The following is a 56,422-nucleotide window of genomic DNA, read 5'->3' on the forward strand; positions in this document are numbered from 1 at the left end:
ACGGTGGGGTCGACGGCGTCTCGAAACGCGATGCGCAGTTGTTCGTTGTCGAAGGGCGCCGTGGAGCACTGGAACTGCACGCCACGCGTGGACCCGCTGGGATAGACGTGGTAGGCGTTGGCCGGGTCCATGCCGGTGAAGGTCTTGGCCACGCCCGGGCCGCCCCCCATGGCCCAGTCGATGTCGCCCTTGGTGATGGCCGACTGAACATTGGCCGGCGTGCCGTGCGGCACGATCTCGATCTTCTTGACGCCCTCGATTCGCCCGCCCCAATAGTCGTCACGCACCTCGAGGGTGATGCGTTGTGGCGAATAGGTGGACAAGCGGCAGGGGCCGGTGCCCACCGGTTTCTTGTCCTGGAATTTGCCGCGATCCTCCTGTTTCGCATACACGTGCTGCGGCAGGATCGGATAGTAGAGCGCGAGATTCGTGTCCTGCTGGGTGTTGGGAAAGTTGTATTCACACACCACCGTGAAATCGTCGGTCTGGTACACCTTCTTCCGGAGAAAGGTCGTCGCGTCGCCGGCCTTCGGCGGGCCGAACACCTCGTTGTAGCTGTAGACGACGTCCTCCGCGTCGAACCGCTCACCGTCACTCCAGGTCACGTCCTGCCGGAGTTTGTACGTGGCGGTCTTCCCGTCCGCCGAATACTTCACGCTCTCGCCGAGCACCGGAGCGAGCGTGCCGCCCTCCTTGTTGGTGATGCGGAATAGCGGCTCCCAGATCAGGCCGACGGCCGGCGCGGCGCCGCCCGCCGAGATGTAGATGTTCCAGTTCTCGACGAACTGGTTGGTGCCGGAATCCTGGCCTGGGGTGGGATTGGCACCCAGCGTAATGATGCCCTCGCGAGCCTTCGCGGAGCCGGACTGCTGGACGGCACCCTCGCAGCCGACCAGGGCGAGCCCGGTGCCGGCGGTGATCGTGGCGAGGAACGCCCTGCGGCTGATCTCAGACATGCTGAGCCTCCTTGGGAATGGGTGGATAGTGATCGTCACCGGGCATGCTCGGTGTGGAAGAGACTTCGTCCGGAACCCTTGTAGCGGGCCGGATCCGGTGCCGCCGCGAGCAGCCGGCGGGTGTAGGGATGTTGCGGATCGTTGATCAACTTCTCGGTCGGGCCGGACTCGACGATGCGGCCGCGGTACATCACATACATGCGGTCGGACGCGTACCGAGCGCTGGCGATGTCGTGCGTGATGAAGAGGGAACTCAGGTCCTCGGTGTCACGCAGCCGCCGCAGCAGGTTGAGCACGTCGAGGCGCATCGAGGCGTCCAGCATGGAGGTCGGCTCGTCGGCCAGCAGCAGCCGCGGCCGTACCGCGAGTGCTCGGGCGATGGCGACGCGCTGTCGCTGCCCGCCCGACAGATCCGAGGGGTAGCGGTGCAGGAAGTCCGCCGCGGGGGTCAGGTTCACCTTCTCCAGCAGTTCGATCAAGATCCTGCGCTTGTCGCTGCTGCTCGGCCGGCGGACGCCGACGGTGCCCGCGTCCGAGGAGTTGATCTTGTGCAGGTCCAGCATCCGGCCGAGGATGTGGTCGATCCGCTTCAGCGAGTTCAGCGAGTTGAACGGGTCCTGATAGATCATCTGGACCTCGCGGTAGTACGCGCGGTTGCGCCGGCCCCGGTGCTGCAGCGGTCGACCGCGGAACCGGATCTCGCCCGAGGACGGACGGTGCAACAGGGCGAACATCCGGGCCAGGCTCGACTTGCCGGACCCGCTCTCGCCGACCAGGGCGACGATCTCGCCGCTGCCGATCTCCAGGTCGACGTCGTCGACCGCCGTGACCGCGGTCGCGCCGCTGGTGAAGAGAAGTCTGACCCCGCGGGCCTCCAGCAGTGGCTCAGTCATCGCTGCCCGCCGTTTCGGAGACTCGCTGTTCGGACTGCGGTGATCGTTGCGCGACATGGCAGGCCACCAGCTCGGAGCCGACCTGCTTCAGTTCCGGCATGACCCTGGTGCAGAGCTCCTCGGCCAGCGGGCAGCGGGGTGCGAAGGCGCAGCCGGGTGGCAGGGCCCGGAGATCGGGCGGCGTCCCGGCGATTCCGGTCATCGGCCGGAGCGGCTCGCGCAACGGCGGGAAGGCGTCCCGGAGCCCGCGTGTGTACGGATGCAGGGCCCCGTCGTGGATCCGTTCGGGCGTTCCGACCTCGACCACCCGGCCCGCGTACATGATCGCGATCCGGTCGGCGATCTCCAGCAACAACGAGAGATCATGGGTGACGAACAGGACCGCGAACCCGTTGTCGCGCTGCAAGGTGAGCATCTTGTCCAGCAGCTCGCGCTGCATCAGCACATCCACTGCAGTGGTGGGCTCGTCCATCAGGATCAGGGACGGATCGCAGGCCAGTGCCAACGCGATCAAGGACCGTTGCTGCATCCCGCCGGACAGCTCGTGCGGGTACGCCGAGAGCCGGTCGGCCGGCATGCCGACGAGTTCCAGCAGTTCCTCGGCCCGGTTCACCGCCGCCTCCTGGGTCAGGCCGCGGCTGTTCTTCTTGATCACGTCGAGGAACTGGGCCTGCAGCCGGGCCACCGGATTGAGGCAGGCCATCGCCGACTGCATCACGATCGAGATGTCCGTCCACCGGTAGTCGGAGAGCTCGTCCTCGGTCAGGGAGGTCAGGTCGACCGGGCGCTCCCCGGGCCGGGCGAACAGGATCTGCCCGCCGGCCGTGACCGCGGGATCGCGCTGCAGCCGTCCGACCGCCGCCAGCAGCGTCGACTTCCCGCTGCCGGACTCGCCGGCGATGCCGATGATCTCGCCGGGCCGGATCGACAGGCTGACGTCGGCGCAGGCGGTGACCGGTCCGTCCTCGGTGACGTAGTCGACGAACAAGTGCTCGACCTGGAGGATCGCTTCATGATCGTTCATCGGCTCGGCTCCGGTACTGGGCGGCGTGGGTTGAGCCGTACCTGCTCCCGGTAGCGTCGCGTCAGGGCTCGCCGCTTCGAACTGAGCGTCGGGTTGGTCACCTCGTCCAGTCCGAAGTTGATCAAGGTCGTGGCGAAGCCGATCATGGCGATCGCCAGGCCGGGCGGCAGGAACCACCACCACAGTCCCGTGTAGAGCGCGTTCTGCGACATGGCGTACTGGATCATCAGGCCCCAGCTCGGTTCGGCCGCGTCCCCGATGCCGAGGAAGGCGATGGCCGCCTGGAAGGTGATGCCGGCCGAGACCAGGCGCAACACCATGGGCGAGATCACGCCGAACAGGTGGGGCACCAGTTCGCTGAAGATGATCCGCCAGCCGGACTCGCCGGCCGTGGTGAGTGCCGTCGTGAACTGGCGGCTGCGGAGGGAGAGCGCCTGCGCGCGAATGGCCCGGGCGCCGCCCGACCATTCCAGCAGCCCGATGATGATCGCGACCGTCAACAGATTGGCGCTGGGGAAGATCGCCGCGACCATGAAGAGGATCGCGAACGTCGGCGTGGTGTTGAAGACCAGGATGAAGGCGTTGATCGCGCGGTCGACCCAGCCGCCGCAGTAGCCGGCCAGCAGCCCGGTGACCAGTGCGATCGCGGTGCCGACCAACGCCGAGACGGCACCGACGAAGATCGACGACCTGGTGCCGTGGATCATCCACACCAGGGCGTCCTGGCCCGAACTCGTCGTGCCGAGCAGGTGGGCCGGGCTCGGCGGCATGCCCAGGGCCTGCGGATCGATGTCCAGCGGCTCGATGCGCAGCACCTCGCTGGTGAACAACGGCCCGAAGACGGCGACCAGGACGAAGACGGCCAGGATGCCGACCCCGATCTGAACTCGGCGTACCCGAAGGAAGCGGCGCGGCACGTCAGGACTCCTGGATCCGGGGGTCGAGCAGGGTGTAGACCGAGTCGGCCAGGAAGTTGAACACGAGCGTGATCGCGATGATGATCAACATGATTCCCTGGATGACCGGGTAGTCCCGTTCCGTGTTCGCGGCGCCCAGCAGGCCGCCGACCCCCGGGTAGACGAAGACGCTCTCGGCCAGCACCACCGAGGTGAGGGTGAAGCCGATCGCCTGGGCCAATCCGGTGAAGTTCGGCAGGATCGCGTTTCGCGCGGCGTAACGGGTGCGGACCTGAGTGGGCGACAGTCCCTTCGCCCGGGCCAACTGGACATAGTCCTCGTTCACGGTCGTGATCATCATGTTGCGCATCGTGAACATCCAGTTGGCGAAGCCGACGATGATCAGGGTGGTCAGCGGGAGGATGCTGTAGATCAGGACGCTGAGCAGGAAGGTCGGGTTGAGCAGGTTGATCTCGAGCTCGGTGTTGTAGGCGCCCGCGGCCGGCAGCCAGCCGTGCTGGTAGGCCACGAACCAGACCAGGAGCAGCCCGAGGAAGAACGGCGGGATGTTGTTCACGAACATGGCGACCGGGGTGAGGACCGTGTCGAACCTTCCGCCGGGGCGCCAGCCCAGCCGGGCCCCGGCGACGGTGCCGATCACCCAGCCCAGCACGGTCGACGCCAGCCCGAGGTAGACGGTCCAGGGGATGGCCTTGCCGACCAGGTCGACCACCGGTACCGGGTAGTACTGGATCGAGAGACCGAGGTTCCCTTGCAGGGTCTCCCCGAGGTAGCGACTGAACTGGTTCAGTAGCCCTTCTTCCGGGTTGCCGTACCGAGCGAAGATCGACTGCAGCTCCAGCGGACCGGGCGGCCGCCCGGTCTTGGCGGTGACGTTCTGGATCATCTGCTGGGCCGGGTCGCCGGGGATCAGCCGGGGCAGCATGAAGTTCAGAACCAAGGACAGGAAGGCAACTGCGGCGTAGCTGAGGGCACGCAGGCCGAGGAATCGCAGCGCCCACAAGGTGCGCGGGCGCGACGAGGATTGAGCTTTTGGGTCCGCAGCCGTCGTGCCGCTGTCGTTCGTCGTTGACAACAGAGATCGCCTTCCTCGGTCCAGCTCGCTGAGGTTGACGCGAGCGTACACTGAACCGAGTTAGTAAAGTTGGGTTTATCCCGTTGTTACCTGGCCGGCGAGGCCGGGCCAGGATGACGGGAGGGGTACCGGCTCAGCCGGCGTCGACGACGGCAGTGCTCTGCCGGACCACCAGTCGCGGGGTCGGCGCCTGCACGCGCGGCAGGGTCGCCGTACCGGCCATCACCTCGAGCAGGGTGGCGGCGACCAGGTTGCCGAGGGCGAAGGTGTCCCGGGTCAGTGCGCTGAGGGCGGGGTGCATGCGCTGGGTCAGCACGGAGTCGTCGAACGACACGATGGACACCTGCTCGGGCACCGAAACGCCCATCTCCATCGCGACGCCGAGCCCGGCGACGGCCATCACGTCGCTGTCGTAGATCATCGCGGTCGGTCGCTGCCGGGAGGCCAGGATGCTGCGGGTGGCGGTCGCGCCCTCGGCGTCGCTGAAGTCGGTGTGCACGGTGGTGATCTCCAGGCGGCGCCCCTTCGCGAGCGACCGGATCGCGTTGTCGCGGGCCTGGGTGTGCAGGAACTCCGGCTTGCCGGCGACATGGCCGATGCGACGGTGACCGAGGGCCACCAGGTATTCGACGATCGACGACATGGCGGCATGATCATCAACCCAGACCGAGGGCAGCTTCAGTCCGTCATCGCCGCCGATCACCACCGCGGGCAGATCGAGCTTGGCCAGCATGGGGAAGCGCGGATCGTGGGCACGCACGTCGGTGATCACGAGACCGTGCACCCGATCCTCGGACGCCCATTGCCGGTAGACCTCGATCTCCGACTGGAGGTCTTCCACGATCAGCAGCTGGAGGCCGATCGCGTCGGTGGACAGCGTGCTCTGCAGGCCGGAGATCAACTGGGCGAAGAACGGCTCGACCCCGAGGGTCCGGGCGGGGCGGGCGAACACCAGTCCCACCATGTCGAAGCGATTGCGGTTGAGGGCCTGGGCCGCCCGGAGCGGTCGCCAGTTGAGTTCGTCGGCGACCTGGAGAATGCGCTCGCGGGTCGCCTCGCTCAACCCGTCCTTGCCGTTGAGTGCAAAGGAAACGGCGGTCTTGGAGACCCCGGCGCGAGCAGCGATGTCCCCGATCGTGGGCCGGGGCGCGACCGGTCGCGACCTCGCCATCCTCGTCCTCCGCTCCTTGATCCGAGACCGCTACAGAACGGCCGGCGGTCTCGGCCCTGGCATCCCCGAGCTTCAGCACTGAACCCACTCGGCAAGGCCGCCAGCTGGGACCTTGTGTCACGGCGTCCGGCGAGGGTACGACGGTCGCACTCGGCAGCCCTCTCCGCCGCCGGTTTGACGTTAACTACTTTAGCTGAGCCGCCGGAGCGCGCCAATGCCCACACCCGGGGTGGCGGCGTGTCGAGCCGGGGCCGGCCGGGATCCGGGTCGCCGGCGGCGACCTTGACGGGTCGATTGCGCCAGGTCGAAACCGGAACGTATCGTCTGGCTGGTCGGGCGGTGCGGGACCGAGCCAGCCGTGGCCGAGCCGTGAGGAGGCGTCTCTGTGAGGTCGACAGCCCGGGCACGCCGACTCGTCGGCATCGTCCGGATGGTGACCGGAGTCGTCGCTGCCCTGTGTCTGGGGCTGCACGTGTTCTCGCTGCATCACGAGTCCGGCTCCATGATCACGGACGGCGAAACCGGTCTGGTGACGTCCGCGGCCGAACTCGTGGACGACGACCTCGACGGCCTGGCCGGCTGCGGGATCGCCCTGGCGGGAGCGTGTCTGCTCACGTTCGCCGTGGCACGGTCCCGGCAACTCGGCCGGCGGGTTCTCGCGGGCCGCTCCTGGTCCGCGCGCCGGAGCCTCTCCCGGTCGACCGGCCACGTCCCTGCGCCGAACCGTCGCCGAGCCTTGGGCCTCGTGCAACTCTCCGTGTGCCGTACCTGATCCGGCGTCGCTGAGCGATCGGCGGCACCTCGGACCCGAGGTCCGCTGCCGGCTCGCCGAACACCCATGATCATTTCGGGCCCGGGGCTGCCGTTGCGGGTACGGGCCCGCACTTTCTCGTACGACCAGGGCGGCCCGGATCCGCCGTGGTTCGCCCGCGCCGTCGGTGCGGCGACCATGATCATCGACGGGCTCCGCCGCTCACCGGGCGATGCACTGCCATCGCCCGACCCTTTCCGCCCGTGGCCGCTCGGGCCACGACCCGCTCCCGGCATACCCAGCCATCCCGGCTCCGACTCGCGGAGCCCATGCCCGAAGGAGATCTGCACCGTGACAGGACAGCCGCCGCACCCGACGTACTCCAAGGAACTTTCCCAGCAACAGAACCTGACCGCCGAGCGCCGCCGGCGCAACCGAGTCCTCAGCGCGGTCCTGGCCGCGGTGTTGTTGATCATCGGCGCCCTGATCGCGGTGCCACTGGTACGGGGCGAACTGGCACCGGCCGACCGTCCGGCGGGCCCGGCCGGTCCGGCCGACCCCGGCATCACCGTCCGGGAGGACTCGCACCGGCTGACCGAGGTCCCGGGCAGCACGGTGACGCTGGTCGAGTTCCTCGACTTCGAGTGTGAGGCCTGCGGTGCCGTCTTCCCGGCGATCGAGGAGCTGCGGGCGGCCTACGGCGATCGGGTAACGTTCGTCGTCCGCTACTTCCCGGTGCCGAGCCACGTCAACGCCGAACGCGCCGCACGGGCGGTGGAGGCGGCCGCGCAGCAGGGGCAGTTCGAGCCCATGTACCGGAGGATGTTCGAGACCCAGGCCGGCTGGGGTGAGCAGCAGACCCCGATGGACGCCCGCTTCCGCGGCTACGCCCAGGAACTCGGTCTTGATCTTGAGCAGTGGGACCGCGACTACAGCGCACCCGAGACCCTGGAACGGATCAAGGCCGACGTCAGGGACGGCCAGACCCTCGGAGTGGAAGGAACTCCGACCTTCTTCCTCAACGGGACCAAGCTCGAACCGCGGTCGGTCGACGACCTCACGCGGGCCCTCGAGGAAGCCCTGGCCCGGTGAGCGGCCGACCGATCCGGGACAGGCCGGCTCGCCGGGAGCCCAGCGACGATGCCGAGGCGCGTCGCCGGGCGGCGCTGGCGGTGCGCCGCAACATGATCATCATGAACCTGGCCGCGACCGTGCTGATCATTCTCGTCACGATCATCGCCGTCCAGGTCGCCGGCCGGTGGCACCCGAGCCCGGAACCGGCCCCGGCCGGTCAGACCACGTCGGGTGGCGCACGCTGACGTCGGCCGGCGTGGTGGGCGTCACCGAACCCGCGGCTAACCGGCGCTCCGGTACACCTGGTCGGTCCGAACAGGGACGTCAACGATCGAGGTCCGACGATGACGATGCCGGCGCCACCTGGACGGACTTCAGCCGAATCCGATTCCCGTCCTGATCCGCATTCCCGTCGCGGCTTCGCGGCCCCGAAAGGCCGACAATTCACGGAGCTGTGCGATGTGCGAATTTGTTCGGATGGGGCTGTGGATGGTTAAAGAATCAATGTGGTCAAGTACGGTACGGGTGCGACTCGGAACGACGTACAGGAGTTGTGATGAATGGACTGCGGTGTCGCCTCGGGGGTGACGAGGGGCCAACAGCGAGATGGCGGTGCGAACCCATGGGAACGGAATCGGAACGGGCCCATGGTGTCGATAGGCGGGTGCGGTGAAGGCGCTGTCACCGCGACAGAACGCCATGATGCGCATTGTGCGCCAGAACGGATCGGTGCGGGTCGCGGCCTTGGCGAGCCTGCTCGGCGTCACGTCGATGACGGTCCGCCGTGACCTCGGAGTTCTGGCCGAGGCCGGGCTGGTTGATCGCGTTCACGGCGGGGCCACTCTGCCGCGGCCGGTCGATTCGAGGAAGGCGCCGGCCGTGTCGAGTTCACGGGCCGTCCGGCTCGTCATCGGGATGCTGGTGCCGGAGAAGCTGCCCCAGCATCGAGCCCTGATCCGGGGTGCTCAGTTGGCGGCTCGGGCGATGTCGGCGGAACTGCGGATCGCTGTTTCTCATTACGATTCGGAGCGGGACCGTGAGGAGGTCGGACGGCTGGTCGACGGCAAGGTGGACGGCCTGTTGCTGACTCCGTCCACGGCCCTGCTGCCGGACTCCGATCAGCTGGAGTGGGTCCGCGGTCTCGACATCCCGGCGGTGATCGTCGAACGTCAGCTCGATGTCGCCAGCCGGCTCGACGTGGCCGACTCGGTGTCGACCGATCATGCGCACGGCATCCTGCTCGCGGTACGGCATCTGGTGGAACTCGGGCATCAGCGGATCGGCCTGTTCGCCTCTGATACCCCGACCACTCCCTGGCTGGAACGGGCGCTGCACCTGGCCCGATCGCTCCATCAGCTGCCGACCGACGTACCGCTGAAGCTTGATCATCCGCAGCTCAGCCGGGCGAGCGCCGACGACTATCTGGACGCCGTGACCGAGGAGGGGGTGACCGCCGTGATCGCGCACCCCGACCCGGAGGCGGCGCTGCTGCTGCGACGAGCCACGGCCCGGGGGCTGACGGTGCCCGACGATCTGGCCATGATCGCGTACGACGACATCCTCGCTGAGCTCACCGACGTACCGCTGACCGCGATCGCCCCGCCGTGGTGCGAGGTCGGTCGAGCGGCGGCGATCAGGCTGGCCAAGCGGCTCCGGGAAGGCTCGACGGTCGTGCAGCACACCAAGCTTTCGCCGACGCTGTGCGTACGCAGTTCCACCGTCCCGGCGGATCGGCCGCCGACGGCGAGTTGATCAATCCCCGATCCTTCGGATCACCAGACCCGGGCGCCCTGCCCGCCCCCCTCTCACCTCGGGCAGGGCGCCCCTTTCCCACCGCTAGGTGGGCCGGCCCGGCAGCCCGCAATTGGCCGAGTGCTGCCGGGCCGGCGATCTCACTGTGCATTCCGCAAACGTCGGTCCGGAATTCCCTTCAGCAAGATCACGTCGCAGCGGAATTCCCCGGTATCGAATTCATGATCGCCGTCGATCGGGCGCGGCTGTGCGGCGGAAAGAGGTCGAGTTCCGGGCTGGGGCCCACTTCGGTCGAGAAGGTCGGTAGCGTGAGCGGACATGGAAATACCGTCCGAGGACAGCTTCGCGATTTCGGTCGAACCGTTGCGCGGAGAATTGCGGGCCCACTGTTACCGGATGCTCGGCTCCGATCATGACGCCGACGACGCCGTCCAGGAGACGCTGGTACGGGCCTGGCAGAGCTGGGACCGCTACCAGGAGCGCGGCACGCTCCGGGCCTGGCTCTTCCGGATCGCGACCAACCGGTGTCTGACCCTGCTGGAACGGCGCGGCCGGCGGGAACTGCCCGCCGACCTCACCGACGCGTCGGCGGAGGTCAGCTGGGTGGAGCCGTATCCGGAACACCACCTCTCCTGGACCAGCCGGCTGGATCCGGCGGCCCGGATCGTCGCCCTGGAAAGCGTCGAGCTGGCGTTCATCGCTTCCCTGCAACGACTGTCGCCGTTGCAACGTGCCGTGCTGCTGCTCCGCGATGTGTTGTCCTTCTCGGCGCGGGAGACGGCCGACCTTCTCGACGGATCCACGGCCGCCGTCAACAGTGCGCTGCAACGGGCCCGCGAGGTGGTCCGCCGCGACGCCAGCCAACAGACCGAACTCGCCGACCTCGGAGCCGGTCGGCAGCGGACCCTGGTCGACGACTACGTGGCCGCCTGGGAGGCCTCCGATGTCGACGCCATCGTGGCGATGCTGACCGAGGACGCGAAGTACTCGATGCCGCCGGTCCCCGTCTGGTACGCCGGTCACGCCGGGATCCGTACCTTCCTCCTGGACGGACCGCTGCGGGAACGCTGGCGGCTGCTGCCGGCGCGCGCGAACGGCCAGCTCGCGGTCGCGACCTACCGCTGGCTGGACGGCGCGTTCCGGCCGGCCGGGCTTGATCTGCTCCGGCTGCGCGGCGACCGGATCGCCGAGGTGGTGTCGTTCCTGGAGGCCGACTTCGCCGCCTTCGGACTGCCCGGAGAACTTCCCGGCGAAGAGCGATGACTTCTGCGGTCGGGCCGGGTTCTACCGGTAGCCGAACCCGACAGCCAGAAAGGGCCCGAACCATGAACACCGACGAGCAACAGATCCGAGAACTGATCCAGCATTGGGCGGCGGCGGTCCACGCCGGTGATCTTGCCGGCGTCCTCGCCCAGCACACCGACGACGTGGTGATGTTCGACGTGCCGCCGCCGCACGACGGGGTCCGCGGCATCGACGCCTACGCCGAGACCTGGCCGCCGTTCTTCACCTGGCAGGCCTCCGGGGCGACCTTCGACGTGATCTCCCTCGAGGTCACCGCGGGAACCGACGCGGCGTACGCGGTCGCCCTGCTGCGGTGCGGCATGCCGGGGGAGGACCCGGACCGGCGGCTCAGGCTGACCATCGGCCTGCGAAAGATCGACGGCACCTGGATGATCACCCACGAGCACCATTCCTTTCCGCTCGATGATCAGCCGGACGCCGGCGAGGGCGAGATCCGGGAGCTGCACGACCGGTGGTTCGCCGCCTCGGCCGCTCGTGATCTTGACGCGACCATGGCCGTGATCGCGCCGACGGTCGTCTCGTACGAGCACTCCGTGCCGCTGCAGTACACGGATGTCGACGCGATCCGGGAGGAGTGCCGTACCGGCTTCGAACAGGCCCGCGGCGACTTCGACTGGAGCATCCCCGATCTCCAGATCCTGGTGCGTGGCGACCTGGCGGTCGCCTGGGGTCTCAATCGGATGGCGGACACCGTCGACGGAGTCGAGTCCGTCCGCTGGTCCCGAGGCACCCGGGTCTTCCAGAAGCTCGACGGGAGCTGGCTGATGGTGCACCAACACGTCTCCTTCCCCTTCCGGCCGGCCACCGGCCAGGCGGCGCTGGACCTGGTTCCCTGAGCCGAACTCCCGGGGGTACGGCCTCCGTCAACGGGGGCGGTCGCGCACCCGGGCCCGCAGGCCGTCGATGAGCAGGTCGAGGCCGAAGCTGAATTGGTCCACCGACCCGACGGCCGGCATCGCGTCGGCCGGCAGGCGGTGCTCGCTCGAGTCCCGTACGGCCTGGGCGGCTTCCGACCAGCGATCATCCCGCCGGCCCTGGGTGGCCACGGCCATCGCGATCGCACTGGACAGGTAGGCGATCAGGACCTGGCTCGCCGCGACCGTCTGGCGGTCGTCGAGGCCGGCCTGGCGCAGCGCCTCGATCAGGACCCGGCCGATCCGCAGACCGTGCGGACCCAGCGGCGGCCGGGCGGCGATGTGGGGTGCGATGCCCGGATGGGCCAGGGCCGCGCGGCGGGTCTCGGTGAGCAGGCTCCGCAGGCGATCCTCCCAAGGGTCATGATCATCGGGCAGCGCCAGGTCGGCCAGCGCAAGATCGGCGACGGCGTCGAGCAGCGCGACCCGATTGGCGAAGTGGCGGTAGAGCGCCATCGGGTCACAGCCGAGTTGCGCGGCGATCCTCCGAATCGCCATCGCCTCCGGCCCCTCCTGATCTCCGAGCTTCAGTGCGCTGGCGGCGATCGAGGCGGGGGACAGGGTGCCCCGGACCGTTCCCTTCGGCTGGCTCTTGACCATGGGCCGGAGTCTACGCCGTAGACATCCGCTCCCGATCCTGTCTACAGTGTAGACATGACCCGTTTCGTCGCCCTGGTTCCGCGGGGCATCGCAGGCATCCTGGCGGCGTTCATGGCCGCCTACTTCGTGACCGACAACTTCGGCGGCACTTCGGTGCTCCGGCTGAGCAACCCGTTCCTGATCCCCGACCTGCTGATCGTTCTGCTGCTCGGGATCGCGGCCCTGCTGCCGTCTCGTCCGGGACGGCCGATGCTGATCTTCTCGCTGGCCTGGTCGGCCGCTGTGTGGACGGTGTCGTTGGCGCACCTGATCATGGCCGGTCAGGTGGCCCGCGGCCTCGGGCATCTGGGAATGATCTTGCCCGCAGTGATCGCGGCCGTTCTGGTGATCATGATGCAAGCCCGGCAACGGCCGGACCGGGAGACGCCCGACAGGTCGGCCGCGACGGCCTCCTCATCGCCCTAGCTGCCGGTGGGCCGATCCGCGACCTAGGCTTCGTCGGTCGACGTTCGGGCGCGGGTGACCGCCCGGCTGACCGCGGCGTGAACCCGGCGGACCAGCGGGACGTGGATGCGGTGGGCGCCGGCCCGGACCAGATCCCGGGCCCGCTTGTTCAGCAGGCGTCGATCGAGTTCCGGGTGGACGAGCAGGTGCAGCAGGGCGCCGCTGGCGTGCAACAGCATGATCAGGACCAGGGTGCGCCAGTCCGGGTCGTCGCGTTCGGAGACGGCCCGTTGCACCCTGCGCCGGATGGGTTGTTCGGGACCGCCGCCGGTGGTGGCTGAACGGCGAGCGGAACGCCGGCCGAACGCCTTCGGGTCGGGCTCGGTGATGGTGCCGGCGGACACCAGGCGGTCGACGAGCTGCCGGTAGAGCCGGGTGCCCTCCCGGCCCGTGCTCATCGCATGGATCAGGCTGTTGATCTTCTGGTCGGGCTTCTCGGCGATCGTCGTGAGTGTCTGGTCGAGCAGGGCGTCACCGGTGAGCGTGGCGTCATGCAGGACGACGCGGCGGCGGCGGAGCAGGCCGACGGAATCGGGGGTGAGGGTGATCCGTCCGAGCAACGCCAGTTCGGCGACCAGAGCGCCGGCCAGGGCGGGCATCAACTGGCCCCGGCCGATCGGACGTTTCCCCGAACTGTCGTTGAGGCAAATCACCAGGATTTCCTCAGCGATCAGCATGATTCACGGTATTCGGTTTCTGAGTGGACGTGCCACCTTTTGCCATGCGTGGCCATGAGTAGAGGCGATTCTCTACCTACTCCAGGGTGATCCATACCCCGCGTGGCGGTCCAGACCCTGTCTCACGGATCGACGACGGTTCCGTGCCCGACGAGGGGTCGGACGGTCGGGACCGGAAGATCATCGATCCCGTAGACGGCCCGCCGATGCTGCGTGTACGCGTGCACCAGGGCTCCGTGCACGGACGCGTCGGCGCCGAGCAGCCCGCCGACGACGGGCAGGGCGAGTGGCAGGCCGATGACCCGGTGCAGGTCGTGCCGCAGCGGGTCGATCACCCGGTCGCGAGCGAGGGAGAGCCCGCCGCCGATGATGATCATCGCCGGGTCGACCGTCATCGCCACCGTCGCGATGCCGCGCGCCAGTGCCCCGATGAACGCGTCGATCTCGGCGTTGGCCTCGGCGTCACCGGCACCGGCGAGCCGGAAGACCTCGGCCGCGGTCGGGGCCCGTCGCCAGGACAGCTGACCGGTCGGCCCACCAAGATCACCGAAGGCCAGGTGCCCGATCTCCCCGGCGGCGTGGTGCACCCCGCGGCGCGGCTTCCCGCCGAGTACGAGGCCCATCGCGATCCGGTTGCCGACCGAGAGGTAGATCAGATCGTCGACCAGCCGCGCCGCGCCGAGGTGGTGTTCGGCGACGGCCGCCAGCCGTACGTCGTTGTCGACGGCGACCGGGCAGCCGAACGCCTCGGACAGTTGGGCGCCGAGGGCCGCCCCGGACCAGTCCGGGATGATCGAGGAAGTGATCACGCGTCCCTCGTCGTTCACCAGGCCGGGCACCGAGACGCCGGCGGCCCGGAGTGCGCTGCGGTCGATACCTTCCTCGGCGAGCAGTTCGGTCACACCATCGACCAGGCCGGACCACCGCTGCGCGGGTCGGGTGATCAGGTCGAAGCCGGTGACGGTCCGCTGGGCGATCACCGTGCCGGCGAGGTCGGCCAGGGCGACCCGGATGCTCGTCGTACCCACGTCGACACCCGCGACGACTCCGGCGTCGGCGGGGAACGCCAGCCGGCGGGCCGGCCGGCCCGCGCCGCGACTCTCCGGCTTCGGGGCGTCGACCACAAGATCAAGAGCGGCGAGCTCGGTCACCGCGTTCTCCACCGCGGTCCGGGACAGCGCCAGCGACCGGGCCAGCCCGGTCACGGACGCCGGGCCGCCGTCGCGGAGCTGGGCCGCCACGCGGGTCAGGGCCGGTGCTGATCCGATCATGCACATCCTCTCCGCCGATTACCACAATACGGTCACCAAACTGTCGCGCAGAACGATGGACGGTTCTCAGGATCCCATTGTCGGCTACGGCAACGTCCGCTAGCGTGATCGCATCATTTATCACACTGTGGTTTCGTAATACGGGGGAATCATGGACGAGTCCGCGGCGGTGCCACCGGTGAACCAGCGACGCGCCTTCCTTTCCGGGATGGGCCTGGCGGCCGTGGGCGGGGGTGTGGTGGCCGCGGCGCTGGCGCCGGCACCCGCAGCGGCCGACACCGAGTCGCTCGCCATCGTCGACACGGTCGGTCAACTGGCCGCGAAGCCGGCCCAGCCCGGTGATCTGGTGATGGCTCGCGGCTATGCCAAGGTCGGCGACGTCTCCGGCCCGCTGCTGTACCGGTCGGTCGCCGACGACCCGCCGGCCGTGAACGGCGGGACGGTGCTGCGTGGCCGTGGTGCCTCGGTCTGGGTCCTGCTGCACGACGGGGTCGTCGACTTCGGCCGGTTCGGCATCGTCGACGACTCCACCCCGGCCGACGACGCGCTGGACGCGATGCTGGCCGATCCGGCGATCCACCGGATCGAGGCGCACACACCGCTCAACTTCACCCGGCGGCACCGCACCAGTCGGTCGACCGTCGAGCTCGACTTCGGTCATCAGTTGATCACCACCCGCGGCATCGAGAACGCGACTGCGGACGACCCGTTCGCCGCGGTGATCTTCTTCCGCGGCAAGGTCACCGACCAGGTCCAGACGGCGGTGCTCAAGGAGAGCGTGCCCGACCTGGCCGACGTCCTGCCGGTGGGTGATTCGTCCTTCTTCTCGGTGGGCGAGTGGTACGCGGCGGAGGTCAATGCCCTGGCCGGCCGGTGGGAGCGGGAGTTGCAACGCCTGCTCCAGGTCACCGAGATCGTCGACGACACGCACATCCGGGTCAACTACAAGATCGGCTGGGACCTCGGGGCGGATCGTTCGATCACCTGGACCCGGGTCGAGCCCGTCCATGACGTACGGGTCGCGAACCTGATCTTCGAGGGCGGCGGTGAAGATCAGTACACCGGCTCCCATCCGGTCGCCTTCGAGTACGCCGTCCGCTGCGACGTCGACAGCGTCGAGGCCACGAAGACATTCTGGCCGGTCGTGATGCGGCGCTGGAACACCCACTTCCGGACGACGAACTGTTCGCTGGCGAACCCGACCTCGGTGACCTGGGGTGGCGCCGGCTATCTGACCCAGCAGATCTACTGCCTGTACGGGTACGTCGCGAACTGCCACACCTCCAACGCGCGGCACCTGAACGACTGGACCGCGAGCGCGTACGGCCTGGTCGAGAACTGTCACGGCGACGGAGATGATCAAGGACCGTTCGTGACGCACGGTCAGTACGAACACGACCTGACCTATGTCGGCAACTCGGGCCTGATCACCTTCGCGAACTCGGGCGCCGCCTGGGGTTCCGCGGCGAAGCGGATCACCGTACGCCAGCACGTCTGTTCCTGGTTCGTGGCGCGGGTGCGGGTGACGGACCTGACCCTCGAGGACGTCCAGGTGATCGGCAAGCCGTCGCTCGCCGGGTCCGGAATGCTCTGGATCAACGCCGACGGCGCGCAACTGCGCGGCTGCACGGCCAGCGGTCCGCTCGTCGTGACCCAGCAGTCGAAGCGGTCCGCCCGGCCGACGGTGATCAGCGACTCGTCCTTCGCCTTCGCGGCCGGGGCGACGCTGACGAACGCCACGGTCACCTCCCCGGTCACGCTGATCGACACCAGGCTCCGCGGTGTCGGCGGCATGATCATCGCCGGGACCGGCGAGGTCACCTTCCGCGGGTGCACCCTGGCCGCCGCCGGGGATGCCGCACCGGTGTCGATCAAGGTCCCGCGGGTCCGGTTCACCGGGTCGACCCTGACCGAGGTCCAGCTCGCGATGGCCGGCGACGAAGATCAACAGCTGGCCGTCGTCGGCGGCAGCACCATGAGCGGCGCCGGCACCGGTATCACCCGGTCGGGCGGTGGCGAGCTCACGGTCGTCCTCGAGGGATCGGAGTTCCGGAGAACGGATCCCGCCGGAACGCATGTCCGCCTGACCGAGGGCACGAATCACTACCGTGCCACGGGATCCCGGTTCACCGGTGGTCGGCTCGAACTCGCCGCCGGCGGCTTCGCGGAGCCGTCAACCCTGATTCAGGTCGGTTGCCTGGAGTCGGGCGTCGAGCGGGCCGGCTTCCCGGCCGACGGCGACCGCGTGTCGACCGCGGGGAGCCTCGCGGTCTGAGCGGTTCATGATCATCTTCGGCCGGCGCTGCCGAAGGCGCCGTCGCGGGCCGCGGCCAGCGTGGCGATGCTGACCTGATCGGCCAGCTCGCCGTCGAGCGGCTCCTCGGAGATCAGCAGCCGGAAGTAGAGCGGTGCCACCAGGAAGTCGATCAGTGCGTGCGGGTCGGTGTCGGCGGCGAGTTCGCCGCGGTCCACCGCCCTGGCCACGATCTTGGTCGAGATGGGCCGGCGGGTCGAGATCAGCAGCTGCTTGATCTGCGCGATCTCGGGCACCCTGATCGCGTCGGAGGACATCGCGGTGCGGGCCACTCCGCCCGCCGGACCGGTGAGCACCTCGACGATTCCGTGCGCGTACGCCTGCAGGTCGGACCGTAGGGAGCCGGTGTCGAGGGCCGGCACCGGGATCTGGGCCAGGTCCCGGACGGCGGCAGCCAGCAGGGCATCGCGGTCGGTCCACCGCCGATAGACGGTCGTCTTGTGCACCCCAGCGCGCGCCGCGATGCGCTCGATCGTCAACGCGGTGTAGCCGCACTCCACGAACTCGGCCAGGGTCGCCTCGAACACGGCGTTCTGGACCCGGGCGCTGCGGCCGCCGGGTCGAGAGCCGCGTGAGGATTCCGCCACGGCGCCAGCATGGCACACCTAAAAGCAACTCAAAGTTGCTTTTAGGATCGGGCTTGATTAGCCTCGGCGCCGCACCTCCGGACCTGCCGGGGGACAGGGGGAAGGAGTCGGGTGAAGATCATCCGTCGTGGACACGTCGTCGCCGTGCTGTTGTTGATCATGGGCGGCATGACCGCGTGCAGTGGCCAGGAGCTCGGGCCGGTCGCCAAGTCGGCCGACGCGCCGTCGGTCGAGAGCGTCACCGCGGAGTACCTGGACCAGGCGTTCCGGGCCGTGTCCGAGAAGGTGGGCGCCGGCCCGGTGCAGGTGACCGACATCAGCATTCAGGAGAGCGGGGTCCAGATCAACGCCGTCAATCCGCAGGCGCCCTCGGAGCTCAATCTCTGGACCTATCAGGACGGCCGGGTGATGGATCCGCGGCCGGTCGACTACGGCGGTGACACGGAGGCGCTGGAACAGAACCTGTTCTCGATGGGCGACGTCGAGATCGCGACCGTCGTCGCCCTGATCAAGGAAGCACCCGCGGCGAGCAAGATCGATTCGGCGCGCACCGTGAACGTGGAGATCTCTCGCGGCCTCCCGATCACCGAGGACATCGAGATCAACGTTGCGGTCGCCAGCGAACGTGACCAGAAGCAGGTCCGGGCGAATCTCTCCGGCAAGATCATCAAGGTGTTGTGACCTCTCGGTCGTCTCCGGACCCGCGTTGCGGACCCGGGCGTACCCTGGCCGGGTGAACAGCCTTCCGGTCCGGTACCGCAGATGAGACGGTCGGCGACCCCCTGGCTGGTGCTGGGGGTCGCGGCAGTGACGGCGGCGGTGTGGGTCGCCAACCGCGCCTATCGGGAGGTCCGCGACTGGGGCGCCGAACCGGCCGAGCTGGTTCGTGATCTTCCCGGCGACGACCTGCTTCCGGACGCGGAGTTCGCCCGGACCAGAGCTGTCAACATCGATGCCTCGAGCGAGCTCGTCTGGCGCTGGCTGATGCGCTCCGGCAGGCCCCGCGGCGGCTGGCTGCGGGGCCGCTGGCTGGGTCAGTTCGACGGGTACGCCCTGACGCTCGCACTGATCGAGCCGCCGCGGGTCCTGGTGCTGTGGCAGGGCGGGGCCGGGCAGCCGTGGGATCTGACCTGGGCGTTCATGATCATTGACGCGCCGGGCGGTTGGCGCCGGCTGGTGATCCGGACCCGGGCCCGGGCTCACCCGGGCCTGCTGGGGCGGATCTGGCTCACCGCGTTCCGGCTGCTGGATCCGCTGACCGTGGCGGCGACGCGGCGGATGCTGCTGGACGTCAAGTACGAGGCCGAGGCGTCGCGGCTGGACCCGCTCAACGGCTGATCGTCCGGGCGCTCGCGGTCGCGGCGTGACCGTATTGCAACCCGGAGTCGCGAAATCCCTTTGCCGTCAGCGATTCAGGGCGGCGGTGTCGAAGATCAAGATGTCGGTGGTGATCCTGCCGTCGACGACGGTCAGGTGGTCCGCGGCCCGGATCGTGCCGAACGGTCCGGTCAGCATCTCGTACACCACGACGGCGCCGTGCTCGTCGCCGTAGCGCGCGGTCACCTGGACGGCCTCGACCAGTCCGGCGAACTCGGCGATGCCGGCGACGACCTGGTCGCGCCCGGCGAGCCGTACCCGCGGGCTCTCGAAGACGACGTCGTCGGCCAGGCATTCGGTGAGGGTCGTCAGGTCCCGTCGGCCGAATGCCTCGATGAACCTGACCGCGACCTCGATCGGCGCCGTGGGATCCGCCATGTCTCCTCCTGTGAACTCGAATGGGTGCTGCGCTCGAGGATGGAGACCTGTCCGGGGCGCGGAAGTCATCGGCGCGTGGGACGACCGTGCTGCCTGATCAGGCGGCGCGGTGCTCCAGCTCCGAGATCAGGCTGTCCTCGCCGACGAAGACGGCCCGGCCCTGCCGCACCGCTTCGGTGATCCGTTTGATCATCTTCGGCTTGTCCGCCCGTACCGCGGCGACCCAGTCCATCGGTGCACCCGACTCCGGGTCGGCGTCGACACCCCAGTCGGCGATCTCGACCAGTACCGGGATCAGTCGGAGCCCGGGTTCGGTCAGGTGGTACGCCACTCGCCGGCGGTCCGACGGATCCTTGTCCTTGCTGAGGATCCCGGCCGCGACCAGCTGCTCCAGTCGGCTCGAGAGCACGCTCGGCGCGATCGCCTCCTCGGAGGCCAGGAACTCGTTGAAGGTGTGCTTGCCGAAGTAGACGATGTCGCGCACCAGCAGCAGGGTCCACGGGTCGCCGAACGTCTCCAGTCCGAAGTTGATCGGGCAGTGCGACTTGCCACTCGATCGCTTCATCAGAACCACCTCCGGGAGGGCTTGACTACGATCATCATAGCGATTAATTTAACTATCGTCATCATAGTGATTAATCGAAGACCTCAGGAGCACGAGATGAGCGCCACTGACATCGACACCGAGGGCACCGGGCCGTCGCCGGCCGCCGCGGCCCGGCTGAGCCTGGCTGACCCGGCCGTGCGGATCTTCCTCAAGCTGCTGGCGAACGTGTTGCCCGTGTCGGTGATCAACCTCTCGATGTGGTTCGCCGTCACGTTCTTCGTCTACCTGGAGACCAGGTCGGTCTTCGCCACCGGCGTCATCGCCGGCATCTTTCTGGTCAGCACGGCGGGCACCGGGATCTTCTTCGGCGGCATCGTGGACCATCACCGCAAGAAGGCGGTGATGCAGGCCTCGGCGGCGATCTCGCTGGGGCTGTACGCCGCCGGGCTGATCTTCTACCTGGCGACCCCGGCGCAGACCTGGAAGGATCCGGCCGATCCTCGGGTCTGGGTGCTGGTCGTGGTGCTGATGGCCGGCGTGATCGTGGGCAACCTGCGCACGATCGCCTTGCCCACCATGGTCACCGCTCTCTTCGACGAGGCGCGCCGGGGTCGGGCCAACGGCCTGGTCGGCACCACGTCGGGGATCTCGTTCCTGATCAGTTCGGTGATCAGCGGCATCCTGGTCGGGGTCACTGGACTGCTGGGCATGCTGGTGCTGGCGGTGGTCGTCCTCAGTCTCGCGCTGCTGCACCTGCGTTCCGTACGGGTGCCCGAGGCGCTCACGGTCGCCGCCGCCGGAGGCGCGGACAAGAAGCTCGACCTGCGCGGCACGATCCGCATCGTCGGGCAGACCCGGGGCCTCTTCGCGTTGATCATCTTCACCACGATCAACAACTTCCTGTTCGGCGGCTTCATGGCCCTGATGGACCCGTACGGACTGTCGATGGTGTCGGTCCAGGTCTGGGGCCTCGCCCTCGGTGCGCTGAGCTCGCTGACGATCATCGGCGGCCTGTTGATCACCAGGACCGGCCTGAGCTCGAATCCGGTACGGCTGCTGCTGTTGATCAACCTGGCCCTGTGGACGGTGACGATCATCTTCCCGCTGCAGGCCTCGATCATCCTGCTGCTGGGCGGGATGGCCGCCTTCATGCTGCTGATGCCGTTCGCCGAGGCGTCGGAGCAGGCAGTGCTGCAGAAGGTGGTGCCGTACGAGCGGCAGGGCCGGGTCTTCGGATTCGCCCAGAGCGTGGAGCAGTCCGCCTCCCCGTTGACCGCGTTCCTGATCAGCCCGCTGGCACAGTTCGTGTTCATGCCGTTCATGACCGACGGCGCCGGGGCCCGGTTGATCGGCGACTGGTTCGGCACCGGTCCCGAACGCGGCATCGCGCTGGTGTTCGTGATCATGGGAGTCAGTGGCCTGCTGCTGACCGCGTACGCGCTGACCACCAGGCACTACCGCGAACTCAGTGCCCGCTACCGGAACCAGGCTGTGGAGGCCGCCGACGAGCCGGCCCGGCCCACCCCGCTGGTCGTCGCGGCCTGACCCCGCGAGCGCGCCCCCTCAGGGGCAGGCGGTAGGCCGCGAGCCGGTTCGGCGGCTACTCGGCATCGGCCGCCCTCGTTGCGTGATCAACAGGGGGCGAGCCGGTGCCTCGCTGTCGGAGCACGGTCACCAGTGCCAGCAGGATCAGCAGGCAGCTGGTGAGCCGGAGTAAATGCTGGCCGATGTTGAGCAAGTCGTAGGCCAGATAGAGCTCACGATTCTCGAGACCGACGAAGAATCCAGTGGCGGGGAGGACTCGGTCGCCGACGGCGCTCAGCAGCGGAAGCAGGCAGCCGGCCAGCACGAGCCAGCGGGTCCGCGGGTTGGCTGCCCTGGCCAGCAGGGCGACGATCACCCCGGCGAGGAAGGGGGAGAGGGTGACGAACTCGTTCGTTCCGCTGACCACGGTGAAGGCGAGGTCCATCAGCGCAGCCCTCCGTACTTCGTTCGGCCGGCACCTTGCGACGGCCTCGCTTCGGCGAACACGGCGGCGACGACGAGCCCCCAGCCGATGGCTCCGGTGAGATTGGTGACGTAGTCCAGCGAGTACTGGCCGAGTCGCTGGGCCTGCCAGTAGTCGGCAGACCCCTCGCCGGGTGTGAGGAGAAAGTAGGCCAGGCCGAAACCGACGCCGAGGAGATGGTCGGCGAGGACACAGAGAAGGCCCACGACGGCCAGCCAGTCAGTCGTCCGATTGGCCCCGCCGCGATGGCGCCAGGCCAGCAGGGTGCCGGCCAGGAGGATCAAGCCGGTCAGTCCGAACGCCGACCACGTCGCCACGTCGATGGGTACGTTCACCCGTTCACCTGCCCCGCTCTCTGCACCGGTCCGGCAGTCCACGCCCGCCCCAGGTGAGTGCTGCTCTGCCTCTCATCCCGCCCGACCGTAGCGTCCGACCGGTGCCGTCGGAGCGGTGTGAACGCGGCTGGATGGCAATGGGCGCATTCGTCTTCGTGATGTCTTCCGCGCCGGAGCAACCTTTGACACTCGCCAATAGTAAAGCTATAACTGAGTGTCATGGGGCAGATCGAGGTGAGTCTGGTCGAGGCGGCGATCGCGGCGGCGCGAGACCGCGACCAGGCCGTGGCGGAGGTACCGCTGGAGGCGATCGCCCAGGCGGCCGGCATCTCGCGCAGCACGCTGCTGCGCCGGCTCGGCGGCAGCCGGGCCGCCCTCGACGAAGCGGTACGGGACGCCGGCGTCGACCCCGGTGGCCGGCTCCCGGTCCGGGAACGGGCCGTGGCGGCCGCCGCCAGGCTGATCGCCGACCGCGGACTCGGCTCGGTCACGCTCGCCTCGGTCGCGGACGAGGCGGGCTGCTCGCTACCGGCCGTACATGCCGCGTTCGACGGCCGGGACAGCCTGCTCGGGGCGGTGTTCGACCGGCACAGCCCGCTGCCGGAACTGATCGCCGTGGCGCAGGATCCGCCGGCCGAGCTGGAACAGCTGGTGCACCGGATCTATCGCACCTTGATCACCGTGCTGCACCGCGAACCGCGGGTCTTCCCGGCCCTGCTCAGCGACCTGCTCAGCCGGCCGGCCGGACCCGCCGCCGAGCTGATGCGCCACAACGTGCCCAAGCTGGTCGCCGCACTGACGGCCTTGCTGGGCCCGCACCAGGACTCGGGCGCGTTGCGGTCGCTGCCGTTCCCGATCCTGCTGCAGCTGCTGATCGGGCCGATGCTGCTGCACGTCGTGCTGCGGCCGGGCCTCGAGTCCGCGCTGCCGATGCCGCCGATCGACGAGGCGGCCGAACTCTTCGCCGCGGCCTTCCTCCGGGCCGCGGGAACCCGACCGGACTAGGAGTTGATCATGAAGGTACGCCAGGCCGCACCCGGCAGTGCGCTGTTCTTCCTCGTCGGACCCGGCTCGGTGGTGGTCCTGATCCCGTGGCTGCTCAGCCGCTGGCGCTTCGACGGCCCACCGCCGTCCGGCCTCGACTGGCTGATGATCATCGGCCGCGCCGCCGGGGTGGTGTTGACCTTGGCCGGCGGCGCGTTCCTGGTGCACGCCTTCGTCCGCTTCGTCGTCGAGGGTTTCGGCACTCCGGTGCCGGCGGCGCCGCCGACCCGGCTGGTCGTCGGCGGGGCGTACCGGCACGTCCGCAATCCCATGTACGTGGCGATCTTCGCTGCGGTCGGCGGCCAGGCCCTGCTGTTCTGGTCGTTCCCCGTACTGGTCTATCTCGCGATCGCGATCATGGTCGTGGTGTGCTGGGTACGGATCTTCGAGGAGCCCCAGTTGCGCCGCCGGTTCGGTGACGACTACGTCCGGTACTGCGGCAATGTGCCCGGCTGGCTGCCTCGGCTGCGCCCGTGGCGACCGGCCTTCGGGACCTGAGCCCGGCGGTCAGCGGGCCGGATCGAGCACCGTGCAAGGGCGCTCGCCGGGTGTACCTGTGGGGGACGGGACTGAGGGTAAGGACACCCCCACAGGACACCCCGAGCGGTCACCAGCGGACGTCCGGGGCGGGACGTCCGCTCACTGGTTGGCCTGGTGGTCGGGTACCGGACATGTGCAAACCGCCACCCATGACCAGCGCCAGTGTCTGGTGCCGTCTTTGGGAAGCAGAGCCCCGCAGAAGGACCATGTGAGAGTCCCGTTTGCCCTGCTTCACCCTCTAGACACTCGGCCTGCGCTCGTTTGACGGCGGCTTTGAGTGATCTGGGTCACAGCGCGAAAGTGGGGCGTTACTCGTCCCAGACGACTTCGTTGTTGTCCGGGTCCTTGTCCGAGTTTCCGGGTTCGCTGATGGTCATCCGGCCGACCAGTTCGTCGTCGGCCAGCGCGACATACAGGGTGAGCGGTCGGTCCTCGTCGGTGGAGCCGAACAGCCGGCACTCGACCGTTCCGCTGGCCGTGGGCAGGCACACCGCCTTCTGGCTCCCGGGACCCGGCGACGACCAGACGTAGTCCAGCCCCTCGAACTCGACGGTGACCACGCTGCTCGCCGTGGCGTCGGTCAGATAGACGTCGAGGCGGTGGATGCCCGGCGACGGACTCGAGTGCTCGGCCCGGGCGATCCCGAGATTCTTGCCTGACCGTGAGGGCGAGGCCGAAGGCGGGGGAGTCGAGCTCGGCGGTGCCGAGGTCGGCGGCGCGGAGGTGGGCGGTGCCGAGGATGACGGCGGCGCCGACGTGGGTGGGGCCGAGGACGACGGCGGCGCCGAGCTGGGCGGGGTCGACGTGGGTGGTGCGGAGGTCGGCGGCTCGGACGTCGGCGGAGCGGACGTCGGTGGCACCGAGGCGGGCGGTTCCGGCGAGGGCTGCCGCGAGGTCGGCGGAGCGGAGCTGGGCGGCTCCGACGCAGGCGGCTCGGACGTGGCCGGCGGTTCCGAAGTCGGAGGTGCCGAGGTCGGCGGTTCCGAGGTCGGGGGTGCCGAGGTCGGCGGCTCGGACGGAGAAGTCGAGGCCGGCGGCTTCGTCGGCGGATCCGCCGGACGGGACGGCGGCGGTGGCGGCGCCTGGGTCGGGCCGTTCGACGCGGCACCGCCGATCCCGGGCGCGGACACGTCGGGTGCGGACGTCGGCATCAGCGCCCGGCCGAGCAGTACGGCCAAGATCACGACCACCAGGACGCCCGCGACCGGGGCCGCGACCCAGGCCCGCGACGTGGGAGGCCGCGGCGGCAGCCCCGTCGCGGCCGCGGCGGCGACCGCCGGCTGGCGCAGCGCGAGGTACGCCCCGCCGCCACCGGCGACCAGGCCGCCGACGAGGATCCCGGCGATGCCGGACTTGGCCGCGGCCGGTGCCACAGCGGCCAGCCGGTTGCAGTTCTCGCACTCGTCCAGGTGCCGGTTCAGCGCGTTGCGCTGGGTCCGGCTCAGATCTTCGGGGTCCTGCCGCAGCAGTTCCCGGGTCGGCATGCACTCGTCACCCTCGATGGCGAGCTTGGCCATCAGGACGTTGGAGAGCCCACGCCGCGCGCGGTACGTGAGCGAGCCGACCGCGGCCGGGGTCACGCCGAGATGCTGGGCGGTCGCCTCGAGCGAATCGCCCTCGATCAGGGTGTGCCAGAGCACGACCTGCCAGCGCTCCGGCAACTCGTAGAAAGCCTCCGCGACGAGGCCGGTGAACGGCGCGTCGTCGTTGCCGAACTCCTGCTCGAACTCGCCCGGGTCGTCCACCAGGACGTACCGGTCGTCCGAACGGATCATCGACACGAAGGTGTTGTGCACCGCGCTGATCAGGTACGGCCGGAACGCAGCATCGGGGCCCTTGCCGTCACCGATCAGGGCGAGCGTCTTGGTGAAGGCCTCGGCCGCGATGTCGTCGGCCCGGCTCGAGCCGGCCAGCTTGCGCGCGTACGTCAGGGCGGCGTCGTGGTGGCGTTCGAAGAGGAGGCCTGCCGCGTCGGAGTCCCCGTCGCGACATTCCTTGATCAGTTCCGCATCGCTGGGCGCCTGCGGATCCTCCCAAACCTGATCGGACGTCATGACGTACTTTCGCTCCCCCTGGCGACCCCGGAAACCTCACAGCCGATGACCATGATCACCGAGATGACGATGGCCCACCACCCGCCACGCCCGATCTCCACCATATGGACGAGATCTTGACCGAGAAATCGGTACCCGGTCTTCAGTGCGGTCAGCGGGCCCCATCATCGCACTGGTCAGGCCCTGAGTTCGAATCCACTGGTTTCAGATCTTTCGGCGTGAACCCGACGCCGGCGGCCCACCTGATCTTGTCGGGAGCCTCGCAGTTGATAGGTGGTTGCCGGAGAGAACGCTCGGGGGTTCGGCCCCTCCGGCAACCACCACCAGACGCTAGTGGATTTCGGCCCCGGTTGGGAAGCCCTCAATCTCATCGAATTCGGCGGCCCGTGTCCCGGCCCGGCGAACCCTGCCCGGCCGTGGGTACGGAATAGGGCCGTGACGGCCGCGGTTGGGGCTGTCGTGCACTTCGGACTCTCCTGGAACACGGGCTTCTTCGGTCTCGATCCGGATCAGCTGATCGCGGTGGCTCGCCGGGCGGAGGAACTCGGCTTCGAATCGATCTACTTCCCTGAACACATCGCGTTGTATCCCGACGCGGCCCTGAGCGGGATGCCGTTGCCGCCCGACGCGGCCATCGCCGACCCGCTGGAGTGTCTGAGCTTCGTGGCCGCGGCGACCGAGCGATTGCTGCTCGGTACGGCGGTGCTGTTGCTGCCGTACCACGACCCGGTGGTGCTCGCGAAGCGATTGGCCACGATCGACTCCCTGTCCCGGGGCCGGCTGCGGCTGCTGACCATCGGCGTCGGCGCGCTGCCCGGCGAGGCTGCGGCCGTCGGGGTCGACTACTCCAGCCGCGGGCGCCGGGCGGACGAGGCGATCGAGGTGCTCCGGGTCTTGTGGGCGGGCGACCGGGACGGCGTCAGTCATCACGGCGAGTTCTTCGACTTCGACCGGATCTGTTCCTTTCCGAAGCCGTACGGAAGCGAGCCGCTGCCGATCCACGTCGGCGGGTCCAGCATCGCGGCAGCTCGGCGGGCCGGGCGCAGCGGTGCCGGCTACTTCCCCAGTGGCCGGGTCGCCCCGCAGCAGCGCGCGGAGCAGTGGCAGGAGGCCCGCACCGCCGCGGCCACGGCAGGCCACGACCCGGACCGGCTCGAGCTCACCCGCTGGGGCTCCCTGGACCTGAGCCGCGACGAGGTGGCGGCTCGGGAGGCCGAGGGCGTCGCCCGCCTGGTGATCAATCTCGGGTCGCCGGACCTGGCCGGGCAGCTCGCGGAACTCACCGAGTTCGCCGACCGGCACGGCCTGGCGGCCGGTGCGGTCTGATCCGGCCGCCGGGCCCTTGACCTCAAGCGCCCTTGAAGAAGCAAGCTGATGATCATGAACATCAGCACAGTCGACCCGGACACCGAGGCGGCCGACCTGGCCGCGATCAAGGACCTGATCGCCACCATCGAACACGCCCAGAACAACGAGCTGCCGGAGCCGTTCCTCGAACTGTTCCGGCCGGACGCGATCTGGACCACGGGTGGCGGGCACCGGCTGTTCGGACGCGACGCCATCGCCGCGTTCACCCGCAAGGTGCTGCCGGGCGGGATGCAGGGGATGACCCAGACCTTCGAACTGGAGCACGTGCTCTACCTCCGGCCCGATGTCGTCGCGGTCAAGGTGCGGCAGGTCTACCGGACCGAGCAGGGCTCCGACGTCGGGTCACCGCTGTGGGTGATGACCAAGGAGGACGGGGCCTGGCGGCTGGCCGCGTGCCAGAACACCGGCGTCCTGGACGACGAGGACGTCTCGCCGAACCGGCCGGTGTTCGGCAGCAGCTGAGCCCCCGCCCGTGGTCGATGATCAAGAGTGGTCAATGATCAAGAGCGTCGGCCGCGCGGCTCAGGGTGACGATCAGGGCGCCCGCCACGAAATGATCTTGCTGCGAGGAGCGCCGGGCGTCGCGGACGACCTCGCGCAGTTCGTCGACGGACCGGTGCAACCGGGCGCCGTCGGGTGGGTCGGAGCGGAGGGCGGCGGCGAGGTGCCGCAGCGCCGCCGCGAACGCCGGCCGCAGCCGCCGGCCGAGTGCGGGATCGTCGCGTCCGCTCGGTTCCCAGTGGACCAGCAGCCGTACGGTCTCGTCGACCTCCTCGGCCGCCGTCTGCAGCGCGGCGGCCCGGCCGAGCTGCGCCGCCACCCGCTCCTGGTTGCGCGGCAGACGGCGGTTCGCCCGGGCCGCCTCCCGGCTGCGGGCGACCGCCGCTCGCGCGCTCTCGATCACCGGGAACAGCCGGCGGCGTCGCCGTTCCCAGGCGTCGGGTTCCAGCGGTCCCTCGTGCTCGAGCCAGCCGGCCAGCGCCTCGAGCTGCTCGACCAGGCCGTCGCGGAGCCGTTCCAGGGCTCGCTCCGACGGCGTCAGCGGCAGTGGCGGGAACAGCAGATTGATCCCGATGCCGATCGACGCCCCGAGGAGGAGCAGCCCGGCGTAGGCGGCGATGTATTCGGCCGGGTTGCCGTCGCCGACGATCAGGACGAAGACGGCCGACATGGCCACCCACGGCCCGTGGTCGCCGAACACCCGCCGGCCGGCACAGAGCAGCGCCAGCCCGACGACCGCGCCGAGCTTCACGACGTCCGGCAGCGGGAGCAGGTCCACGGCCCGGGCGAGCACTGCGCCGGCCAGGACCGCCGCCACCGACTGGACCGAGTCGCGCACCGAACGCACCACCGTGCCGCCCGCGGCGACCACCGCACCCAGCGGGGCGTAGTAGGGGTACTTCGAGAACGGGGCCGGCGCGAGCGTTCCGGCGAACCAGGCCAGGGTCGCCGCGGCAGCGCCCTTCGCGGCGAGCGACCAGCCGGGATGGCGCAGCCAGGCCTGCCGGACGGCCCCGGCGAGCCGGTGGATCCCGGCGGTCCCCGGCCGATCCGTTCCGTCCATCTTCGGCGTCACCCCGATCCGGTTCGCGTCCTCGTACCCCCGGTGCATTTACCCGGTCGCCGGCCGGGCAATCCGCCCGGCTCGGTCTGGCGGAGTGCGGTGTGGCGGGCCGCCTCGCTGGGTACCCGGGTGGGCGTGACTGATCAGCGCCCCACACCGGTGTCGGGACAACCCTCGGAAGGGCCGTCCGGCTACTCGACGGCCGAGACGTCGTACGGAGGCGCGGACGCGGTGCCGGACACGCCGGACGCGTTGCCGCGCGCCGACAACGAGCCGCCCCGGCTCAGGCAACCCGAGTATCCGGAGGATCCGGTGCCGGGTGATGCCGCTGGCTGGGATTGAGCTTGCGCCGCGGGCCCGACCTGCCCAGGATCTCCGTATGCCCGACCCGAGCCGACCCCCGACCCTGACCGCGATCGCCCGACCGAGCGGCGCCCTGGCGATGGTCGCCATGGACCAACGCGACAGCCTGACGACGATGTTCGCCGCCGCCGGAGTCCAGGCCGGGCACGCGGACCTGGTGGACTTCAAGATCGCCGTCGCGCGCGCCCTCGGCCCGCTGGCCTCCGGCTTCCTGATCGATCATGCGCACGGCTTCGACCGGGTGCGCGACGAGCGGCTGCTGCCCGACACCGCCGGCCTGATCCTGGCCGCGGACGAGCTTGATCAACAACCGGGCGGGCCGGTCGACGACACCGACCTGGACGCGGTGGTGCTGGCCGACGACTTCGACCTGACCGGGGTCAGCGCGATCAAGCTGCTGCTGATCTGGCGGGACGACGAACGCCGCGCCGCGCGGGTCGAGCTGGCCCGGCGGTTCACCGCCGCCGCCGCGGAGCGCGGACTGCTGTCGGTGCTGGAACCGGTGGTGCAGCCGGCCCGCGGCCAGGAGGCGGACTTCGACCGGGAGCAGGCGATCCGGACCGCCGCCGGCGAACTGAGTGTCGTCGGGCAGAGCCTCTACAAGGTGCAGGTTCCGTTGTTCGGCAAGGCCGACGGCGATGACCTGGACCGGGCCTGCGCCGCGCTGAACGACTGCATCACGGGTCCGTGGGTGGTGCTGTCCCAGGGCGTGGCCGCCGCCGACTTCGCCGATGCGGTCGCCGCCGCCTGCCGGGCCGGGGCGAGCGGCTTCCTGGCCGGCCGGGCGCTCTGGGCCGACGTGGTCGGGCGGGCCGACCTGGTGGAGGCGCTGCAGGAGGTCTCCGTACCGCGGCTGCAGAAGTTGATCACGATCGTCGACGAACTGGCCACGCCGTGGGACGCGCGATGAGCGAGGTGGTGCTCGGCCTGCTGCACACCGGTGCGATGCACCCGCCGGTGTTCGACGCACTGGTGGCCGGCCGGATCGCCGACGACGAACGGCTCCGCGGGGCGCAACGGGTGCACGTCTGCGACGCCTGGCTGCTGGACACCGCGATCGCCGACGGGGTGACCCCGCTGGTCGTCGAGCGGATCGCCGATCACGTCCAGGCCCTGGCCCGGCGCGGCGCCACCGCGGTGTTGATCACCTGCTCGTCGATCGGCGAGGCGACCGAGGAGGTGGCGGCGACGGCTCCGGTCCCGGTGGTCCGGGTGGACACGGCGATGGCCCGGGCCGCGACGGCCGAGGCCGAGCGGCGCGGCTGCGGCATCACGGTGCTGGCCACCCTGGCGTCCACGCTGGGGCCGACCACCCGGCTGGTCGAGGCGGCGGCCGCCGGTACGGTCGCGGTCCGGTCGCAGGTGATCGACAACGCGGTGGCCCGCCGGGAACGCGGCGACCAGGCTGGGCACGACCGGCTGATCCGGGAGGCCGTCGAGGCGGAACTGGCCGGTGACGCGGTGGTCGTGCTGGCCCAGGCCTCGATGGCGGGCGCGTTGGCGACGGCCGAGCCCCGGGTCTTCAGCTCACCCGAGTCGGCCGTCGGTGGTCTGCTCGAGGCCGCCCGCACGGCCCTCGATTCGGCCCGCTGAGGGGCGGCCGGTTCAGCCGGCGGCGGGCACCGTGGCGGGGGCGTTCAGGTTCGCCCGGACGTCCTGCGCGGCCTGCTCGCCGTACGCCTCGCCGATCCGGTCGGCGAACGTCACCGGCTCGAGCACGTACTCCTGCGGGCCGATGGCCTCCAGCACCAGCGCGGCGGTGCCGCAGCCGACCTGCGCGGCCCGTTCCAGGCCGAAGCCGCGGTGCAGGCTCCACAGGAACCCGGCCCGGAAGGCGTCGCCGCCACCGGTCGGATCGGCCACCTGGGTGACCGGCACGGCGGGCACGGTCAGCATCGGCTCGGTCGCCGACTCGATCGTCACGCCGTCGGCGGCCTGGGTGATCACCCAACGACCGACCCGGGACAGCACCTCCGCCTTCGTCCAGCCCGTCTTCTGCATCAGCAGTTCGGACTCGTACTGATTGGTGAAGAGGTACGCGGCGTCCGCCACCAGGCTGCGGATCCCGTCGCCCTCCATCAGGGCCAGCTGCTGCGAGACGTCTGCCGCGAACGGATACCCGTTCGCCCGGCACTCGTCGGTGTGGGCGATCATCGCGGCCGGGTCGTTCGGCGCGATCACGACCAGGTCGAGCCCGCCGACCCGGCTCTCGATCGGCTTCAGTTCGATCCGGCCGGCCTCCATCATCGCGCCGGCGTAGAACGTCGCGATCTGGTTCTGCGCCTGGTCCGTCGTGCAGACGAACCGCGCCGTGTGGTGGGTGCTCGAGACGTAGACCGACTTCGTGTCCACGCCGTGCTTCTCCAGCCAGGGCCGGTAGTCGGTGTCGAAGTCGGCCCCGACGGCCCCGACCAGGATCGGCGTCATCCCCAGCCGGCCGAGGGTGAAGCTGATGTTCGCCGCGACGCCGCCGCGGTGGATGTCGAGCTGATCGGCCAGGAAGGACAACGACACCCGCTCCAGCTTGCCGTCGACGAGACTGTCGGTGAAGCGACCGGGAAACTGCATCAGGTGGTCGGTCGCGATCGATCCGGTGACGGCGATCTGCATGGCGTTGGGCCCCCTAGCTACATCAGGTGCGGTGTTGCCCCTGAATGTCGTACGCACCGGCGACGATACCGAGGTGCCGGCGCGGCGACCAACCGTCCCGGGGAACCTTCGGCGCGTCGCGGACCGCAGTTTCAGGCGTCGCCGGACCCGTGGTAGTGGACCAGACAGAACTCGTGTCCCTCGGGATCGGCCATGATCAACACGGAGCCCTCGTCGTAGTCGTGGCGCTCGCCGGTGAACCGGCCGCCCAGCTCGACGATCCGGGCCAGGCCCCGGTCGAGGTCGTCGACGGCGACGTCGAGATGCAGCCTGACCTTGCCCCGGTTGGGCTCCGTCACCGGCTGGAAGACGAGCCGCGGCTGCGGGTCCTCGGGCGTGCCGAGATAGACCCAGCCGGGCCGGCTCGGGCCCGCCGGCCGGTCCAGCAGGGCGCTCCAGAAGCCGGCCACGCGTTCCACGTCGAGGCAGTCGACCGTCACCCCGACCCAGCGCGCCGAACCGGCCGGCCGCTCGTCCTCCGCCATCTCATCCTCCGGTACGTCGCTCGGCTACAAGGTCGCCAACGCCGAGACCGTACGCCAGTTCCGGATCGTCAACGACGCGTTCACGGGCGTTCCGAGCAGGCCCCGGGCGACCCGGCTCCGGCGGGCCAGCGCGGTCAGGCGGCGATGGTAGAACGCGGCCTCGCCGACCGACACGTCGTCCACGTCGGGGTGGACGTCCAGGTGCGGCTTCACCTCTGCGGCCGAGACGCCGAGGAAGAACCCGACGTCGTACCGGTAGGTGTCCGGCTCGGTGCCGAAGCCGGGCGGGGCGGCCCGGATCACCCGCCGGTAGGCGTCGGTGTCGAGGACGAGCACCCGGCGCCGGGCGTCGGCCAGGCCGAAGGTCCGGGCCAGCTCGTCCGCGACCCGGACGGCCACCTCGTCCGGACCGGAATCGGTGTCCAACGCCAGGTTGCCGGACTGGAGGTAGGTCCGGACGTCGGAGAAGGACCGGATCAGCCGGGCTCGCAGGTCCGCCATCGAGACCTTGTCCCGGCCGCCGACGTTGATCCCGCGGAGCAGGACGACGCAACGCACGGCGATCAGTCCCGGGGGAAGGTCGCGGCGAAGTGCTCGGCGATCTCGTCGGCCGTGGTCAGCCAGATGCCGCTGCGGTCGGCGAGATCGGCCAGCACCCGGTCCAGGTACCGGGCCCGGAACGGATGGCCGATGACGAACGGGTGCAGGGCCAGCGCGACCACCCGGCCGGAGCCGGCCTCGTCGAGAAGTTGATCAAGCTGGTCGCGGACCATGATCGCGAAGTCGGGACCGGAGAGTCCCTTCATCCCGAAGACGCCGAGATCGTTCAGCTCGACCGTGTACGGAACGCTCAGCACCGGCAGGCCGGTGAACCAGTAGGGCTGTTCGTCGTTGGTCCAGTCGAGCGAATAGGTGAGGCCGAGTTCGGCCAGCAGCCGCGGGGTCGCGAAGGTCTCGGCCAGCGCCGGGCCCAGCCAGCCGCGCGGCCGGGAGCCGGTGGCCTTCTCGATGGTCTCGACGATCTCGGTCAGCTCGGCCCGTTCGGTGTCGACGTCCAGGCCGGTGTGCAGCACCGAGTTGGTCCGTCCGTGGGCGGCCCAGGCCCAGTCGCGGGCCTGGCCGGCCTCGATCAGCTGCGGGTAGTGGTCGGCCACCTCGGAGTTGAGCAGGCCGGTGGCCCGCAGCCCGTACTTGTCCAGGAGCTCCAGAACCCGCCAGAATCCAACCCGGACGCCGTAGTCCCGCCAGCCGTAGTTGAGCGGGTCCGGCACCAGGTGGGTGGTGGCGTCATTCAGAGCCGTGGAGGGCTTGTCGACGTGGAAGTGCTCGAGGTTGAGACCGACGTAGAACGCGAGTCGGCTGCGTCCGGGCCACTCGAACGACGGCCGTTCGACGATCGGGCTGTACGGGAACAGGTCGAGGGTGCTCATCTGCCGATCCTCACCCCGGTCCAGGCCGGGTGGGGAGCCACGCGTGGTGTGGCACTCCTGGTTCCCCCTTTCCGCGGTACGCCATCGCCGGACGCCCGATGAGCGACGACCGGGAGACCCTGGCCGACTTCCTGCGGACCCGCCGCGCGAAGGTGTCGCCGGCCGATGCGGGGCTGCCGCCCGGGATCCGCCGCCGCACCCCGGGCCTGCGGCGCGACGAGGTCGCGGTCCTGGCCGGGATCAGCCCGACCTGGTACCGCTACCTGGAGCAGGGCCGCAGCGTCCGGCCCTCCGACCAGGTGCTCGAGGCGCTGGCCCGGGTGCTGCGGCTGACCGAGGACGAGCGCCGCTACCTGCATCTGCTGGCCTCCCGTACGGTCGAGCGGGAGCAGCCGCTGCCGGCCGACGTGCCCGGTGAGTTGCTGATTCGGCAGCTGGTCGAGCTCAACGAGGACAACCCGTATCCGGTGTACGCGGCCGAGGCGAGCTGCGACCTGATCGCCTGGAACCGCGCGGCCGGCGACTACTACGGCGGGTTCGGCGCGGCCTCGACCGACCGGCCCAACATGCTGCGCTGGCTGCTGTTCGACGACGAGGCGCCCCGACGGCTGCCGCAGTGGACCGAGGATGCGCGCGACGTCGTCCACCGGTGGCGGGCGATCGTGGCGGCGCACCCGGACGACCCGCAGGTCCGGGCCCGGCTGGCCGAGTTCCGGGCCCGCGCCGAGTTCCGCGACTGGTGGAACCAGCACGAGGTGCAGCTGCAGCGGTCCCGGACCCGGACGTTCGACCTTCCGGACGGCCGTCGGGAGACGCTGCGGCTGCTCGTCGTCCAGGCGCCCGAGTTCGTACCGTCGTTCGTCGTGTTCCACGTTCCCGTCTGAGCGGCACGGGCTTCTAGAGTGGGCGCCGTGCGCGCACCTGTGGACGACGTCACCCGCTTCTGGGGACTCGGCAGCCGGGCCACGCGGCTCGGGGCGTCGACGGCGGTCCGGAGCCCCGTCGCCCCGGCGCTGGGCCTGGCCAATTATCTGTACGACCTCCGGCCGCGCACCGTGGCCGACCTCGACCGCGACCTGGCCGCGTGGCAGCCGGGGCAGAACGCCCGGATCGTCATCGAGCCGGACACCCCGGACTGGGTCGAGGCCGAGCTGCTGCTGCGCGGCTGCGACCTCGAGCAGGAATACCGGCTGGTGCTGCCGGCCGGCGAACCGCCGGCCGGAGCGGCGCCGGCGATCGAGGTCCGGCCGGCCGGCGAGGCCGACCCGGACTGGTCGGCGCGCGGAGCCCTGTTCCGGCAGGACCATCTGGAGGAGGATGCCCGGCACGGCGTCGCGCCGCGGCCCCAGGCGGCGACCGACGCGATCGTCGATCACCGTCGCGAACTCGAGCGGTCCGCCACGTACCTCTGGGTCGAGCGGGACGGCGAACTGGCCGGATTCCTGTGCTGCTGGCGGAGTCCCGAGGGGCGGGGCGTGATCGAGGACGTCTTCGTCCAGTCGCGGCACCGGCGCACCGGGCTGGCGACCGCGTTGCTGCACCGCGCCGTCGCCGTACTGCGCGATCAGGGCTGCGGCGAGATCACCATCGCCGCCGAGGTCGGCGACACCCCGGTGCACCTGTACCGGCGGCTCGGCTTCCGTCCCAGCGGAGTCCTGCGCAGCTATCCGGCGCCGAGGCCGACCCGCGAGCGCGGCTGAGGCTGCGACATACTGCGGATCCGAACGGGAGGAACTGTCATGACCGATCCGGTCTCGAGCATGCTCGAGGCCCAGGAGGCGATGGGCAACGCCACCTGGCTGCTGCTGCGCCAGGAGAAATGGGCGCCGATCATCCTGGCGACCCTCTCCACGGTGCTGGACCGGGGACAGCATCAGATGCCGTCCGAGGAGTTCCACCTCCGGGTCAGCCGGACCTTCGACACCCTGCGGGAACAGGCCGAGGACTTCCCGGTGCCCCGCGACGACCCCAAGGCGGTCCGGTCGACCTGCAAGTCCTGGGTCGAGAAGGGCTGGCTGCTCCGCCACACCGACTCCGCCGGCGGCGAGGTCTACCGGATGTCGGCCGAGGCACGCGAGGCGATCCGGATCGTCCAGTCGATGACCAACACCCGGGCCGCGGTCAGCGAGTCCCAGGTCCGGGTCGTCCTGGACCGGGCGCAGCGGCTGGCACTGAAGGCGACCTCGGATCCCGTGGCGCGGATGCACAGCCTGCGGGCCGAGATCGGGCGGCTGGAGCACGAGCTCGGCCGGCACCGCGCGGAGCTGGAACGGCTGGAGGACGGCGGCCCGGTCGATCTGACCGACGACGAGGACGTCCACAACGAGTTCCTGTTGCTGCGCGACGACATCGACCGGCTGCCGAGCGACCTGAAGCGGGTCGAGGAGTCGTTCCACGCGCTCGCCCAGGAACTGCTCAGCGCCTTCTTCTCCGAGACCCGGCCGCACGGCGAGGTGGTCGCCGAATATCTCGCGAAGGCGCGGAACCTGGCTCAGGCCGACCGGTACGGCCGCGGCTTCCAGCAGGCCAAGCGGTTGCTCACCGATTCCGGGGAACGGCAGCAGCTGCAGGAGCACATCGCCACGATCCTGACCCACCCGTTCGCCGACCTCTACCTGCCGCCGCGGGCGCAGGCCGACCTGCGCGGCACGGTGCACATGATCGGCGACAGCGTGTCGGCGGTGATCGAGCAGCGGCGCGCGATGACCCGGCGGCTCACCTCGTTCATCCTGTCCAACGACACCCAGCGGGAACGCGAACTCGACGACGCCCTGCGGGCGGTGCAGGCGGCGCTCCGCGAGTGGTCCGCCGAGCACGGGGCGCGGGCGACCGTGCCGCTGCCGGTGGGGCACCACGCCGAGGAGGGCGAGGATCCGGACGGCCCGGTGATCACCGCCGGCGAGGTCGGAGTGGCCGGCATCGCCACCCTGCGTGAGAAGCCGAGACAGCAGCGGGTGCCGACTTCGCTGAAGGCGCTCGCCGACTCCGACGGTACGGCTCCGGGCGACTTCTCGGCCGACGAGCTGCGGGCCAAGGGCGGCCCGTTCTACGAGGAGCTGGCGGCCGAGATCCGCCGGGCCACCGTGCGCGGCCGGATCGCCGCGTCTGCGGCCCTGTTCAACCGGCTGCCCGATCAGCTGCGGCGGCCGGTGGACCTGCTCGGCCTGCTGACGCTGGCGACCGAGCTGGGCGCGCTCCGCCCCGGCCTTCCGGTCGAGGAGTACCACGCGGTCCGGCCCGACGGGTCGACGGTGACGTACCTCGGTCCTGCCGTGACGTTCGTCGACGCCATTGAGATCCGATGAGCTGGGCAGGTCCGCTGATGAAGAAGGGGAGTACGGCCGCCGATGACTGACACACAGCTCGAGCACACCGAGACCGAAGATCAGGAAGCGGCCGTCGACGCCGACCTTGATGATTTTGACCTCGACGACGGTGACGACCGGGTCTACTTCGACGGCGACACCGGGACCCTGCGGTTGATCACCCGGCGGGCGCTGGTGCTGCTGCTGAAGCGCACCCACGTCGCCGCCTACCGGCATCAGCGGGAGTTCCAGGCGATCGTCGAAGATCAGGACGAGCTCCGGTCCCGGCTCAACGACATGTTCCTCGAGCTGGTGATCGACCCGGTCAACGAGGTCGCGTACAAGCGCCAGGCCGGTCAGGAACTCGGCCGCGCGTTCCCGACGTTGTTGATCAACCGCAGCTACACCCGCGACGAGGTCGCTGTGTTGCTGCGGATCCGGGACGCCCACCACCGGGCCAAGCGGGACGGCGAGGAGGCCGCGTACGTCGAGCGGGCGGAACTGCTGGAGACCCTGCGCTACATCCGTCCCGGAGACACCAAGGACCAGGTCCGGGCCGACGCCGTCGCCGTCCGCGCGATCGAGCGGCTCACCGAAGATCGTTTTCTCCAGGTCACCGAGGATCCCGATCGGCTGCGCATCTCGCCGGTGATCGAGACCCTGCTGACCGTCGAGCAGCTGCAGGCGTTCACCGAGGCGTTGACGGTCGACGGCCCGCCGGAGCAGCGCGCCGAGTCCGGTGACGACGGCGACGACAGTGACGACGGCGACGAGCCGACCAGTGAGGAGGGCCGATGACCCAGTCCGAGACGATCAGTCCCGAAGCGGGCACGCCGGACGTGATCATGGACGAGCCGGCCCAGTCGGCGCTGCTCAGCCCGGTCGACGACCGGAACCAGCAGTGGCGCGCGGAGGCGTTCCTGCTCTGCAACTGGGGCGGCTTCGACGGCGTGCACCGGGTCGATCTGGATCCGGAGTCGACCTTGATCTCCGGGGCCACCGGCGCCGGGAAGTCGACCATCCTGGACGCGTACACGTGTCTGATGCACCCGAACAAGCCGCTCAACTCGGCCTCGAACGAGACCGGTGCGAAGACCCGCGGCGAGGGCATCCGGTCGCCGCTGACGTACGTCCGCGGTGTGTACGACCACACCGAGCAGCCGGACGGCTCGATGAAGCCGCTGGTCCTGCGCGGCGACAACGCCGACACCTGGTCCTGCATCGCGATGGTGTTCGCCTCGACCACCGGCGCCCGGTTCACCCTGCTCCGGCTGTTCTACGCGCCGCGCGAGGCCACCCGGATGGGCGACCTGCAGGCCCGGTTCGCGACCTACACCGGCGGGCTGCGCGAGCACCACGTCGTCGAGCAGTTCGAACCGCTGGCCGTGAAGTCGTTCCGCAAGGACCTGATGGAGCGGGCGCTGCCCGGGCTGCGGATGCTGACGCCCGGCGACTACGCCGACCACGCGCAGCGGCAGCTGAACATCGGCTCCCACGCCGAGGGCGGGGCCAAGGCGCTCCGGCTGCTGTACGACCTGCACGCCGGCTCCGCCGTGACCAGCGTGGACGCCCTGTTCAAGCAGCTGGTGCTGGAACGGCCCAGCACGTTCGCGGTCGCCGACGCGGTGATCGGCTCCTTCGACCATCTCGACGAGATGCACCGCGAGATGCGGGACAAGGAGAAGCAGGCCCGGATCCTGGCCGACATCGAGGAGCACCACGCGGCGCTCCGGGACGCGCAGGACGAGATCGAGCGGGTCGACACGCTGAAGCTCCGCGATCCGGACCGGTCGCCGTTCGTGCTCTGGGCCGAGACCCGCAAGGACGAGCTGTTCGAGACGGCGATCGCGGCGGCCGCCGAGGCCGAGCTGTCCGCGAAGACGGCCAAGGGACGCTGGGACGACCGGGTCCGGGAACTGACCGCGCAGGTGAAGGAGAAGCGGCGGCAGTGGGCGGACCTCGGCGGCGCCGAGATCGAGGCGCTCGACGCGACCCTGGAACGGCTGCAGCTGCGGCTGGGCCAGATCGAGAACTCGCGGAACGCGTACGAGCGGGCGACCCGGGAACTCGGTATGCAGGCGCCGCGGACCGAGGAGGAGTTCACCGCGGCCCAGACGCACGCCCGGGAGTTCCTGGCGAACTACGCGGACGAGGAACAGCGGCTGCGCCAGGAGGTCCGCACCACGACCCTGCGGCACGGCGAACTGAAGAGCCAGTGCGAGGCGGCACGGAAGGAGGAGGCCGAACTCGGCAAGCGGGCCGGGAACATCCATCCGGAGCGGCACCGGATCCGGGTCGACTTCGCGCAGGCGGCCGGGCTGGCGGTCGAAGACCTTCCGTTCGTCGGCGAACTGATCGACATGGCCGAGGAGTACGACGCGGACTGGCGGGTCGCGGCCGACGCGGTCCTCGGCGGTTTCGCCAACACGATCTTGGTCGACGAGCGGCACCGGAACACGCTGCGCAAGGCGATCGACGGCCTGCGCAGCCCGCTCCGGATCGAGTATCGGGGCGTCGCCACCGGCCTCGACATCCCTGCTGCAGCAGGGGAATCCGTGCTGGCCGGCCGGCTGCTGGTGAAGCCGGACAGCCCGTTCGAGGGCTGGCTGCGGAATCACCTGAACCGGGAGTTCGTGCACGAGTGCGTCGACCGGGCCGAGGACCTCGGCGACGGTGATCAGCCCCGGGTCACGCGTTCGGGCCAGACCCAGCGGCGCGGCCGCGGTGCCCACGGCGGCCACGGCCGGCGCACGATCGGCTTCTCCAACCACGCCCGCCGGGCCGAACTGCGCGCCGAGATCGAACGGCTGGAACCGGAGATCGAGGAGCTCGAGACCTACCTCGACGCGGTGGAGAGCGACCGGGAACGGCTGGTCCGGCGCCGCACCGGCTGTGAACACATCGGCCACACCCAGTGGTCCGAGATCGACGTCGTCGGAGCCCGTACCGAAATCGACGACTACAACGGTTCCAAGGCCCGGCTGCTCTCCTCGAAGGACAAGCTGCAGGCGCTCAGCGAGCACCTGACGGAACTCGAGGGCGAACGGGAGCAGGCGCAGAAGCTCTCCTGGGAACAGGAACAGCGCGCGGCCGCCTGCGAACGGCAGCGCGGCGATCTCACCGAGGGCGCCGACCTGCTCCGGGAACACCTGTGGGCGATGCAGGACGACGAGTCGATCGTGCTCACCGACGACCAGCGGGTGCTGCTGGACAAGGCCCTGGCCAACAGCACCTGGGACGGGACGCTGGAGACCTTCGACGAGTACGTCGACCTGCGCGGCAAGCAGCTGGGCCACCTGCCCCGCGAACTGGCCAACAGCCAGAGCCTGGCCCAGAGCCGGCTGGAGACCGCCGTGACCGGGCTGACCAGCGCCTTCGCGGCCTTCCAGAACGAGTGGTACGACCCGAACCGGGGGACCGGCCTGGCCTCGTACGAGGACTATCACGCGATCCTCACCGACCTGCGCGAGCAGGGGCTGAGCGAGCAGCGGCAGGACTGGGCGCGCCAGGTGATCGAGTGGGGCGGTGAGGACCTGATGACGCTGCACAACGCGTACGACCGGACCCACCACGAGATCGAGGAGCGGCTGCGCCCGATCAAGCGGATCCTGGCCGAGATCCCGTTCGGCGACGACACCACGCTGGACATCAACAGCTCCGCCCGGACGCCCGGGGTGGTGGTCGCGTTCAAGAACACGCTGCGCACCCTGGCCAGCGGTTCGATGGACCCGCGGATGGGGCTGGACGAGATCGAGGCCAAGTTCGAGGCGATCCGCTCCACCGTCGACCGGATCCGGCCCGCCGGGGACGAGCGGGAGCGGAACCTGCTGCTCGACGTCCGCAAGCATCTGAAGGTGACCGCCAGCGAGGTCGACGGCAACGGCATCCGGGGCGCCGGGTACGACTACCTCCGCGGCAAGTCCGGCGGCGAGACGCAGACGCTGACCGCGTTCATCGTCGGTGCCGCGCTGCGCTACCACCTCGGCGACGAGGAACGGGACCGGCCGCGGTTCATGCCCGTGGTGCTGGACGAGGCGTTCATCAAGGCCGACGTCCGGCACGCGGCCCGCGGCGTCGACGCCTGGCGCCGGCTCGGCTTCCAGCTCGTCGTCGGCGCGCCGGAGGGTCAGTTCAGCGCGCTGGAGCAGTCGATGGGGATCGTCATCGGCGTCACCAAGGACAACGCCGAGCGTTCGTACCCGATCCACCTGGCCCGCAAGGGAGCCGACGAGCGCCGGCCGTGATCATGATCACCGGCCCGGGCGACCGCGGCCGCTGAAGATCACCCGGCCGGGGGATCGCCCGCGCCCGGAACCCTGGTGTGATCGAGTCCTGGCCGGCAGGGCGTCGGCCGGGGCTGGCCGGAAGAGGGACCGTGATCATCAGATCCGAAGTGCCGGAGGCGCCGGACGTTTCCATGATCGGGGTACGGCATCGGGCGGCGGCGGTGCTGGCCATGGCGCGGCCGCAGTTCTGGCTCGTCTCGCTGGTCGCCCTGCAACTGGGGTTCGTGCTGGCGACCCGGCGGCTGATTCCGACCGGCGCCGAGGCCCTGACGCTGGCGTACGCCGGGCTGATCGCCGGCCCGCTGATCTGGCTGGCCGTGCTGTCGATCAACGACGCCCATGATCAGGAGACCGACCGGCGCAACCCGAGGAAGGCCGGCGCACCGCTGGTCACCGGCGTCCTCGACCGGCGCCAGGCCATCGGCATCGGGATCGTCTCGGGGGCGGCGGCGGTGCTGGCCTCGATCCCGCTCGGCGGCCTGTTCACGCTGGGCGTCGGGCTGACCGTCCTGCTCGGCTGGGCGTACAGCACGCCGCCGCTGCGGCTCAAGGCCCGGCCCGGCGCCGATGTCGCGGTCAACGCGTTCGCCGTCGCCGGCCTCGGCCCGCTGGGCGGCTGGGTCGCACTCACCGGAACGACCGCCGGCTTCCCGTGGCCCATGGCGCTGATCGGCTCGCTCGCGGTGGCCGCGCTCTACCTGCCGACCACGCTGGTCGACCGGCAGGCCGATCGTGCCGCGGGGGCGCGAACCACCGCGGTCGCGCTCGGCGAGCGGGCCACCTTCGAACTGGGCTTCGCGTTGTGGACCGGCAGCGCGGTGATCGCGGCCGGGCTGGCGGCGACCGGCACGCTCCTCGACCGTTCCCTGCTGCCGTTGCATCTGATCATGGCGCCGATCCTGCTGGTGACCTACCGGGTGCTGTTGCGGCACCGGCCCGGCTTCGGGGCGATCACGGTCGTGGCGGCGACCTATCTGGTGCCCTGCACCGCCTTCGTCCTGACCTACTGCGGCGTGCTGGGCTGACCGCGGGACTTGTGAATCAGGCCGATCGGCCTAGAATCAGTTCATGCAGCCTGGTTCCGGTTCGGTCGGCCGACGCAGCGGTACGTTCATCGAGGCAGCACGCCGGGCCCAGATCATCGAGGCGGCGATCGTCGCGGTCAACGAGCACGGCTACGCCGGGGCCTCGCTGAGCGTGATCGCGGCCCGGGCGGAGACGTCGAAGAGCGTGATCTCGTACCACTTCGACGGCAAGGAGGAGTTGCTGGCCCAGGTGGTCGAGCAGGTGTACGGCGAGGTCGGCGAACTGATCATCGCCGCCGTCGACGCAGCGGACAGTTGGCCCGGCAAGCTCGAGGCCTACGTCCGGGCCGAACTCGGCTACGTGCGTGATCACCGGGAGCGGATCCTGGCCGCGAACGAGATCGTGATCAGCCACCGGGACGCCGACGGGACCCCGCTCTACCTGCAGGGCGGCGGCGAGGAGACGGCCCTGCTCGAGAACCTCCTGCAGCGCGGCCGGCGGGCCAAGGTCTTCGCGCCGCTGGACGTCAAGATCACGGCGGTCACCATCGTGCACGCGATCGACGGCGCGATCACCGAGGCGCAGCGGGATCCGGGACTCGACCTGGACCGGTACGGCGACCGCCTGGTTCCGCTGCTGCTCCGGGCGGTGGGCGCGACATGACCGGGCACCCGCTGCCGCCGGTCCGCGGAATCGGCTACGACGCCGGTGTGCTCTACGAGGGCACGATGCCGTCGCGGCCGGGGTGGCGGGTTGAGGACATGCGCCGGGACCTGCGGGTGATCGCCGGCGAACTCGGCTGCAACGCGGTCATGATCATGGCCAGCGACCTGGACCGGCTGGTCGAGACCGGCCGGGCGGCCCGCGAGGTCGGGCTCTCGGTCTGGCTGCAGCCACGGCTGTTCGACGCCGACCCGGTCGACGTGCTGGCCTTCCTGGGCGAGGCCGCGCAGCGGGCCGAGGAACTGCGCCGCAGCCATGGCGAGGTCGGCCTGAACGTCGGCTGCGAACTGAGTCTCTCGATGAACGGTCTGGTCCCCGGCCGCAGCTTCGTCCGGCGCGGCACCCTGCTGCCGTGGCTCTTCTGGCTCAAGCCCGTCCTCGATCTGCGCCTCAACCGCTTCCTTCGCCGGGCCGCGGCGCTGGCCCGCGAGCGATTCGGCGGCCCGCTCAGCTACGGCTCTGGCGACTGGGAATCGGTGGACTGGGCACCGTTCGACTTCATCGGCCTGGACTACTACCTCGACGCCGGCAACCGGTGGCGGTTCGAGTCCGACGTCACCCGGCACACGCGGTCCGGCAAGCCGGTGTTGATCACCGAGTTCGGCTGCTGCGGCTACACCGGGGCGGCCGCGCGCGGCGCCGGCGGCTTCCTGGTGATCAACACCCGCACCGATCCGCCGACGGTGCCGGCCGACCTGGTCCGCGACGAGCAGGAGCAGGCCGACTACCTGAACGAATCGCTGGACCTGTTCGCCCGGGCCGGCGTCCACGGCACCTTCGTCTTCGGCTTCAGCGAGCCGAGCCTGCCGTGCTCCGACGATCCCGTGCACGACCTGGACCGGGCCAGCTTCGGCATCGTCCGGGTGCTGCCGCGCGATGACGAGAAAGAGCCCGAGTCGTGGCTGCCGAAGCTCGCCTTCGGCGCCCTGGCCCGCCGCTACCGGGAGGGATGATCATGGACTCGAGCGCTGTTCACCGCTGGCCGCTGCCGGTGCGGATCGCGGTGCCCGGTCTCGGTGCGCTGGCCGTCGCGGTACCGGCCCGGCTGGTCGGCGGACCGGTCGCCGCGGTCGTCGGCGGGGCGCTGATCATCGCCCTGGCCCTGGTCACGCTGCGGCTGCTCGACCGGCGTTCCCCGGCCGAGGCCGGCCTGGTCCGGACCGCCCTGGCCGGGCGGCAGCTGCTCCTCGGCTTCCTGGCCTGGCTGGTGCCGGCCGGCGCGGCGATCCTGGTCCTCGCCGTCGGCGGGCAGGTCGGGTTACGAGTGCCGGACGGGGTGGCCTGGCTCAGTCCGGTCGCCGTCCACCTCGGCGTGATCATGGTCGGCCAGGTGCTGCCGTACGAGTTGATCTTCCGCGGGGTGGTGCAGAGCAACCTCTCGGAACGCTACGGAGGCTGGGGCATGATCATCCGCCAGGGACTGCTCTACGGCGTGTTCCTGACCGTGCTGCGCCTGGTCGGCGGTGGCGCGCCGGTGATCGCGCTGGCGGTGGAGGCCTCGTACGCGGTCGGCGTCGGGATCGCGCTGGGCTACGCCCGGGCGGTCAGCGGCAGTGTCTGGGTGTCGGCGGGTCTGCACCTGGCGTACCTGACCGTGACCGGGCTGACCGGAGACCCCGCCCTCGGGCTGGTGGACCGCCCGCCGGACTGGCTGCCCGCCCTGTTCGCGTACGGCGTGGTGCCGTTCGGAGTCAGCCTGGCCTGCGTCGAGACCCTGGTCCGGCTGCGGCCTCAGTCGGTCCGGGCCGCCGGCTGACGCGGTGATCGTCCGGGAGCCGTGCCGAGGCCGATCAAGGTCGTGGCGTCGATCTCGGTGACTCCGTCGGCGGCGAGGGTGGCCAGGTAGCGGTCCCGTACCGAACTTGTCTGGTCCGCGGACAGGCCGGTGATCGCCGACCGGTAGCCCGAGCCGGTGATGATCAACCAGGCCAGCTCCTCGGTCAGGACCAGTCGCAGATCCTCGGTGATCACCGAGACCTCGGTCAGGTCGAGGCTCTCGAGCCACGCCGCGTACGGTTCCGCCGCGTTGATCTTGTTGATCAGATGGGGTTGGCGCTCCGGTGCCGGGGCGCCGGTGACGGTGGAGACGGCTCGGGCCAGGTGGTCGCCGGGCACCTCCATCGCCCCGCGCCGCCAGATCGTGAACCCGATCCGGCCGCCGGGCCGGGCCATCCCGATCAGCTGTCGGGTGCCGGACACCAGGTCGGGAAAGAAGAAGATGCCGAGCGCGGCCTGCACCACGTCGTAGTCGCGGCCGGTCCAGCCGAGGACGTCGGCGACCTGACCGCGCAGCTGCGGCAGCGTCTCGGCGGCCCGGCGGACGATGTCGATCATGGGCGGGGACACGTCGACCGCATCGACGGAGCCGTCCGTGCCGACGGCCCGGGCGGCGGGGATCGCCGACGCACCCGTACCGCAGCAGGCGTCCAGGACACGATCACCGGTCCCGGGCCGGGTCGCGGCGACGGTGGCGCGGCCGATCGGGCCCCAGAGGTGCCGGCCGAGCGCGTCGAAGTCGGCCGCCGCGGCGTCGAAGCCGCGGCGATGGCCGGGCGGTGAGGTCTCGGGCACGGTCAACTCCGCTCGAGGTTCATGATCATGGTCAGGCCGCGGAGCTGGCCGCGCCGAGCCACGGGTCGAAGCCGTCGTCGACGCCGCGCCAGGCGTCCAGGTCGCCCAGCTCTTGATCGGTCATCAGGACCGCGCCGAACGCGTCCCGGATCCGTTCCCGCTCCGCCGCGTCGACGCCGGTGACGGTGAGCGAGGTGCCGGGCATCCGGTCGCGCCACGGGCCGTGGACGCCGACGCTGAGCTGGCCGCCGGAGCCGTCCCAGACACAGGCGACGCCCGGCCGGCTGGGCAGCCAGAAGTGTCCGCGGGACCGGATGCTGCCGGTGCCGAGGTCCTCCAGCCGGGCCATCAGCCGGTGCGGTTGGAACGGCCGGCCGGACTGCAGCACCAAGGTCCAGACGCCGTCGGCGTCCGGTCGCGGCGAGGCGGCGGGACGCAGCGGATCCGTCCTCGTCCGGGCCAGCTCGAGGTCGTGCCGGCGACCGATCAGGTCCGCGACGTCGACCCGGTGCGGGCTGGCCAGGAACGCGGACGGGGCGCGCAGGTGACGGAGCAGGCCGATGGCCTGCCGGCCGGAGTTGCCGACGGCCAGCACGGCGTCCGCGTACTCCACCTGGGCGCAGACCGCCTCGCCGACCGAACGCCGGTCCCGGGAGCCGTGTGCCAGGCCGCGCTCGTCGAGCAGGTCGTCGCCGAGTACGTCCTGGACGGCGGTCTCGCCGTCGACCGCGGCCACCACCGGGGCCAGCCGGATCCCGGTCAGCCGGCCGTCCCGGATCGCGGTGTCGATCGCCGCCGCGATCGGTTCCGGCGGCGTGGCCAGGGGCAGCGCCAGCACGGCCGTACGCCAGCGGCCGACCTCGGCCAGCCGGACCAGGGTCTCCAGCACGTCGTGCCGCAGCGTGCAGCCCAGGCACTCGTGATCAAGCTCGATCACCTCGGACTCGGCGGTCCCGTCCTGATCCGCGACCACCCGGTGCAGCGCCATCGCCGGCCGGTCGGTGACCAGGCCGTAGCTGACCTGGACGACGTCCGGCAGGTCGAGCAGGAAGGTCGCCGCCGCGGACTGCCGGGCGACCGGGTCGACGGCGGCGATGATCGCGACCGAGACGTACGGGCTGCTGTCGTTCATGATCGTCGGCTCCTCGTCGCGGTGGGGTTCCCCTGTACCTTAATGAACATGATTGTCATATACAAACCAGCGAGGAAGAGATCGTCGATAGCTCGGCGCAACGAGGTGCGTCCGGTGATCAAGCTCAGGTCGACGGCGGGAACCGGTTACACCTACGCCACGAAGAAAAACAAGCGGAATGACCGGACCGACTGGTCGTGCGGAAGTACGAATGGTTCGGTGCGCTGCATGATGGAATCGGCGGCTGTGCTTCCGGGTTCGGGGGCAATCGTTCCGATCGTGCACCGCGATGGTCTGTTCGAGCTCTCCGCCGCAGAGTGGGCCGCAACTCGAGATTTGTTGATCAGGGCACGATCCGCTTTGCACCAGCGTCTCGCTCCGGACGGCTACACCATCGGCTGGAACGCGCAAGGCGGCCAGCTTCATGCACACCTGACCAGCTCTGGGTTTGGGGCCGTCCCTGAGCACATTCCGACTGAAACGGCTAGGCTTGGCGTTAAGCCGCCTGTCGCTGTCAGATCGGAAGTCGTGAGGTCGGAACCCCCGCCGGATGACGGGACCCGGCCTTCGCGCATCTCAGCGGGAATGTTCAGCCGCCATGTCTCCTGATCCACTCCATCGTCTGGTCGAGTTCCCGGCGGCCGCCGGGCGCCGGTACAGGACGCCAGGCGATCTCGAGTAGATCGCAGTGGGTTTGTACGAGGGCCTCCGCGGCGCCGGTGGTAAACGGCTCGTATGGCCCGTCGGAAGCAGCATTGGCGATCATGAAGATTGCAGCCGATCGTGTGTGGTCGTATCTCCACTCCCAGCTAAGGACTCCTTGCTCGTCGAGCTGGTCGAGCATCTGTCCGAGGTGCCTTTGGCGGGAACTTCGGTAGTCGGGCTGCGAGACTGCGCCGTTCATGCCGGGTCGGGCCTCCTCTTCCTGTCTGCCTGGCATTGAGTGTGATCCCGAGGTGCCGATCATGATGACAGCCGGACGCCGTGGGCGCCCCGGGCAGCGCCGCTGCAGCCATGATCATCATTAGCGAGCCGAAGCGGACGATTACGGACAGGAACGGCGTGCAGCGTGTAGTGGTCGCAGATCATCAGCCACGGTCCGAGTGTGAGCGCTGTCGCTGACACTGGGCCGCCCTCTCGCCCCCTGCTATCGAAGCGCCGCCAAAGCTCGATCGATCGTTGCTGGAGACCCTGCGCATCAGGTCTATCCGGGTCGTAGATCGCGGCTGGAAACCCAGCGGTAGACCTCGTCCGCATCGCAGACGCGGCCGTACCACGCTCCCTGCGGGTCAACGAGCCAAACGTCGAGATCGCCGGCCGCGGACCATCCCGCTTCGAGTACCGGGCGCGGCGCACCGAGGCATCGGACCGCGCCCGGGTTCCGGGGGCCGCGGGCGTCGTACTGGATGTCGAGGTCGGTCGCCATCAGGCTGGCTTTGGCCCGGCTGAGACCGGTCGCGCGCCAGCCGTTGACTGCGCCGTCCCAGACTCCGAAGGTGCCGCCGTCCTCGGACGGGCGGACTGTGAAAGCCCGAACATGCATCCCACGATAGCCCGATATCGAACACATATCCTATTCTCGGGCTAGGAGGTGTTCGGAGTTGGCGTACAACAATCCGCCGGTGCCGTGGGCTGAGCTGGAGCGGCGGTTGTCGAGTCGATCGCGGCCGGGCTCCCATGGCGATCGGCCCGCGAGCGGGGACGGTGGGGACAGTCCCGCCTGGAGTCAACACCGGGGGCCGTACGTGCCGACGGGGCGGCCTCAGCGGCCGGCGAGCGCGGTGCCGTCTGCCGAGCTGCACGCGCACTCGACGTTCTCGTTTCTGGATGGTGCGTCGCAGCCGGAGGGCCTGGTCGAGGCCGCGGTCGAGCTGGGGCTGTCGGGGCTGGGACTGACCGACCACGATGGCTTCTACGGGGCGTCCCGGTTCGCCGAAGCTGCCGCCGCTTACGACCTGCTAACGGTATTCGGAGCCGAGCTGTCGCTGGGATTGTCGGGCCCGCAGAATGGCGTTGCCGATCCTGAGGGCGGGCATCTGTTGATGTTGGCCGACGGCCAGGAGGGCTACCACCGGCTGTCGGGGGCAGTCACCGGGGCGCAGCTGGCGGGAGGGGAGAAGGGCCGCCCGGTCTACGACCTCGAGGCCGTGGCCGATCACGGCCGCGGGCACTGGGTCGTGCTGACCGGCTGCCGCAAGGGCGCGGTCCGGCACGCCCTGACCACCGCCGGCTACCCGAACGGCCGTGCCGCCGCCGGCCGCGAGCTGGATCGCCTGGTCGCCCTGTTCGGCGCCGACCGGGTCGTGGTCGAGCTGATCGACCACCAGCTGCCCGACGACTCACTGATCAATGACGCCCTGGCCGGGCTCGCGGCCGACCGCCGGCTGCCGGTGGTGGCGACGAACAACGTGCACTACGCCAAGCCTGCCGAGCACAAGATCGCCGCCGCGTTGTCGGCGGTCCGGGCCCGGCAGGACCTGGACGCGATGGACGGCTGGCAACCGGCGTCGGGGATGGCGTTCCTTCGATCCGGGGAGGAGATGGCCGCCCGGTTCGGCCGATACCCGGGCGCGGTCGCCCGCTCGGTCGACCTGGCCGGCCAGCTGGGGTTCGATCTGCGGCGGGCCAAGCCGAAGCTGCCGCTGCGCGACGTGCCTGACGGACACACGCCGGCGTCGTGGCTGCGCCACCTCACCTTCACCGGCGCCGAGCTGCGCTACGGCACCCGCGACCAGCGGCCGGACGCCTACCAACGGCTCGAACGTGAGCTGGCAGTGATCGAGGAACGCGGCTTCCCCGGCTACTTCCTGATCGTGCACGAGATCGTCGACTTCGCCCGCCAGCAAGGAACCCTGTGCCAGGGCCGCGGCTCGGCCGCCAACAGCGCAGTCTGTTACGCGCTGGGCATCACCGCCGTCGATTCGATCTTGTACGGGCTGCCGTTCGAACGGTTCCTCGCCGCAACACGGGAGGAGGAACCGGACATCGATGTCGACTTCGACTCCGACCGCCGCGAGGAAGTGATTCAGCACGTCTGCGCCAAGTACGGCCGCCGCAACGCCGCCCAGGTCGTCAACGTGATCTCGTACCGGCCGAAGTCGGCGATCCGGGACGCAGCGAAGGCGCTCGGGTTCTCGGTCGGACAGCAGGACGCCTGGTCGAAACGAGTCGACGGCTGGTCGCCCGACATCACCGCCGACACCGGCGACGACGGCGGCATCCCACCCAACGTCACCGGCCTCGCCACCCGGCTGCTGACCTTCCCGCGACACCTCGGGATCCACTCCGGCGGGATGGTGCTGACCGAGCGGCCAGTGGGGGAGGTAGTGCCGATCGTGCATGCCCGGATGGAGAACCGGACCGTGCTGCAGTGGGACAAGGACGACTGCGCCTACATGGGCCTGGTCAAGTTCGACCTCCTCGGCCTCGGCATGCTCGCCGCCCTCCAGTACTGCATGGACCTCGTTCGTGATCATGTCGGCGAGGACTGGTCGCTGCACACCATCCCGAAGGAAGAGGCCGGAGTTTATGACCAACTGTGCCGGGCCGACTCCGTCGGCGTGTTCCAGGTCGAATCCCGCGCCCAGATGTCCACCCTGCCCCGGCTGCTGCCGCGCCGGTTCTACGACCTGGTGTGCGAGATCGCACTGATCCGGCCCGGCCCGATCCAAGGCGGCGCCGTGCACCCGTTCATCCGCCGCCGCACCGGCGAAGAACCCATCACCTACCTGCACCCGAGACTCGAACCGGTACTGAGCCGCACGTTGGGGGTGCCGCTGTTCCAGGAACAGCTGATGCAGATGGCCTAAGCCGTCGGCGAGATCTCCGGTGAAGAGGCCGACCTGCTGCGCCGGGCGATGGGATCGAAGCGAGGGATCGAGAAGATCGCGCTCAAGAAGGATCGCGACCACATCAAGAACCCGTGCCACCGGTGCCGTCGCGCCGAGACCGAGCCCGATCCGGACCAGAGTGACCGTACTGATGCAGCAATTGATCTCGCGCGCCGCCAGCTCGAGGCGATTCCACGGAGGTACCAACCGGCCCCGGACCCGCGGTCGTCGGGGCCTGAATCTTCCTCCCTACACGCCGACTCCCGCCGCCGACAGACCGCCGGCCCCAGCCCGGCCGGACCCGGCTCCTCGGGTCATGCCGAGCCCGCCACGGTGGGAACCCGTTCCGGATCCACCAAGACGACCACAACCGCGTCCTGTGCCGAATCCGGTCCATGTCCGCCGCCGCCGGCGTTGGCCGCTGGTGCTGGCTGCCGTCGCTGCAGTCGTCGTCGTAGTCGTGATCACCGTTCTCGGCTCAATATGGAACTAACGGGACATGGGACGATCCGTGTTCGGGTAATGCTTGTTCTCCGCTGACAGCGGAGATAGGCTATTTCCCGAACAGGAGGTGTGATGGCCATCATGACAGCGCCGGTCACGGAGGCTGACGTTCTGGCGAGGAGTCGAGAGATCCTCGCGGAGCGACTGCCTCCAGGGTGGGAGGTGCAGGTGGTGCCCGCGGCGGCCGACCAGGGAATCGATCTCATCGCAGAGCTCCAGTCTCCTGATGGGGCACGGGTCCGACTGGTGCTCGAGGTGAAGCGAACTGTCGATCGCCGTGACGTAGAGGCCATCCGCAGCCAGATCGCGCGATACACCGAAGGTCTGGCGACCCGAGGTCCGGCTGTTGTTGGAGTCGTTGTAGCGCGCTACCTGTCACCTCCGGTTCGGCAGAAGCTGATTGAGGCGGGGTTGTCGTTCGTTGATGCCACTGGGAACATCCGAGTGAGTTCCTCGAGGCCAGGCTTCTTTCTGGCCGATCACGGCGCCGATCGCGACCCGTGGCGAGGTCCGGGCCGGCCACGTGGGAGCCTGAAAGGGGCACCTGCTGGCAAGGTCGTTCGTGCGCTGCTGGACTTTGACCGGTCGTGGTCGATTCGGCGTCTGGTCGAGACCGCGGAGGTGTCTACGGGCGCGGCGTACCGAGTGGTGCAGTTCCTCGAGGAGGAGGAACTGATCGAAAGACGGAACTCACGGGTCCGGTCTCCGCGTTGGCAGCCGCTGTTGCGGCGCTGGAGTCAGGATTATGAATTCGTCGCGAGCAGCAGTACCTCCACCTGGGTCGCTCCACGCGGACTGGACAGGCTTCTGGAGCGTGTGTCGGCTACCGAGGGTGAGTACGCAGTAACGGGTACCCTGGCCGCCGCCGAATGGGCCCCGCACGCTCCGGCACGCTCGGCGATGATCTACACGGCGGATGCAGCAGAAGCCGCACAGGAGTGGGGCCTGCGTTCAGTTGATGCGGGAGCGAACGTCGTGCTTGCCGAACCCGAAAGCGCCGCAGTGTTCGCGCGGACTCAGACCGCGACTTCCGGTGGCTACCTCATTGCAGCGCCGGCCCAGGTCGCTGTCGACCTTCTGACTGGCCCGGGGCGGAATCCCTCCGAGGGCGAAGAACTCATCGATTGGATGTCACGCAATGAACGAACCTGGCGCCAGCGCTGACCTTCTGATCCGCGCACGTTCGGCGATGCTCGACGCACTGGCAGCGCTCGAGGCACATCGCGCCGCCGTCATCGTGATCGGAGCTCAGGCGGTCTACCTTCGGACGGCGGCGGCTCCGGTTGCTCTCGCCGAGGCGACCAAGGACAGCGATCTGGCGGTCGATCCCCGCGAGCTGGGAGAAGACCCGCTGATCGAGGAGGCCATGACCCGAGCAGGGTTCTACCTGAACCCGCACACGCTCCAACCCGGAAGCTGGCTCAGCCCGACTGGCATTCCCGTGGACCTGATGGTTCCAGAGGCACTGGCCGGCAGCGGCGGATCCCAGGCTCGAGGCGCCCGGATCCCCCCGCACAGCAAGAAGGCAGCTCGGCGGGCCGCAGGACTCGAAGCAGCCCTCGTTGACAACTCACCGATGGAGGTACTTGCCCTCGATCCAGCAGACGCCCGCCGCTACACGATCAAGGTCGCAGGCTGCGGCGCTCTCCTGGTCGCGAAGCTCCACAAGATCGGAGAGCGGGTCAACGATCGAAACCCCGACCGTCTGCAAGACAAGGACGCGCACGACATCTACCGGATCCTCATCGACACCGAAACGGATGTGCTGGCAGAGTCCCTGGAGCAGCTGCGCGTGCACGAGGTCAGCGCTGCGGTAACGGAGATCGCTATCGGACTGCTGCAGCAACTCTTCGGTGACGGACCGTCAGCGATTGGTGCGTTGATGGCGGGCCGAGCCGAGACCGGGATCGGCAATCCAGAGACTGTTGCCCTTCAGGCCTCATTCTTGGCCGACGACTTGTCAAAGGCTGTGCAGCGGTGACCTGCCGCAACAGCAGCAACAGCAAGGAACAGTTGGATCAGACAGCCGGCCCGGCCGGATCACCTGATCATCGGTGGCCCCCGTACAGCCGGCTAGTTGTGGCGAGCCACCACTGATCGACCGAGATCACTGGTGGCCGGCCGCAGGCGATCCACAGGAGTGGGAACAGATCGGCGAGTCCGCGCCAGGACGTCTCCGCGGGCGGCCTGAGGGTGAACCCGGATCTCGGCCACTGACAATGACGGCCTTGCGGCTGTTGCAGGACCTGCAGCACCACTCGCCTGCGCCGTCTGAATCCGAAGGAAACGTCAGTCGACCGTCAGGTTCGCAGTTACGATCCGGAGCGTGTCCGTTGAATCCGGCAACACCCGGTCCGAGAGCCAACGGTCTGTTCCCGAACTGGAGTCGCTTCAGCCCCGATTCGACCGGGACAGCCACCAGTCCTACGTCGACCTCCTGTTCGCTGCCATCGACGATGACGGAAATCGCAACATCGCACTTTCGGGACAGTACGGCAGCGGTAAGAGCAGCATCCTCGCCGGATTCAAGAGCCAGCTCTCAGCGACGCGTCCCCAGACCAAGGTCATCCAGCTAACCTTGTCGACTCTCAACTCCGACACGGCCAAGAAGGAAGCGGTAGCGCAGGAGTACGGCTCCGATCACGGCCACAAAGGCTCGACACACGCAGTCACACGCGCGCTGGAACGAGAGATCGTCAAGCAGCTCCTGTACCGGGAGACCCCGACCAGGATGCCCGGCTCCCGGTTCCGCCGTACTGCCGCGCCCGACGATGAGACAACGGCAAGCTGGGCGATCCTGGCGGCCGCGGTGACCGTGTTGATCGGCATCGGGCCGGTGACTCAGAACTATTGGTGGACGCTGGCAGGCGGGGCACTGGCCGCTCTACTAGCCGCTGTGTGGGTCGTCCGGCGGAACGGTGCCGGCCTTTCGCTCAAGCAGATCGGGGCCGCCGGTGCGTCGCTGCACCTCGACGACAGCCGTGCGTACTTCGATGATCATCTCGACGAGATCATCTACTTCTTTCAGGTGAGCAAGACGCAGGTCGTGATCTTCGAAGACATCGATCGATTCGACAACCTGAGCATCTTTGAGTCGCTACGCGAACTCAACATCCTCCTCAACGAAACCGAACAGCTGGAACGGCAACGGCCAATCCGATTCGTCTATGCGACCCGGGACAGCATCTTCAAGCACGCAGCGAGGGAGGCAACACCGTCAAGCTCATCGGACACCGAACCGTCTGAACCCGCGCAGACCGATGGACTCATTGCACATCGGGCTGGAGGACCGGAGTCGGTCGGGTCCAGCCGCACCAAGTTTTTCGACGTCGTCATCCCCGTGCTTCCGTTCGCCACCCGACGCACGTCACGAGAACACCTGACCAGGGCGGTCGGTAACGACGTCGATGCCAACCTCATCGACCTGGTCGCACGTGAGGTCACCGATATGCGACTCATCCTGAACATCGGGAACGAGTTCCGAGTCTTCCGCCCGATGATCCTGCGCGACGACTTCGACATCGAGATCCTGACACCGACCGGACTCTTCGCCATGATCGTCTACAAGAACCTGTACCCGGAGCAGTTCGAGAAGGTCTCGACCGGCACAAGCGAGCTGGACCAAGTTTATGACGAGTACCGGAAGATCGTCAACAGCACGGCCCGGGATCTGGAGCAACGCGCGACACAAGGGCCGCTGCATCCCGCACTCGTTGAGGCCGCGCGCCGACTCAAGGAAACAGCAAGTCTGATCAACTCCACGAGCCTCCAAGCTCCAAATGGACAGCAGTACCCGGAGACCTCATGGGAGGCCTACGACTTCTGGTCCGCACTTGCGGCCTCTGGCCCGCAATCAACCTCCTACTTCCTAACGAGGCAAGGGCAGACTGCTGCGTTCACAAACACTCGACTGTCCGAGCTGATAGACCAACCACTGACCTCAGACACCGTTAAGGAGATGGAGGTCGAGAGCGGAGAAGGCGCCTCACGCGAGACAGAAGAAGCACGCACCAAGATCATCGGCGCCTCCATCCAGAACCTCATGGACACCGACCGCGAGTTGATCAACCACGATGGAGCACCCGTTGACTTCCGCGACCTGGTCAGACACAAGATCAACGACAGCCTCGTGTTCGACATGATCAACCACGGCTACATCGACCGGAACTTCTCCCTCTATGCGTCCGCCCATGACCCGGCGGTCAGGCCGAGCGCGCTCCGCTTCGTCCTTGCCGTCGTTGAGCCGAACAAACCCGATCCCCGATTCCAGTTCGACGATCCCGAATCCGACATACCCAGCGTCCTTCGAGAGGCGGGCGAAGCCTTCCTTTCCGACCGGCGAGCCTTCAACGTGCAGATCCTCGACCACTTGATCCTGCACCAGAGACCGGAGGTCGACGCGCTGGCGAGGTTGGTCGGCGAAGGGACGGCCGCTGATCAAGAATTTCTCGACGCGGTCATCGCCGAGAGCAAGCACGCAGCAGATTTCACCCAAGCGGTGTCCCGCCATTGGGCCGACATCTTCACCCACTTGATCAACGACCGCACGGAGCCCGCTCAGGATCTCGTGGACGCGGCCGTTCGCGGAGCCACCAAGTCGGTGGCCTACACGACTTCGCACACAGTCTCCGACTGGATTGACACGAACGGCGCACATCTCGCCAGCCTCAGCGACGCCTCCCCCAACGCGCCGGATGGACCCACGATCGCTGCCGTTCTCGAAAAGCTTCAGGTCCCGGTGAGCGATATGCGAACCTACTCCACTGCCCTGCAGAACGCGTTGTTCGAGCAGCACCACTGGGCGGTGACCAAAGCCAACCTCGCGATCGACCAACTGTTCGGGAAGTTCCCGTCTCTCGACGAGGTGATCAGCCAGCTCCCGGCGGTCGACGACGCTGTCGCCCTTGACCCTCTGCAAGTAGCGGTTCGTGACCATGTGCTGCAGAACCTGGCTATCTACTTGCCTCTGTGCCAGAAGGAAAACCGACCCGTTATCGACAGTCTGGATCAGTACGAGGCAGTCCTGAGGTGCGTAGGCGATCTTCCTGACCTCCCGTCGCAATTTCGGCCGGAACAGCTTGAAGAACTCGTAGATGGAGCGCCCGACAGCGCCCAGAT

General features: G+C 69.3%; 52 protein-coding genes and 3 pseudogenes (2 of these 55 only partly in view). 32 read left to right on the forward strand and 23 right to left on the reverse strand.

The annotated features are described in order from the left end of the window. The 6 genes and pseudogenes from ACFQU4_RS28325 to ACFQU4_RS28350 form a co-directional block, all read right to left on the reverse strand. On the reverse strand, window positions 1-956 hold the 5' portion of the coding sequence (locus ACFQU4_RS28325; RefSeq protein ID WP_377498553.1) for an ABC transporter substrate-binding protein. Its footprint begins 745 nt before the window's first position; only the first 956 of its 1,701 coding nucleotides appear in the window; the start codon lies at window positions 954-956; its stop codon lies off the left edge, out of view. 62 nt (window positions 957-1,018) lie between these two features. Then, window positions 1,019-1,849: pseudogene (locus ACFQU4_RS28330) on the reverse strand (ABC transporter ATP-binding protein); the annotation flags it as partial. Beyond that, window positions 1,842-2,873 (reverse strand): ABC transporter ATP-binding protein, encoded by a 1,032-nt coding sequence (locus tag ACFQU4_RS28335; RefSeq protein ID WP_377498555.1) that lies wholly within the window; start codon window positions 2,871-2,873, stop codon window positions 1,842-1,844. The pseudogene ACFQU4_RS28330 and the gene ACFQU4_RS28335, both read right to left, overlap by 8 nt. Beyond that, the gene (locus ACFQU4_RS28340; RefSeq protein ID WP_377498557.1) at window positions 2,870-3,790 is read right to left on the reverse strand and encodes an ABC transporter permease; all 921 of its coding nucleotides are present in this window, start codon (window positions 3,788-3,790) and stop codon (window positions 2,870-2,872) included. Before ACFQU4_RS28340 ends, ACFQU4_RS28335 begins: the two co-directional genes overlap by 4 nt. Window position 3,791: 1 nt before the next feature. Next, window positions 3,792-4,730 carry an ABC transporter permease gene (locus ACFQU4_RS28345; RefSeq protein WP_377498559.1) on the reverse strand — a complete coding sequence of 313 codons (939 nt, stop codon included), beginning with the start codon at window positions 4,728-4,730 and terminating at the stop codon, window positions 3,792-3,794. A gap of 268 nt (window positions 4,731-4,998) precedes the next feature. Further along, entirely contained in the window at window positions 4,999-6,036 is a 1,038-nt protein-coding gene (locus tag ACFQU4_RS28350) for a LacI family DNA-binding transcriptional regulator (protein ID WP_377498561.1), read from the reverse strand. Window positions 6,037-6,421: 385 nt separating this feature from the next. Between ACFQU4_RS28350 and ACFQU4_RS28355 the strand changes: the two genes are divergently transcribed. The 6 genes from ACFQU4_RS28355 to ACFQU4_RS28380 all read left to right on the forward strand — a co-directional run bounded on the left by ACFQU4_RS28355 (window position 6,422) and on the right by ACFQU4_RS28380 (window position 11,754). Next, window positions 6,422-6,808 (forward strand): hypothetical protein, encoded by a 387-nt coding sequence (locus ACFQU4_RS28355; RefSeq protein WP_377498563.1) that lies wholly within the window; start codon window positions 6,422-6,424, stop codon window positions 6,806-6,808. A 330-nt stretch (window positions 6,809-7,138) separates the two neighbouring features. Further along, on the forward strand, window positions 7,139-7,879 hold the full coding sequence (locus ACFQU4_RS28360; RefSeq protein ID WP_377498565.1) for a DsbA family protein: 741 nt from the start codon (window positions 7,139-7,141) through the stop codon (window positions 7,877-7,879). Next, window positions 7,876-8,106, forward strand: coding sequence for a hypothetical protein (locus ACFQU4_RS28365; protein ID WP_377498567.1), 231 nt, complete (start codon window positions 7,876-7,878; stop codon window positions 8,104-8,106). Before ACFQU4_RS28360 ends, ACFQU4_RS28365 begins: the two co-directional genes overlap by 4 nt. 454 nt (window positions 8,107-8,560) lie before the next feature. Beyond that, window positions 8,561-9,613, forward strand: coding sequence for a substrate-binding domain-containing protein (locus ACFQU4_RS28370; RefSeq protein WP_377498569.1), 1,053 nt, complete (start codon window positions 8,561-8,563; stop codon window positions 9,611-9,613). A 318-nt stretch (window positions 9,614-9,931) separates the two neighbouring features. Next, complete coding sequence (locus ACFQU4_RS28375; protein WP_377498571.1) at window positions 9,932-10,876, forward strand: sigma-70 family RNA polymerase sigma factor; 945 nt, start codon at window positions 9,932-9,934, stop codon at window positions 10,874-10,876. Between the two features lie 62 nt (window positions 10,877-10,938). Further along, window positions 10,939-11,754 (forward strand): YybH family protein, encoded by an 816-nt coding sequence (locus ACFQU4_RS28380; RefSeq protein WP_377498573.1) that lies wholly within the window; start codon window positions 10,939-10,941, stop codon window positions 11,752-11,754. Window positions 11,755-11,781: 27 nt separating this feature from the next. Here the strand turns inward: ACFQU4_RS28380 and ACFQU4_RS28385 are convergent, their stop codons facing one another. Beyond that, window positions 11,782-12,432 carry a TetR/AcrR family transcriptional regulator gene (locus ACFQU4_RS28385; RefSeq protein ID WP_377498575.1) on the reverse strand — a complete coding sequence of 217 codons (651 nt, stop codon included), beginning with the start codon at window positions 12,430-12,432 and terminating at the stop codon, window positions 11,782-11,784. A gap of 54 nt (window positions 12,433-12,486) precedes the next feature. Here ACFQU4_RS28385 and ACFQU4_RS28390 point away from each other — a divergent pair, with 54 nt between their 5' ends. Next, window positions 12,487-12,897, forward strand: coding sequence for a hypothetical protein (locus tag ACFQU4_RS28390; protein ID WP_377498577.1), 411 nt, complete (start codon window positions 12,487-12,489; stop codon window positions 12,895-12,897). Window positions 12,898-12,920: 23 nt separating this feature from the next. On the opposite strand, the gene ACFQU4_RS28395 is transcribed toward ACFQU4_RS28390, so the two are convergent. After that, window positions 12,921-13,613: a GPP34 family phosphoprotein gene (locus ACFQU4_RS28395; protein WP_377498579.1), complete on the reverse strand. Its 693-nt coding sequence runs from the start codon at window positions 13,611-13,613 to the stop codon at window positions 12,921-12,923. 122 nt (window positions 13,614-13,735) lie between these two features. Then, a complete protein-coding gene (locus ACFQU4_RS28400) occupies window positions 13,736-14,884 on the reverse strand; it encodes an ROK family protein (RefSeq protein ID WP_377498581.1) in 1,149 nt (382 codons plus the stop codon). Window positions 14,885-15,035: 151 nt separating this feature from the next. On the opposite strand from ACFQU4_RS28400, the gene ACFQU4_RS28405 reads away from it, so the two are divergent. Then, entirely contained in the window at window positions 15,036-17,159 is a 2,124-nt protein-coding gene (locus tag ACFQU4_RS28405) for a hypothetical protein (RefSeq protein WP_377498583.1), read from the forward strand. Window positions 17,160-17,170: 11 nt separating this feature from the next. On the opposite strand, the gene ACFQU4_RS28410 is transcribed toward ACFQU4_RS28405, so the two are convergent. Further along, a complete protein-coding gene (locus ACFQU4_RS28410; protein ID WP_377498585.1) occupies window positions 17,171-17,785 on the reverse strand; it encodes a TetR/AcrR family transcriptional regulator in 615 nt (204 codons plus the stop codon). 111 nt (window positions 17,786-17,896) lie between these two features. On the opposite strand from ACFQU4_RS28410, the gene ACFQU4_RS28415 reads away from it, so the two are divergent. Further along, complete coding sequence (locus tag ACFQU4_RS28415; RefSeq protein WP_377498587.1) at window positions 17,897-18,466, forward strand: hypothetical protein; 570 nt, start codon at window positions 17,897-17,899, stop codon at window positions 18,464-18,466. 81 nt (window positions 18,467-18,547) lie between these two features. Beyond that, window positions 18,548-19,123 (forward strand): hypothetical protein, encoded by a 576-nt coding sequence (locus ACFQU4_RS28420; RefSeq protein ID WP_377498589.1) that lies wholly within the window; start codon window positions 18,548-18,550, stop codon window positions 19,121-19,123. 66 nt (window positions 19,124-19,189) lie between these two features. On the opposite strand, the gene ACFQU4_RS28425 is transcribed toward ACFQU4_RS28420, so the two are convergent. Together ACFQU4_RS28425 and ACFQU4_RS28430 are read right to left on the reverse strand one after the other, a co-directional pair. Beyond that, a complete protein-coding gene (locus ACFQU4_RS28425) occupies window positions 19,190-19,540 on the reverse strand; it encodes a nuclear transport factor 2 family protein (protein WP_377498591.1) in 351 nt (116 codons plus the stop codon). Between the two features lie 97 nt (window positions 19,541-19,637). Further along, complete coding sequence (locus ACFQU4_RS28430; RefSeq protein ID WP_377498593.1) at window positions 19,638-20,105, reverse strand: winged helix-turn-helix transcriptional regulator; 468 nt, start codon at window positions 20,103-20,105, stop codon at window positions 19,638-19,640. A gap of 96 nt (window positions 20,106-20,201) precedes the next feature. Here ACFQU4_RS28430 and ACFQU4_RS28435 point away from each other — a divergent pair, with 96 nt between their 5' ends. Continuing rightward, window positions 20,202-21,632, forward strand: coding sequence for an MFS transporter (locus tag ACFQU4_RS28435; RefSeq protein ID WP_377498595.1), 1,431 nt, complete (start codon window positions 20,202-20,204; stop codon window positions 21,630-21,632). A gap of 55 nt (window positions 21,633-21,687) precedes the next feature. On the opposite strand, the gene ACFQU4_RS28440 is transcribed toward ACFQU4_RS28435, so the two are convergent. Both ACFQU4_RS28440 and ACFQU4_RS28445 read right to left on the reverse strand, forming a co-directional pair. Then, window positions 21,688-22,056 (reverse strand): hypothetical protein, encoded by a 369-nt coding sequence (locus tag ACFQU4_RS28440; protein ID WP_377498597.1) that lies wholly within the window; start codon window positions 22,054-22,056, stop codon window positions 21,688-21,690. Further along, on the reverse strand, window positions 22,056-22,430 hold the full coding sequence (locus ACFQU4_RS28445; protein ID WP_377498599.1) for a hypothetical protein: 375 nt from the start codon (window positions 22,428-22,430) through the stop codon (window positions 22,056-22,058). The genes ACFQU4_RS28440 and ACFQU4_RS28445 overlap by 1 nt, the downstream gene beginning before the upstream one ends. A gap of 219 nt (window positions 22,431-22,649) precedes the next feature. Here ACFQU4_RS28445 and ACFQU4_RS28450 point away from each other — a divergent pair, with 219 nt between their 5' ends. Both ACFQU4_RS28450 and ACFQU4_RS28455 read left to right on the forward strand, forming a co-directional pair. Beyond that, a complete protein-coding gene (locus ACFQU4_RS28450; protein WP_377498601.1) occupies window positions 22,650-23,435 on the forward strand; it encodes a TetR/AcrR family transcriptional regulator in 786 nt (261 codons plus the stop codon). 9 nt (window positions 23,436-23,444) lie between these two features. Then, on the forward strand, window positions 23,445-23,972 hold the full coding sequence (locus ACFQU4_RS28455) for a methyltransferase family protein (RefSeq protein ID WP_377498603.1): 528 nt from the start codon (window positions 23,445-23,447) through the stop codon (window positions 23,970-23,972). A 350-nt stretch (window positions 23,973-24,322) separates the two neighbouring features. Here the strand turns inward: ACFQU4_RS28455 and ACFQU4_RS28460 are convergent, their stop codons facing one another. Beyond that, window positions 24,323-26,068, reverse strand: coding sequence for a sigma-70 family RNA polymerase sigma factor (locus tag ACFQU4_RS28460; RefSeq protein ID WP_377498605.1), 1,746 nt, complete (start codon window positions 26,066-26,068; stop codon window positions 24,323-24,325). Window positions 26,069-26,503: 435 nt separating this feature from the next. Between ACFQU4_RS28460 and ACFQU4_RS28465 the strand changes: the two genes are divergently transcribed. Further along, window positions 26,504-27,394 carry a TIGR03619 family F420-dependent LLM class oxidoreductase gene (locus tag ACFQU4_RS28465; RefSeq protein ID WP_377498607.1) on the forward strand — a complete coding sequence of 297 codons (891 nt, stop codon included), beginning with the start codon at window positions 26,504-26,506 and terminating at the stop codon, window positions 27,392-27,394. Between the two features lie 48 nt (window positions 27,395-27,442). Continuing rightward, window positions 27,443-27,898 carry an SgcJ/EcaC family oxidoreductase gene (locus ACFQU4_RS28470; protein ID WP_377498609.1) on the forward strand — a complete coding sequence of 152 codons (456 nt, stop codon included), beginning with the start codon at window positions 27,443-27,445 and terminating at the stop codon, window positions 27,896-27,898. A gap of 31 nt (window positions 27,899-27,929) precedes the next feature. Here ACFQU4_RS28470 and ACFQU4_RS28475 read toward each other — a convergent pair whose 3' ends face one another. After that, window positions 27,930-29,000, reverse strand: a complete 1,071-nt coding sequence (locus ACFQU4_RS28475; RefSeq protein ID WP_377498611.1) for a hypothetical protein — start codon at window positions 28,998-29,000, stop codon at window positions 27,930-27,932. Window positions 29,001-29,135: 135 nt separating this feature from the next. On the opposite strand from ACFQU4_RS28475, the gene ACFQU4_RS28480 reads away from it, so the two are divergent. The 3 genes from ACFQU4_RS28480 to ACFQU4_RS28490 are packed head-to-tail and all read left to right on the forward strand — an operon-like array spanning window position 29,136 to window position 30,956. Next, the gene (locus tag ACFQU4_RS28480; RefSeq protein WP_377498613.1) at window positions 29,136-29,342 is read left to right on the forward strand and encodes a hypothetical protein; all 207 of its coding nucleotides are present in this window, start codon (window positions 29,136-29,138) and stop codon (window positions 29,340-29,342) included. A 37-nt stretch (window positions 29,343-29,379) separates the two neighbouring features. Then, window positions 29,380-30,273: an aldolase gene (locus ACFQU4_RS28485; RefSeq protein WP_377498615.1), complete on the forward strand. Its 894-nt coding sequence runs from the start codon at window positions 29,380-29,382 to the stop codon at window positions 30,271-30,273. Further along, window positions 30,270-30,956, forward strand: a complete 687-nt coding sequence (locus ACFQU4_RS28490) for an aspartate/glutamate racemase family protein (protein WP_377498617.1) — start codon at window positions 30,270-30,272, stop codon at window positions 30,954-30,956. Before ACFQU4_RS28485 ends, ACFQU4_RS28490 begins: the two co-directional genes overlap by 4 nt. Before the next feature lie 12 nt (window positions 30,957-30,968). Here the strand turns inward: ACFQU4_RS28490 and ACFQU4_RS28495 are convergent, their stop codons facing one another. The 4 genes from ACFQU4_RS28495 to ACFQU4_RS28510 all read right to left on the reverse strand — a co-directional run bounded on the left by ACFQU4_RS28495 (window position 30,969) and on the right by ACFQU4_RS28510 (window position 33,927). After that, complete coding sequence (locus tag ACFQU4_RS28495) at window positions 30,969-31,973, reverse strand: carbohydrate kinase family protein (protein WP_377498619.1); 1,005 nt, start codon at window positions 31,971-31,973, stop codon at window positions 30,969-30,971. A 131-nt stretch (window positions 31,974-32,104) separates the two neighbouring features. Continuing rightward, complete coding sequence (locus tag ACFQU4_RS28500; RefSeq protein ID WP_377498621.1) at window positions 32,105-32,497, reverse strand: VOC family protein; 393 nt, start codon at window positions 32,495-32,497, stop codon at window positions 32,105-32,107. Window positions 32,498-32,521: 24 nt separating this feature from the next. Then, a complete protein-coding gene (locus tag ACFQU4_RS28505; RefSeq protein ID WP_377498623.1) occupies window positions 32,522-33,055 on the reverse strand; it encodes a DUF1697 domain-containing protein in 534 nt (177 codons plus the stop codon). A 5-nt stretch (window positions 33,056-33,060) separates the two neighbouring features. Continuing rightward, complete coding sequence (locus ACFQU4_RS28510; protein ID WP_377498625.1) at window positions 33,061-33,927, reverse strand: polysaccharide deacetylase family protein; 867 nt, start codon at window positions 33,925-33,927, stop codon at window positions 33,061-33,063. 98 nt (window positions 33,928-34,025) lie between these two features. Here ACFQU4_RS28510 and ACFQU4_RS28515 point away from each other — a divergent pair, with 98 nt between their 5' ends. From ACFQU4_RS28515 to ACFQU4_RS28555, 9 genes are all read left to right on the forward strand, one after another. Beyond that, on the forward strand, window positions 34,026-34,811 hold the full coding sequence (locus ACFQU4_RS28515; protein WP_377498627.1) for a helix-turn-helix transcriptional regulator: 786 nt from the start codon (window positions 34,026-34,028) through the stop codon (window positions 34,809-34,811). 27 nt (window positions 34,812-34,838) lie between these two features. Then, window positions 34,839-35,627: a GNAT family N-acetyltransferase gene (locus ACFQU4_RS28520; RefSeq protein WP_377498629.1), complete on the forward strand. Its 789-nt coding sequence runs from the start codon at window positions 34,839-34,841 to the stop codon at window positions 35,625-35,627. Between the two features lie 39 nt (window positions 35,628-35,666). Further along, window positions 35,667-37,232, forward strand: a complete 1,566-nt coding sequence (locus tag ACFQU4_RS28525) for a DUF3375 family protein (RefSeq protein ID WP_377498631.1) — start codon at window positions 35,667-35,669, stop codon at window positions 37,230-37,232. Window positions 37,233-37,274: 42 nt separating this feature from the next. After that, window positions 37,275-38,030: a DUF4194 domain-containing protein gene (locus ACFQU4_RS28530; protein WP_377498633.1), complete on the forward strand. Its 756-nt coding sequence runs from the start codon at window positions 37,275-37,277 to the stop codon at window positions 38,028-38,030. Beyond that, window positions 38,027-41,476 (forward strand): ATP-binding protein, encoded by a 3,450-nt coding sequence (locus ACFQU4_RS28535; protein WP_377498635.1) that lies wholly within the window; start codon window positions 38,027-38,029, stop codon window positions 41,474-41,476. Before ACFQU4_RS28530 ends, ACFQU4_RS28535 begins: the two co-directional genes overlap by 4 nt. A 131-nt stretch (window positions 41,477-41,607) precedes the next feature. Further along, complete coding sequence (locus tag ACFQU4_RS28540) at window positions 41,608-42,543, forward strand: UbiA family prenyltransferase (RefSeq protein ID WP_377498637.1); 936 nt, start codon at window positions 41,608-41,610, stop codon at window positions 42,541-42,543. Window positions 42,544-42,586: 43 nt separating this feature from the next. Next, complete coding sequence (locus ACFQU4_RS28545; RefSeq protein WP_377498639.1) at window positions 42,587-43,207, forward strand: TetR/AcrR family transcriptional regulator; 621 nt, start codon at window positions 42,587-42,589, stop codon at window positions 43,205-43,207. Next, a complete protein-coding gene (locus ACFQU4_RS28550) occupies window positions 43,204-44,220 on the forward strand; it encodes a hypothetical protein (RefSeq protein WP_377498641.1) in 1,017 nt (338 codons plus the stop codon). Before ACFQU4_RS28545 ends, ACFQU4_RS28550 begins: the two co-directional genes overlap by 4 nt. Window positions 44,221-44,222: 2 nt before the next feature. Continuing rightward, entirely contained in the window at window positions 44,223-45,023 is an 801-nt protein-coding gene (locus ACFQU4_RS28555) for a type II CAAX prenyl endopeptidase Rce1 family protein (protein ID WP_377498643.1), read from the forward strand. Here ACFQU4_RS28555 and ACFQU4_RS28560 read toward each other — a convergent pair. Together ACFQU4_RS28560 and ACFQU4_RS28565 are read right to left on the reverse strand one after the other, a co-directional pair. Beyond that, the gene (locus tag ACFQU4_RS28560) at window positions 44,999-45,838 is read right to left on the reverse strand and encodes a class I SAM-dependent methyltransferase (protein WP_377498645.1); all 840 of its coding nucleotides are present in this window, start codon (window positions 45,836-45,838) and stop codon (window positions 44,999-45,001) included. The genes ACFQU4_RS28555 and ACFQU4_RS28560 overlap by 25 nt on opposite strands. 31 nt (window positions 45,839-45,869) lie before the next feature. Next, a complete protein-coding gene (locus ACFQU4_RS28565; protein WP_377498647.1) occupies window positions 45,870-46,970 on the reverse strand; it encodes a CobW family GTP-binding protein in 1,101 nt (366 codons plus the stop codon). Between the two features lie 87 nt (window positions 46,971-47,057). On the opposite strand from ACFQU4_RS28565, the pseudogene rpmG reads away from it, so the two are divergent. Next, window positions 47,058-47,182 (forward strand): annotated as a pseudogene (gene rpmG / locus ACFQU4_RS28570) (50S ribosomal protein L33); the annotation flags it as partial. Window positions 47,183-47,559: 377 nt separating this feature from the next. Here the strand turns inward: rpmG and ACFQU4_RS28575 are convergent. Then, window positions 47,560-47,874, reverse strand: a complete 315-nt coding sequence (locus ACFQU4_RS28575) for a hypothetical protein (RefSeq protein ID WP_377498649.1) — start codon at window positions 47,872-47,874, stop codon at window positions 47,560-47,562. 697 nt (window positions 47,875-48,571) lie between these two features. Here ACFQU4_RS28575 and ACFQU4_RS28580 point away from each other — a divergent pair. From ACFQU4_RS28580 to ACFQU4_RS28595, 4 genes and pseudogenes are all read left to right on the forward strand, one after another. Then, window positions 48,572-50,875: pseudogene (locus ACFQU4_RS28580) on the forward strand (error-prone DNA polymerase); the annotation flags it as partial. A 501-nt stretch (window positions 50,876-51,376) separates the two neighbouring features. Then, window positions 51,377-52,468 carry a restriction endonuclease gene (locus ACFQU4_RS28585; protein ID WP_377498651.1) on the forward strand — a complete coding sequence of 364 codons (1,092 nt, stop codon included), beginning with the start codon at window positions 51,377-51,379 and terminating at the stop codon, window positions 52,466-52,468. Beyond that, complete coding sequence (locus tag ACFQU4_RS28590; protein WP_377498653.1) at window positions 52,443-53,285, forward strand: hypothetical protein; 843 nt, start codon at window positions 52,443-52,445, stop codon at window positions 53,283-53,285. The genes ACFQU4_RS28585 and ACFQU4_RS28590 overlap by 26 nt, the downstream gene beginning before the upstream one ends. Before the next feature lie 345 nt (window positions 53,286-53,630). Beyond that, window positions 53,631-56,422, forward strand: partial view of a hypothetical protein gene (locus ACFQU4_RS28595; protein ID WP_377498655.1) — the 5' portion only. It continues 874 nt past the right edge of the window; the window shows 2,792 of its 3,666 coding nt (coding positions 1-2,792); its start codon is at window positions 53,631-53,633; its stop codon lies beyond the right edge, outside the window.

Origin of the sequence: Microlunatus sp. GCM10028923 (genome assembly GCF_042666975.1) — a bacterium.
In the GTDB taxonomy this organism is placed as follows: domain Bacteria; phylum Actinomycetota; class Actinomycetes; order Propionibacteriales; family Propionibacteriaceae; genus Microlunatus.

Excerpts from the sequence above, each read along its gene's own strand:
- ACFQU4_RS28585 (WP_377498651.1), top strand. The coding sequence starts at position 51,377 with ATGGCCATCATGACAGCGCCGGTCACGGAGGCTGACGTTCTGGCGAGG.
- ACFQU4_RS28485 (WP_377498615.1), top strand. The coding sequence starts at position 29,380 with ATGCCCGACCCGAGCCGACCCCCGACCCTGACCGCGATCGCCCGACCG.
- ACFQU4_RS28390 (WP_377498577.1), top strand. The coding sequence starts at position 12,487 with ATGACCCGTTTCGTCGCCCTGGTTCCGCGGGGCATCGCAGGCATCCTG.
- ACFQU4_RS28510 (WP_377498625.1), bottom strand. The coding sequence starts at position 33,927 with ATGAGCACCCTCGACCTGTTCCCGTACAGCCCGATCGTCGAACGGCCG.
- ACFQU4_RS28470 (WP_377498609.1), top strand. The coding sequence starts at position 27,443 with ATGATCATGAACATCAGCACAGTCGACCCGGACACCGAGGCGGCCGAC.
- ACFQU4_RS28425 (WP_377498591.1), bottom strand. The coding sequence starts at position 19,540 with ATGGCGGATCCCACGGCGCCGATCGAGGTCGCGGTCAGGTTCATCGAG.
- ACFQU4_RS28575 (WP_377498649.1), bottom strand. The coding sequence starts at position 47,874 with ATGAACGGCGCAGTCTCGCAGCCCGACTACCGAAGTTCCCGCCAAAGG.
- ACFQU4_RS28545 (WP_377498639.1), top strand. The coding sequence starts at position 42,587 with ATGCAGCCTGGTTCCGGTTCGGTCGGCCGACGCAGCGGTACGTTCATC.
- ACFQU4_RS28395 (WP_377498579.1), bottom strand. The coding sequence starts at position 13,613 with ATGCTGATCGCTGAGGAAATCCTGGTGATTTGCCTCAACGACAGTTCG.
- ACFQU4_RS28555 (WP_377498643.1), top strand. The coding sequence starts at position 44,223 with ATGGACTCGAGCGCTGTTCACCGCTGGCCGCTGCCGGTGCGGATCGCG.
- ACFQU4_RS28525 (WP_377498631.1), top strand. The coding sequence starts at position 35,667 with ATGACCGATCCGGTCTCGAGCATGCTCGAGGCCCAGGAGGCGATGGGC.
- ACFQU4_RS28500 (WP_377498621.1), bottom strand. The coding sequence starts at position 32,497 with ATGGCGGAGGACGAGCGGCCGGCCGGTTCGGCGCGCTGGGTCGGGGTG.
- ACFQU4_RS28535 (WP_377498635.1), top strand. The coding sequence starts at position 38,027 with ATGACCCAGTCCGAGACGATCAGTCCCGAAGCGGGCACGCCGGACGTG.
- ACFQU4_RS28380 (WP_377498573.1), top strand. The coding sequence starts at position 10,939 with ATGAACACCGACGAGCAACAGATCCGAGAACTGATCCAGCATTGGGCG.
- ACFQU4_RS28495 (WP_377498619.1), bottom strand. The coding sequence starts at position 31,973 with ATGCAGATCGCCGTCACCGGATCGATCGCGACCGACCACCTGATGCAG.
- ACFQU4_RS28375 (WP_377498571.1), top strand. The coding sequence starts at position 9,932 with ATGGAAATACCGTCCGAGGACAGCTTCGCGATTTCGGTCGAACCGTTG.
- ACFQU4_RS28405 (WP_377498583.1), top strand. The coding sequence starts at position 15,036 with ATGGACGAGTCCGCGGCGGTGCCACCGGTGAACCAGCGACGCGCCTTC.
- ACFQU4_RS28550 (WP_377498641.1), top strand. The coding sequence starts at position 43,204 with ATGACCGGGCACCCGCTGCCGCCGGTCCGCGGAATCGGCTACGACGCC.
- ACFQU4_RS28475 (WP_377498611.1), bottom strand. The coding sequence starts at position 29,000 with ATGGACGGAACGGATCGGCCGGGGACCGCCGGGATCCACCGGCTCGCC.
- ACFQU4_RS28385 (WP_377498575.1), bottom strand. The coding sequence starts at position 12,432 with ATGGTCAAGAGCCAGCCGAAGGGAACGGTCCGGGGCACCCTGTCCCCC.
- ACFQU4_RS28460 (WP_377498605.1), bottom strand. The coding sequence starts at position 26,068 with ATGACGTCCGATCAGGTTTGGGAGGATCCGCAGGCGCCCAGCGATGCG.
- ACFQU4_RS28335 (WP_377498555.1), bottom strand. The coding sequence starts at position 2,873 with ATGAACGATCATGAAGCGATCCTCCAGGTCGAGCACTTGTTCGTCGAC.
- ACFQU4_RS28430 (WP_377498593.1), bottom strand. The coding sequence starts at position 20,105 with ATGAAGCGATCGAGTGGCAAGTCGCACTGCCCGATCAACTTCGGACTG.
- ACFQU4_RS28515 (WP_377498627.1), top strand. The coding sequence starts at position 34,026 with ATGAGCGACGACCGGGAGACCCTGGCCGACTTCCTGCGGACCCGCCGC.
- ACFQU4_RS28420 (WP_377498589.1), top strand. The coding sequence starts at position 18,548 with ATGAGACGGTCGGCGACCCCCTGGCTGGTGCTGGGGGTCGCGGCAGTG.
- ACFQU4_RS28455 (WP_377498603.1), top strand. The coding sequence starts at position 23,445 with ATGAAGGTACGCCAGGCCGCACCCGGCAGTGCGCTGTTCTTCCTCGTC.
- ACFQU4_RS28530 (WP_377498633.1), top strand. The coding sequence starts at position 37,275 with ATGACTGACACACAGCTCGAGCACACCGAGACCGAAGATCAGGAAGCG.
- ACFQU4_RS28400 (WP_377498581.1), bottom strand. The coding sequence starts at position 14,884 with ATGATCGGATCAGCACCGGCCCTGACCCGCGTGGCGGCCCAGCTCCGC.
- ACFQU4_RS28370 (WP_377498569.1), top strand. The coding sequence starts at position 8,561 with ATGATGCGCATTGTGCGCCAGAACGGATCGGTGCGGGTCGCGGCCTTG.
- ACFQU4_RS28590 (WP_377498653.1), top strand. The coding sequence starts at position 52,443 with ATGAACGAACCTGGCGCCAGCGCTGACCTTCTGATCCGCGCACGTTCG.
- ACFQU4_RS28450 (WP_377498601.1), top strand. The coding sequence starts at position 22,650 with ATGGGGCAGATCGAGGTGAGTCTGGTCGAGGCGGCGATCGCGGCGGCG.
- ACFQU4_RS28565 (WP_377498647.1), bottom strand. The coding sequence starts at position 46,970 with ATGAACGACAGCAGCCCGTACGTCTCGGTCGCGATCATCGCCGCCGTC.
- ACFQU4_RS28440 (WP_377498597.1), bottom strand. The coding sequence starts at position 22,056 with ATGGACCTCGCCTTCACCGTGGTCAGCGGAACGAACGAGTTCGTCACC.
- ACFQU4_RS28350 (WP_377498561.1), bottom strand. The coding sequence starts at position 6,036 with ATGGCGAGGTCGCGACCGGTCGCGCCCCGGCCCACGATCGGGGACATC.
- ACFQU4_RS28490 (WP_377498617.1), top strand. The coding sequence starts at position 30,270 with ATGAGCGAGGTGGTGCTCGGCCTGCTGCACACCGGTGCGATGCACCCG.
- ACFQU4_RS28435 (WP_377498595.1), top strand. The coding sequence starts at position 20,202 with ATGAGCGCCACTGACATCGACACCGAGGGCACCGGGCCGTCGCCGGCC.